We start from the raw sequence: 57,671 nt of genomic DNA, 5'->3' as shown, positions 1-57,671 counted from the left end.
AGACACAAAGTATCTATTTGAACTCCTCCTACCTTGGAGTTCATGAGCTACGTGGTATATTAAAATCGCGCTGAAGTGCGGTCTTAAAATATGTGTAAGTGCTTTAAGTCTTTAGACTTATTTACTTGGTAAGGATAGTTATGGCATTAATCGTTCAAAAATATGGCGGTACCTCAATGGGTACTCCAGAGCGCATTTTAAATGTTGCTCGTCGTGTAAAGCGTTGGCATGATCACGGTCACAAAGTTGTGGTTGTTGTATCTGCAATGAGTGGCGAAACCAATCGTCTACTTGCTTTAGCGAAAGCCATTACCGAAACCCCTGATCCACGCGAATTAGACCAAATGGTGTCTACGGGTGAACAGGTAACGATTTCTATGTTAGCAATGGCACTTAACTCTATTGGTGTTGAAGCTAAATCACTTACAGGCCGTCAAGTCGGTATTAAAACCGACAGCGCATTTACCAAGGCGCGTATTGAAGCGATTGATACGGATGTATTGACTTCAAACCTTGACGCTGGACGTGTCATTGTAGTGGCAGGTTTCCAAGGCTTTGATGCCGAAGGTAACACTACGACTCTAGGTCGTGGTGGTTCTGACACTTCGGGTGTTGCCTTGGCAGCTGCACTTAAAGCTGATGAATGTCAGATTTACACAGACGTTGATGGTGTTTACACCACTGACCCTCGTGTCGCTCCAAAAGCGAAAAAAGTTGATCGTATTTCTTTTGAAGAAATGCTTGAAATGGCATCACTTGGTTCTAAAGTCCTTCAAATTCGCTCTGTAGAATTTGCCGGTAAATACCAAGTGCCTTTACGCGTATTATCAAGTTTTGATAATGACGATGATGGCGCATTCGACGAAAACTTTAAACAAAACGTCGGGACACTAATCACCACTGAAGCGGAAGACAACATGGAACAACCAATCATCTCAGGTATCGCGTTCAACCGTGATGAAGCTAAATTAACTATTCTTGGTGTACCGGATAAACCAGGTATCGCTTCAAACATCCTTTCACCAATTGGTGATGCCAATGTTGAAGTGGATATGATTATCCAAAACGTTGAAGAAGACGGCACAACTGATTTCACATTTACAGTTAACCGTAGTGAATTATCAAAAGCGAAAGCCATTCTTGAAGCGACTGCACAAGAAATTGGTGCACGTGAAGTTGCAACTCGCGCAGACATCGTAAAAGTATCGATTGTTGGTGTTGGTATGCGCTCACACGCAGGTGTTGCAAGCAAAATGTTTACTGCTCTTGCAAAAGAAGGCATTAATATTTTGATGATTTCGACTTCTGAAATCAAAATTTCAGTGATTATTGATGAGAAATACTTAGAGCTTGCTGTACGTGCTCTACACACTGTATTCGGTCTAGACCGTGAAACAGGTGAATCAAGCGCACGTGCTTAATTAACCTTGCTGTGTGTCAAAATTTGTCATTGTTAGACAGATTTTGAAAAACATCGTAAAAATTCAGAGCCACTATAGTTTTTTTTATAGTGGCTCTGTTATATTAAACCTGAGGATTTTAAAATTTACTCAGTTTGCGACTGTCACAATGATTGTTTCAGATGCACTGCTAAATTTTTTGCTTTTACAAGTTATGAATTTTACATAACAGATCATTTGCAGGTTTTGCATTTTGCAAGGAGAGAAACATGCTGATTCTGACTCGTCGTGTCGGAGAAACATTAATGATTGGAGACCAAGTTAGCGTGACTGTACTTGGTGTTAAAGGTAATCAGGTTCGTATTGGCGTGAATGCTCCAAAAGAAGTATCTGTTCATCGTGAAGAAATTTACCAACGAATTCAACATGAACGCGCAATGCACGAACATCTCCAAAACATTGATCAAGAATATCAGCCATCTTTTGAAGAAACTGATTATTCCCAAAATAACTATAATCGCTAAGATTTAAGTTGTTTAAATCATAAAGCGGCTCATTAGGCCGCTTTAAATTTATCTAGAACATGCTTTTACTATAGACGTTCAACTAAGCTTTATTACTGCCCTTCTAGAACTTTACGTACGGGACCAAAACTGCGGCGATGTTCATCAATCACCCCATACTGCGCAATTGCTTCAAAGTGTGCTTTGGTTGGATAGCCCTTGTGTTTTGCAAAACCATACTGTGGATATTTTGCATCTAGCTCAACCATTTCGTGGTCTCGAGTCACTTTTGCCAAAATACTCGCAGCCGAAATCTCTGGATGAATCGCATCTCCGCCTACCACAGCATCACAGCTCATCGCTAAACCGGTTGGGACTTTATTACCATCGACCAACACGTGTTCTGGCTGCACACTGAGTTTTTCGACTGCACGACGCATTGCAAGTAACGATGCCTGCAAAATATTGATCTCATCAATTTCTTGTGCAGAACTTTCAGCAATCGCCCAAGCCAAGGCTTTTTCTTGAATCTCAATAAATAACTTTTCACGTTTTTTTTCAGTGAGTTTCTTAGAATCGTTTAAACCTTCAATCGGGTTATTTGGATCTAAAATGACAGCTGCCGCCACAACCGAACCCACCAATGGACCGCGACCCGCTTCATCTGCACCAGCAATTTTCATATATCTCTCACTCAAAATAAAATACGACCCTTAATTTGGATTTGCTAATACTCAGCAATACCAATGTTTGGGTCGTATAAATTGTTCTAAATCTCAGTTTTTAAATGTTTCGATCACGCAAGCATTTAAAGTATTTGTCACAATTTTAGCCGCAAGATTTGCTTGTGAAGTTTTATCCATTGCTGCTACAACCAAATCCGTTGCAGTCACGCTAGTTGTCGCTTTCTCGCCTACACATGAACACACTTCAGTTTGTAGTTCAGATTTTTGAGTTTCTGTTAATAGTTTTGAACCTGTTTTCCAGTAGCTGTTGTTATTTAGCTCAGTCACGCATTTCGCTTGAACACCCACTTTAACAGCCATCATTGCCAAGCTGTTTGCTGAAGTTGTACCTGTAGATGTACTTGTACCTGTTGTACCAGTCGCAGCACATGCAGAAAGTACAAGCGCTAATGGCGCTAGAACAGCAACTAATTTTTTCACGAATATTTCCTTTGTTCTGTTAATTAACGCGCATATTGTGCCCCAAATCACACACAATCTGATATGACTATTTAAAATAAATTCGGTAGTTGTGTAGTTAATCATCAAAGCCTGTGTTGCATATTCACAACACAGTGTCCCGATTTTAAACGACGCATATTTTTGTGGTCTGTATTAGAATCTGCATAAGATTGGACGCTTAAATAATAAACATGAGCAATAACACACAATACTACACTCGAACAGCTCAGGTCTTACATTGGCTGATGGCGATCATATTCATCGTGGCATGGTTAATTGGCTTTTATAGTGGCAATTTTCTGAGTTATGACGTAGATGGCAGCTTTAAAGGGCAAGTCATTACCCTCCATAAAAATATTGCGACTACGATTATTTTTTTAGTGGTGATACGAATCTTTTGGCGCTATACCCACCCCGCTCCAGATTTACCTGACAACATGTCCTCCGGCATGAAAACCTTGGCACATTTGGGTCATTTAGCACTTTATTTTGTACTACTGGCTTTACCGATTACAGGTTGCTTATTTAGCTGGAGTGCAGGTCACCCTGCTCCTGTATTGTATTTGTTTGAAATACCCCGCTTGGTACCAGATAATCCTGAATTATTAGCCATCGTGAAACCATTACATATTTGGATTTCTTGGGCAGCAGGCTTGCTCTTAGTGGGTCATATTTTGGCAGCGCTGAAACATCATTTTATTGATAAAGACCATGTGCTCAAAAGCATGACACGACAACCAAAACCCTAATAAAGACAAAATAAAAGCCACATCATGTGGCTTTTATTTTGAGCATCATCTTTTAATTCAGCACTTGCTGAGCACAGCCGCGCATACTATTCAAAACCGCTTTAGATATCAGTTTATTCTTTTCAGTTTCATTCACTGCAGCAGTCATCAGATCTTTTGCACCGATATCATCCATAGCATGCTCACTCACGCACTGACAAATCGCAGCTTGATTGTCTTTTTTCTGTTGAGCACTCATAAACAACGCAGCACCTTTCCAAATTTTAGAACTATTTAACTCTTGCGAGCATTGATATTCAATCACGGGCTTTAGCATACGCTGACTTAAACTTGATTTATCTGCAATAGCAGCCGATGAAATCAATACTACGGCTAAAAATGTAATCGATGAGGCAAATATAGAGCGATTTGAATGAGAGAAAAGCATGATTTAAACATAAAAAAGGCAGTGAATATTCACTGCCTGAGATTATACGCTGATTATTAATTCAACGCTTCAATCTTTTTAATCCAAGTTTGTTTTTCCGCATCTGAAATAAATGATGCTTCAAAAGAGTTAATTGCCAGTTGCTTTAACTCTGCATTGCTTAGATCAAGAGCTTCGGTGATCGCAATAAAGTTATCATTCATATAACCACCAAAATAAGATGGATCATCTGAATTGACGGTCACATGCACACCTTGTTGCAATAGTCGGCGAATATTATGATCAGCCATATCATTCACAACACAAAGTTTTAAATTACTCAGCGGGCAAACGGTTAATGGCATTTTCTCTGCAATTAAACGCTGCATTAAGGCTGGATCTTCTTCTGAACGTACACCATGGTCAACACGATTTACTTTCAGTAGATCCAAGGCTTCCCATACGTATTCTGCTGGACCTTCTTCCCCTGCATGCGCAACGATAAGAAAACCTGCTTCACGTGCTTTGGCAAAAACACGTTCGAATTTTGATGGTGGATGACCCACTTCACTCGAATCTAAACCAACACCAATAATTTGATCTTTATATGGTAAAGCTTGTTCTAATGTTGCAAATGCTGCGTCTTCAGATAAATGACGTAAGAAACACATAATCAGATGTGAGCTAATGCCCAGTTTTACTTTGGCATCATCACAAGCGCGTTGTAAGCCATTCAAAACCGTTTCAAAAGCAACGCCACGATCTGTATGAGTTTGTGGGTCGAAGAACATTTCAGTATGAACCACATGATCTTCTGCACATTTTTCTAAATATGCCCATGCTAAATCATAAAAATCTTGCTCATGAATCAGTACATTTGCACCTGCATAATAAATGTCTAAAAAAGACTGTAAATTATGAAAGTTATACGCTTCTTTTAATTCTTCGACTGACTGATAAGGAATTGCAATATTGTTGCGTTGGGCAATTGCAAACATGAGTTCAGGCTCAAATGTCCCTTCAATATGCACATGTAGCTCTGCTTTTGGCAAAGCGCGAATCAGCTCAAGTTGATCCATCTTTTATCCTCATAAAAATAAAAAAGGGTGCAAACGGAGTTTACACCCTTTCGCTATTTGACAGTATTAACCGCCAAATGCAGCAAATTTTAATGCCCAAAGTGCAGCAATAATCCAGACCATATATGGTACAGTTTTCGCCTTACCTGTAAGCAATTTAACCAATGCATAGCTAATGAAGCCCATTGCAATACCGTCTGCAATTGAATAGGTAAACGGCATAAATACAATTGTCAAGAATGCAGGGACTGCTTCAGTAATATCATCCCACTCAATATGAACGATACCTTGAATCATCAACACACCAACAAACAATAATGCTGGCGCAGTTGCAAAACCTGGTACAGACTGAGCAAGTGGTGCTAAGAACAATGCCAAAATAAACAATACAGCAACTACAACTGCAGTTAAACCTGTACGACCACCGGCAGCAACACCTGCTGATGATTCAATATAAGGCGTAGTCGAAGACGTACCCAATGCCGCACCCGCAACAATTGCAGATGAGTCAGCAAATAATGCTTTCTTCAAACGTGGTAATTTACCGTCTTTTAATAAGCCTGCACGGTGTGATACACCGACCAATGTACCTGTAGAGTCAAATAAATCAACCAAGAAGAATACAAAGATTACGCCAATCAAACTTGCTGTGAATAGACCTTCGAAGTTCATTTGCATGAATGTTGGAGCGATTGAAGGAATAGCACCTACAACACCTTTAAATTCGTTGAAGCCCAGTAGGGTTGAAATTGCAGTAATCACCAAAATACTGATGATGATTGCACCACGTACTTTGAAGTGATGCATAACCACAACCATCAAGAAGCCAAGTAAAGCCAACAAGACAGACGGCTGTTTTAAATCACCCAGACTAACCAATGTTGCAGGGTTATCAACAATAATGCCGGCATTTTTCAAAGAAACCAGTGCAAGGAATAAACCAATACCGCCGCCGATCGCCAGTTTAAGCGACATTGGAATCGCATTGACAATCGCTTCACGGATTTTGAACATGCTGATAGCGATAAAAACAAGGCCAGAGACAAAAACAGCTGCTAAAGCAGTTTGCCATTCCACGCCCATCCCCAAACATACAGAATAGGTAAAGTAAGCGTTTAAGCCCATACCGGGTGCTAAGGCAATTGGATAGTTAGCAACAAGCCCCATCACCAAACAGCCAATGGCTGCTGCTAGACAGGTTGCGACAAAAACAGCGCCATGATCCATACCCGTTTCGGACAAAATCATTGGATTGACAATAATGATGTAACACATTGTCAAGAAAGTAGTTACACCTGCAATGACTTCTGTTTTGAAACTGGTTTTGTTTTCGCTCAGTTTAAACAGACGTTCAAGCATGTTCTCGGAAGATGGATTAGGAGTCGTCATGACCTAGCCCCTATGAAGTAAACTTTATGCATATAAGCATTCCACAAAATTAATCATGTCATGTATTCATCATTAATTTTGTGTATGCCTAAGCAACGAATATGCCAATTCGGCAGATTGTAGGCTTTAAAAAATCCTATTTTCAACAACATACAACACGGTACAAATGTTGAAATTTGCAAACAAAAAAGCTGCATAAACCTATGCAGCTCCTCTATTTATGTCATTTAATTCGTATTTAATATCAATAAATACTGATCAAATTAATTTCGGCAAATTATAACACATTGATTTTTTAATGTTTCCACATTTTCATCGCTTTTCAATTTAGTAAATTTAAGACATTGTTTTCTTTATAAAGTTTCAAATTATTATATATAAAAATAAAATATCAATATTTAAACGAACACTTCAAGACCATGCTTGAGCTCAATGCAAAAGCAGCAAGATTGATTTTTTTTAGCGCATATAAGGTGATGCGCTCAAATCATCATTGAACACCTGATTAATTTCTTGCTGTCGCTTTAACTCTGCATTCTTATAAACACTAAACCCTAAAAACACAATGCTGAGTATAAAAATTGGTATCAGTATTTTTTTCATAACAAAATTTTATTCATGTTTAAATATTTAGCTATAATAACAAAAAACTTAAACAAAAAAGTGATGTATTTCACAATTTTATATCTTATTAAGTCATTTAATAAGCTATTTGTTCGATCAATGTTAACTTTGTAATATATTTTAGACTGATAGACAAGATAATAACTGAATGTTTTTTCGAAGCCTTTTCCGCAAAAAGCCTCAAATCATAGATCATTTCACCTGCGAAATTTAAAGCACGATCAATTTCACAGACCCACCATTACATCTCGAATGAAGAAGATAAAAAAAGCCGCTGAGTTCTAAGCAGCGGCTATTCATATTCTTTTCGGTCTAAGTTTTTCAATTTCGAAATTAAGCGGCTTGTTGTTCGTCTCGTTTAAAGACCAATTCGCCCTTTAAGCTACTCTCTGCATCGAAATAATAACCATCGGTATTGAACGACTTGATATCTTCAATACGTTCAATTTTATTTTCCAACAAATAACGCGCCATTAGGCCACGTGCTTTTTTGGCATAGAAGCTGATGACTTTATATTTGCCGTTCTTTTGATCGAGAAAAACAGGTTTGATGATTTCGGCTTTAATTTTTGATTCTTTGACCGACTTATAGTATTCATCTGAAGCGATGTTGACCAAAAGTTCAGAGCCGGCTTTTTCCAAATCGTCATTGATGAGATTGGTGATTGTATTATCCCAAAACTCGTACAAGTTATGTCCACGTGGGTTTTGCAACTTGGTCCCCATCTCTAAACGATATGGCATCATTAAATCCAGTGGACGCAATAACCCGTAGAGGCCCGAGAGCATACGCAAATGGATTTGTGCGTATTGAAGGTCTGTATTTGCAAGTTGATAAGCATCTAAACCCGTATAAACATCACCTTTAAAGGCAAAGATTGCTTGACGTGCATTGGCAAAATCAAAATCAGGCTGCCAATCTCGGAAGCGCTCAACATTTAAAGTCGCAATTTTCTCACTGACACTCATCAAGCTTGAAATTTCACTTGCCGACAATTTACGTGCGACTGAGATCAATTCTTCAGAATGATCTAATAGCCGTGGTTGAGTGAATTTTTCAGTCGGTAAAGCGGTTTCGTAATCTAAAGTTTTTGCTGGAGAAATTAAAGCGAGCATAAACATCCTGATTAATTTTTAATTAAACAAACTATAACAGTAGAGTATTTTCAAATCCAATCTGTGTTTTAGATAATATTAATCTGTAAACTATAGTCTCTCCCGCTTTCACATTTTAGTCATTATGTCAGAACAACTGTTCATTCAAGGGCCGATGGGTCAACTTGAAATTTTTGTTGATTATCCACAGGGTGAAGTGAAAGGATTCGCGGTAGTTACACACCCTCACCCATTGCAAGGTGGTACACCACAGCACAAAGTCCCTGTGCTTTTAGCGCAAATGTTCTTAGAACGTGGCTATGTAGTCTATCGCCCAAGTTTCCGTGGTTCTGGCCAAAGTGCAGGAATACATGACGAAGGCAATGGTGAAACTAAAGACACTATGCAAGTCATTGAATTTGCTCGTAACCAACATCCGAACCTGCCATTTTATGCAGGCGGTTTTAGTTTTGGTGCAAATGTCATGACTAAATGCTATGCCCTATTGCCTGTAGAATTACAGCCTGTACAGACTATTTTATGCGGACTACCAACCACAACAGTTGCAGGTGTGCGTCACTATGTGACGCCGCATATTAAGGGTGATATTTTATTTATTCACGGTGAAGAAGATAATGTCACACTATTATCTGACCTAATTCAATGGGCCAAACCGCAGCGCCATTTAATCACGGTTTTACCCGGTGCAAACCACTTTTTTACGGGTTATCTAAAACAGCTTCGTATCGCGATTTCACGCTTTTTAGTCTAGAAAACAAAAAATGAGTCAGCTTATCTGGCTCATTTTTTTTGCCTATTGACTGCTTAATTCAACAAATATTCCAGATAAATTCACCTATATCACTTTTCGATTTATCCATCATTTAAATGCATTGGTGATCATTATCTATTCAAAATGTAATGACCTAAGCCGACGCTCGTTTAATTTTGATTACGCCTCAATTTTTTATCGAAAAACCAATAATTTACTTGTTTAAATGACTAACTACAGAAATAATACCCCAAAAAATTAAGATAAAATTTAGAGGGAAAAATGAAATTTATTGTTGCTGTGATTTTAAGTCTAGGCATTGCAGCTTTGGTTTATTATTTTAATTCAACGCCCTCCACAACAACGAATTTGCCTGCATCTACGGTTGCAACCAATGATGGTCCCAAAGCCTATTTGACTGCGTCATACAAGATGAATGTCAATGGTCGTGATTTTAGCTTAAAAATGGTCTATGACTTTCCCAACAGCCAAGTGTGTGAAGCCCAACTCAACAGCACTGACACCATGAATATGATTTCAACCTTTAAGCAACGCTGTTCAAGTGACTCGGTGTGTAAAGAAGCTGAAATTTCGTCTTGTTCATCTTTTACCGATCAAAAATATAAAGATATGCTCGATAAAAACTATCATGACACTCATTATATTTATTTAAGCGATAGCAAATTGACTGATCAACGTGGTGTGATCGTGTTTTGGGGACTCAATGAACAAGAGTCAGAAAATATGTGTGACTATGTGAAAAAGAGCAATCGAACCATCAATCCAATCAATATTGAATGTCTATAACGTTGTAAATACATTCCGTTAAAAAACAAAAAAGCAGCGCTATGCTGCTTTTTTATGGATGATTTTTAATTCAATTTTTCAGATTACTTTGTCATTTGTTTCCATTGAAACTCACTATATGACTCTTCTTCTTTTAAACTGTTTTCAACCGCTTGAGCCAATTGGTTCAATAGACTTTGCTCGGTAATACGATCTAACCAATCTTGGTCTTCATCTGGATAAGAGGTAATTTCACAGACTAGACGACCGGATTCATCCTGCCCCTGACATGTCACTGAAAGCGGCAATTCATGCTGATCGACACTGACTGCAATCTGATCACCACTTTGCGATAACGTTTGAAAGCCATAACACTCTAATTTATTTGCCAATAATTCAGCAACCTGAGTTTGCGTATCAGCACTGCTTTCAACTCGATTTGACTCGCTATGCGCGGTGAATTGTAGTTTTCTCATGTATCTATCCAAAGACATTCTTGTTGTATGGTTTTAGCATAAGCAATTAAAACCAAACAGCCAAGCATTTGCTTGGCTGTTGTTGAATAAATATACAAATTTAGTGAATTATTTATTCACTTACCACAATCGTTAAACCGGCTTGAGTCGCTAGCTCTGTAAATGTCGGGAAGCTGGTCGCAACAGTTTCTGTACCCACAATATTAATTTCACCCGAAGTACGTAAACCTGCCATTGAGAAGCTCATTGCAATACGGTGGTCATGATGTGATTCGATTTGACCACCTGTGAAGATTGCACCCCACTCACCCGCTTTGCCTTGACCTTCAATGATAATGCCGTCCTCGGTTGGCGTACAATCGATACCCATAATTTTTAGGCCATCTGCCATCACTTGAATACGATCCGACTCTTTCACTCGAAGTTCAGCTGCACCAGTCAAAATGGTTTGACCCTCTGCACATGCAGCAGCAATAAATAACGCTGGGAATTCATCAATCGCCAATGGCACTTGATCTTCTGGCATATGAATGCCTTTGAGTGTACGTGAACCACGAATACGAATATCTGCAATCGGCTCACCGCCAGCGATACGTTCATTTTCAACAGTCAGGTCAGCACCCATCTGTTTTAAAATTTCGATCACACCTGTACGTGTTGGATTAATGCCGACCGCTTCAAGTGTGACATCTGAACCTTCAGTAATCGCTGCACCCACCATAAAGAATGCTGCAGATGAAATGTCAGAGGGTACTTGAATGTCTGTACCGACTAACTTGCCACCACCTTGAAGTGAAATGCGGTTGCCTTCTGTTTTCACGTCATAACCAAATGCACGAAGCATACGCTCTGAATGGTCACGTGTCGGTTCTGGCTCAGTGACAACAGTTTCACCTTCCGCCCAAAGACCTGCCAACAAAATACCAGATTTTACTTGTGCAGATGCCATAGGTAAGTCGTAGTGAATACCTTTAAGGTTTTGACTTCCAGAAATAGACACGGGCGGCGTACCACGCTCACCTGTGGTTTGAATTTGCGCACCCATTTCACGTAATGGTTTTGCAATACGTTCCATTGGACGTTTTGATAATGACGCATCACCCGTCATCACCGAATCAAACTTCTGTGCCGACAACATGCCTGAAAGCAAACGCATTGAAGTGCCTGAGTTACCCATATACAAAGCGCCTGCAGGAGCTTTTAAACCATGCATGCCTACACCATGAATGGTAACTTCGCCATTTTTAGGGCCTTCAATACTCACACCCATATCGCGGAATGCTTGAAGGGTTGCCAAGGCATCTTCACCTTCAAGGAAACCCGTGACATGCGTTGTGCCTTCTGCAATAGCACCAAACATGATAGAGCGATGTGACACAGATTTATCACCTGGCACAGTAAATTTACCTTGGAATTGCTTTGGACCCGGTAAAATTTTGAATTGCTGTGTCGTCACTTTATTTTTCTCCATCAGTGGTTTCTTTGCGAGCATGTGATTGAAATGTTGACGTGCCGCTTGTGCATGCCCCAACAGTCCCATCAACGCTTGTGAGTTTTCATCTTCAATCAGTTTGCGAAGAATAGCCAATTGTTTTTCAAAGCCATCTACCGCATTTAAAATTGCCTTTTTATTAGCAAAAAAGATGTCATGCCACATATGTGGGTCGCTTGCAGCAATGCGTGAGAAATCACGAAAACCGCCAGCGGCATAACGGAAAATATCTAAATTGTCTTCTCGGTTCGCAAGTTGCTCAACCAAGTTAAATGCCATCAAATGCGGAAGATGACTGGTATGGGCCAACACTTCATCGTGTTTTTCCACATCCATGCAAATCACTTCCGCTTTGGCAGCTTGCCACAATTGAATCAGTTTCTCTACAGCCCAATCTGCACTCCTAGGTAATGGTGTCAAAATCACTTTGTGATTAGCAAATAAATCTACCTTACCTGCATGCACACCTGTTAGTTCAGCCCCAGCAATCGGATGCCCCGGTACAAAACCAGCAGGTAATTGCTCACCATAGACTGCTTTCGCTGCATCAACGACATTGCCTTTGGTACTCCCAACATCGGTAATAATCGTCTGTTCGGATAGATAAGGCTTGATCGCTTCAAGGACTTTTTGTGTCGCACGTACAGGCAAAGCCAAGACAACGAGATCTGCACCTTTGACCGCTTCAGCAGGATCGCTATAACCCTGCTGAATAAGCCCTAAAGCTTTTGCATCTTCTAAAGTTTTTTGTGAACGCGTAGACGCTACAATTTCCTTAGCTAAACCTTCAGCAATCATGACGCGAGCTAGGCTTGAGCCAATCAGCCCAAGCCCAATAAAAGCAACTTTTTCAAATAGTGGCACAGACATGACTTAAGCTTTAGCCTCTAAGCCCAAAACTTTAGCCAATGCAGCTAAGAATTTAGCATTTTCAGCTTCAGTCCCAATTGATACACGTAAATGCTCGGGGATACCAACTGGACGAACAATCACACCTTCTTTTAATAAAGCATTGAAAGTCTGTGCAGGATCTGCTTTTACATTTACTAAAATGAAGTTGGCACGTGAAGGCACATACGCTAAACCTAAAGCATCAAAGCCTGACTCAAGTTGAGCCATACCCGCTTTGTTCACTACGCGTGATTTTTCAATAAACGCTTCATCTTTAAGTGCAGCAACTGCAGCCACCATCGCAAGATGGTTCACGTTAAATGGTTGACGAATACGATTAAGGAAATCCGTCACTTCAACTGAAGCCAAAGCAAAACCTACACGTAGTGCAGCCAAGCCATAGCATTTTGACATGGTACGGCTCACAATTAAGTTTGCGTATTGATCTAAGAATTTTAAGCTGTTGAAATTTTCTGGGAAATATTCCACATAAGCTTCATCTAAAACCACGATCACATTTGCAGGTACTTTTTGCATGAACGCTTCAAATTCAGCTTCTTCAAACCATGTACCTGTTGGATTATTTGGGTTCGCAATAAAAATCAATTTAGTATTGTCTTTAATTGCCGCAGCCATTGCATCTAGGTCATGTGAAAAACCTTTTGCAGGCACTTCAATCGCTTCAGCATTAATTGCTTGTGTCACCAGACCATACACAGCAAATGCGTGTTGGCTATACACCACAGAGTCTTGCTCTGAAACAAAAGCACGAGCGAAAATTTCTAGAAGATCGTTTGAACCATTACCCAACGTAATGCGGTCATGTGCAATACCAAATTGTTTTTCAACTTGGTCTTTCAAAATAAAACCGCCACCATCCGGATATCGACCAATTTCTGCAAGTTCAGCAGCAACCGCTTCTTTCACTTTGTCAGAACAACCCAATGGGTTTTCATTTGATGCGAGTTTTACGATATCTGTAATACCCAACTCACGCTCAAGTTCACTAATTGGTTTACCTGGTTGGTAAGGCTTTAGCTTTGCAATGCCTTCATTGGCTGGGACAAACGTCATTTTACACTTCCAGTTTTTTCAAATGATGAAGGTGATCAACTCCTGATGGAATTGATCACAGTTGTGATCTTAAAGAACAGCAATCGGATATGAACCCAATACACGAATTTCTTTAACCAATGGACGAATTTCTTCAATCGCTGCTTTGACATTGTCTTGTTCTACATGGCCTTCAAGGTCAACAAAGAAGACATAGGCCCATTTTTCAGGCAAGGCAGGACGTGTTTCAATACTGGTCAAACTGATATTGTGTTTTGCAAATGGTGCAAGAATTTCAAGCAGCGCCCCTGCACGGTCATGCGCAGAAATCAACAATGAAGTTTTATCATTGCCCGATTGCGGTACTTTCTCACGACCAATCACCAAGAAACGAGTAGTATTTTCAGGATTGTCTTCAATATTGCTATGCAAAATTTCAAGGTTGTAAATGTTCGCAGCGACTTCAGAAGCAATTGCTGCTGAGTGCCATTCATTGCGAATACGGCGTGCAGCTTCTGCATTTGAACTGAGTGCAACACGTTCTACACCTGGATAATGAGCATCTAACCAACCACGGCATTGCGCCAAAGTTTGTTGATGAGCATAAATTTGTTTAATGCTGTCTTTACGTGTGTTTTCAGACACTAGGAACTGATGATGAATACGCAGCTCCACTTCACCAATAACATTCAGATGTGAAGATTTGAAGCAATCTAGGGTATGGTTCACTACACCTTCAGATGAGTTCTCTACAGGCACAAGACCATAGTGCGCACTGCCTGCTTCTACTTCGCGGAATACTTCATCAATCGTTGGAAGAGGGCGCACTACAGCGTCTTGACCAAAGTGTTTCAACACTGCCGAATGCGTATAAGTTCCGACTGGACCTAAAAACGCAATACTTTGCGGTGCTTCAAGAGCTAAACATGCCGACATGATCTCACGGAATAAACGTGCCATTGTCACATCAGACAATGGGCCTTCGTTACGATCCATAACTTTACGTAAAACTTGCGCTTCACGTTCAGGACGATAAAACAATGGATTCTCTTCTGCAGCAAATTTTGCTTTTGCCACAGCTTCAGCTAGTTTCGCACGACGATTGATAAGTTGTTGAATCTGCATATCAACAGAGTCGATATCTTCACGAATTTGAGCTAAGTCCAGAGAAGTCGGAGTGTTTTGATCATCGTTGATCATTGTTATGTCGCCCTTCAAAAAAATTTTGCAAACAGTATAACAATAGTTAGCTTTCAAATGTTGCGCAATACGACTTTGATGGTTTCAGCCTTAAAAACATACAGTTGATTAAAGCTTCATCAGCTTAACTTAAGAGCCAAAACAGCCAAACTGATAGGTAAAGCCATAATTAAGGCAAATCTTACCTTTTGACGGCTTTATTGATCATTCATCTTGAGCAGCACAATAAATAGCCCTTCTCTTTTCCTCCAAATTTGCATCAGATCCATCTCGTTGTATAAGCCCATCAATCAATTTGTTTCATTGGTCATTTCAGTTTTAAATTTTGCTCTCAATACTTGAAGCAAAATAAAAATTTCAAAACTTGGCTTTCATGGCATAGAAATAATTTGAAACTTAAAGATGATCTATATAAACACTTGGTCATTGATCGTTTTTTCAGTGACTTAATAGGCACTTTCATCTAGTGTTTACAGTCATTGACGCATTTATTACAAAAGACACAGGTAATTTTTTTCATTGCTTTGTAGTCTAAATATCAGAAAAAAAATAACAGACCCATAGGTACAAGTATGCACAAGAAAATTGCAGTGTTAGTGACCTACGATTTTGAAGATATTGAGTATCTTGAGCCTGTGGAGGCATTTCGAGCCGCTCGGCACAGCATTATCAATATCGAAGATCAGGTTGGAAAAATCGTTCACGGCATTAAACGCCGTTCCCAGATCACCATTGACCAGAGTATCGACGACGCCTCTGTGCATGATTTTGATGCCTTGTTTATCCCCGGCGGTTATTCCCCCGAAAAACTCGCTTTAGACGACCGTTTTATCTATTTTGTACGTAATTTTGCAGATAGCCAAAAGCCGATCTTGAGCAGTTGCCATGGTCCACAGTTGTTATTAGAAGCTGGTGTCATACAAGGTCGCCATTTCGCCCAATCTGAAACGCTGAAATCTGCTTTAGTAAACGCAGGTGTGGTGGTGTCGGATCAATCGGTCGTGAATGATAATAACCTATATATATCGTCTCGCAGTACTTTAGATACACCTGAATTTATTGAAGTCTGTCTGCAAGTTTTAAGGCAACCGTCATTATCATAGATCTCAATATATTCACTTACACTCAACCGCATAATCTAATTCAAACAATAATCTAATTCAAACACGCAAATCTGTAGAAATACATCGTCAAAAAAATAGCGAAGTCATCACTTCGCTATTTTAATTTCAGCCTGATAAATTGATTATCGACCTAAAATACTTCGTGCCACGATTTCTTTCATAATTTCATTGGTGCCACCGTAGATTTGCTGAATACGTGCATCGACAAAGAAACGTGAAATTGGATATTCCGTCATATAACCATAGCCACCAAATAATTGAAGTAGATTATGGGCCACTTTCATTTGCATATCGGTAGAAAAGCTCTTGAGTGCTGCTGCAGTTTCAACATCAAGTTTGCCTTGCATATAAAGTTCAACATTTTGATTATAAAATGCCGCTGTAGCCAATTCGTCAATCTTAGCCTGTGCCAAGACAAAACGAGTATTTTGGAACTGTCCGATCGCCTGTCCGAACGCTTGTCGCTCATTAACATACTGCGTTGCCACATCAATGGAACCACGAATCGCACCAATTGCAGTCGAGGCAATTGCGGTACGTTCACGCGGTAACTCTTGCATCAAGTAAGCAAAGCCGTGTCCAGCTTGACCCAAAAGTTGCTCTTTCGGTACTTTGACATTGTCATAAAACAACTCAGAAGTGTCTTGCGCATGCAGTCCAATTTTGTCGAGGTTGGTACCTTTCTTAAATCCATCCAAATGTGTATCGACTAAGAGTAGTGACACGCCTTTGGCACGTGCTTGCGGATCAGTTTTCGCGGCCAATACCACCAAGTCTGCATGTTGACCATTTGAGATAAAGGTTTTCGAACCATTGAGAAGATAATAGTCACCCTGCAAAATTGCACTACTGCGCATAGACTGTAAGTCCGAACCTGCACCCGGCTCTGTCATACCAATAGCACCGACCACTTCACCCGTGACCATTTTCGGCAACCAATACTGTTTTTGTTCTTCTGAACCAATGTGCAAAATATAAGGTGCTGCAATTTCAGAATGGCATGAAATACCTGTCGATAATGCACTAAAACCTGCGCGTGCCGACTCTTCAACTAGCATCAGTGAATAATGCGTTGGGACGCCATAGCCGCCATATTCTTCAGGCACATCCACACATAAAAAGCCATTTTCACCCAAAGCATTCCATACTGAACGCGGCATAATGCCTTCACGTTCCCATTGCTCATAATGTGGTGCGACATGCTCTGCCATAAAGCGGCGAAAGTTATCTCGAAATAATTCTAAGTCTGCATCATAAGCTAGCATGTGTTTCTTCCTTGGTTGAGTTTGTTGTTTTGTTGAACTCCATCCTATTGCAGTTTAGAACTGCCGTCATGTTTGAAAACTTGGGCGTTCAAAATATAAAGAATCACCCACAAAAAAAGGAAGCCGAAACTTCCTTTTTAAATTACATCTTTTACCTCACAGCATCTGCCTTAGGCATGATGTGCATTGCCTTCTTCTTGCATTTGACGGTCAATTTCTTCAGGATTTGCCAAAGCAAAATCCAGTTTTTCTTTGTCTAATTGACCCACCCATTTCGCAACTACAATCGTTGCCAATGAGTTACCTACAAGGTTGGTTAATGCACGTGCTTCTGACATGAAACGGTCAATACCAAGAATCAATGCCAAACCAGCAACAGGAATATGACCCACAGCAGAAAGTGTTGCAGCCATGACAATAAAGCCTGAACCCGTCACACCCGCAGCACCCTTAGAAGAAATAAGTAGAACCAATAACAATGTGATCTGATGCGAAATATCAAGCGGTGTATTGGTCGCTTGTGCAATAAAGATTGCTGCCATGGTCAGGTAAATAGACGTACCATCTAGGTTAAATGAATAACCTGTTGGAATAACAAGGCCCACTACAGATTTTTCTGCACCAGCAAGTTCGAGTTTTTTCAACATACGTGGCAGTACAGACTCTGAAGATGACGTACCCAGTACGATCAGTAACTCTTCACGAATCATGCGAATCATTTTCAAAATACTGAAACCGCAAATACGTGCAATTGAGCCAAGTATAATGAAAATAAACAGCAAACATGTGATATAGAAGCAGATGATCAATTGACCCAATTGCGCCAAACTACCAATACCATATTTACCAATGGTATAAGCCATCGCACCGAAAGCACCAATTGGTGCAAGCTTCATGATCATGTTTACAATGTTAAAGAATACATGTGCAATTTGATCAATAAACTTCAATACAGGCTTACCTGCATCACCAAGTTTATGCAAAGCAAAACCAAATAATAAGGCAAATAATAGAACTTGAAGAATTTCACCCTCAGCAAACGCACCAACAACGGTGTTTGGGATGATATTCATAAAAAATTCTTGGGTAGATTGTGCTGCACCAGATTCAACATATTTAGAAATACCTGCAGTATCTAAAGATGCTGGATCTACGTTCATGCCCACACCTGGTTTTGCAATATTAATCACTGCAAGACCAATAATGAGTGCGATGGTCGAAACGATTTCGAAGTATAGTAAAGCGACCCCACCTGTCTTACCCACAGATTTCATGCTTTCCATGCCTGCAATACCACTTACCACGGTACAGAAGATCACAGGTGCAATAATCATTTTAATTAGCTTAATGAAACCTTGTCCTAGTGGATAGAACAATTCACCCCAGCCTTTTACGTATTGCTCGGTACCATTGATAATTTGCGTACCACTTGGTGAGAAATGACCCACCAATACACCCGCAATAATGGCAACGATCACTTGAAAATATAGTGACTTATAAATTGGTTTTTTAGCCATGACATTACTTCACGATATATTTCTGCTTCAAAGAAATATTCAGTTTTTGTCTATTTTCAAAAAATAAACAGCCCAAAACCCCTTTGTCTTCGACAAAAGAGCACCAAAGGTATTTGACTTAGCCAAATACAGAAAAACGAAATATGTATGGTGATTAAATAATCACATCAGGACCTGATATAGAATCAGCACATTGATCAGGAGATGAAACGCATACTAAAGTAGGTTAAATTTTACCTGTTTTTTAATGGCTTGTTCTGCCACAAATGTTAATTTCGGTTAAATAATAGACCGAGATCATTAGACTATAGTCTAAATACTGCATTTTTTACACTCATTATCAGGCTGAAAAATACCAACTATAGAAGTAAACTATCCTTAAGTCCTAATTTTAAGCCCTGTATTTGCATGAACAATAAACGAAATATTTACAAAGATTTTGAACATCCTTTTGCGCAATTTGTCCGTATCGTGGGTAAAGGTAAAAATGGCGCACGTTCGCTCACTTATGATGAAGCCTACCAAGCATTCAGCATGATCTTAAAAGATGAGGTTTTAGACGTTCAATTGGGCGCTTTCTTGATGTTATTGCGTGTAAAAGAAGAATCAGTTGATGAACTCACTGGCTTTGTCCAAGCCACACGTGATCAGCTCAAGTTTAAAAAACTTGATGTTGATTTAGATTGGTCATCTTATGCAGGTAAACGCAAACATTATCCTTGGTTTTTATTGGCCGCATTAACGCTAGCAAAACACGGCTACAATGTCGTAATGCATGGCGCTTCAGGTCATACCATTAACCGCCTTTATACAGAACAAGTATTAGAGTATTTGGGTTTTCCTATTTGCCAAAATGATACAGATGTGGAACAGCAACTCATACAACGTCATTTTGCTTATATTCCGCTCGACGTCATTTCACCAATACTCAGTGATTTAATTTCACTGCGCAATGTGATGGGTTTACGTTCCCCAATTCACACCCTTGCGCGTCTGATAAATCCATTTAATGCCAAAGCCACCATGCAAGCTATTTTCCATCCAGCCTATCGTGGATCACACCAACGTGCGGCATTTCAATTGGGTTATCAAAATAGTGCTGTCATTAAGGGTGAAGGTGGTGAATTCGAACGTAACCCCGATGCAAAAACCTTAATTTGTGGTATCAAGGATGGTGAAATGTATGAACATGAGTTGCCTAAACTGACGGACAACCGTAGTCCAGTCGAAGAAGAACTTGATTTGGCCGTTTTTAAAGCCGTTTGGGACGGTCAGCAGACACATGAATATGGTGAAATCGCAGTCACCGAAACCATGGGAATCGCACTATATACCATGGGTGCAGTCGCAAGTTTTGATGAAGCCATGCAAACTGCCAAAACCATGTGGGCAAATCGTCACGCTTAAATAAGCAGATATGAAGAAATAAATCTAGGCATGCATCAAGCCAATAAAAAAGCCAGCATTAAGCTGGCTTTTTCAATCAGAAAGAAAATAGATTAAACGAAACGAATCGGCTTGAACTCAGGTTCTTCCACATGCGAGTCACAATGCTCATCTTCTTCTTTGGTCCCACGGTCGATATAACCACTACGCTCATCTTCTGGCAAATGTTTAATTTCCCATGCATACACCGCTTGCATACAAATTTGACGTTGTTCTTGAGTCAGCGCTACGCCATTTGGCCATTTACCAATTTCAATTGCCGTTTTTAATCGACCAACAATTTCAGGATCGAGTACGGCAAGCATCTGTTCAATATTCATAATTAATCCTGCTTTAATGAGTCAAAATCTTGGTTCCAGCCTAGCTTGGTACGACATGCCATATAGAAGTCATAACCAGGTGGATGTAATAAGTTGAGCTTAAATGGATGTTTGCGGATATGTAAACTATCGCCTACACCCAATGATACACTGTGTTGACCATCGGCACTGACCATTGGTAAAACACGGTTTTCACGAATCAAAATTTTAATTTCGCTTTGTCCACCTACGACAATCGGCCGTGACGACAAAGTATGTGGATGCATTGGCACTAAGGCAATCGCATCCATACTTGGATGGACAATCGGACCACCACCAGATAATGCATAAGCTGTAGAGCCAGTTGGTGTCGAAACAATTAAACCATCACTGTGTTGGCGGTATACATATTGCCCATCAATATTCAGTTCAAAGTCGATCATATGTACCGATTTACCCGAGTGCAGCACAATATCATTTAAAGCCACAGCATCATAAATCGACTCGCCTTTCGAGCGAATTTCCATTTCCAACAAGAAACGTCGGTCTAGCTGAAACTCACCTTTAAGCACTTGATCTAACTTGAAAATCACTTCTGTCGGTTTGATATCGGTCAGGAAGCCCAAACGACCACGGTTCACCCCAATCACAGGAGTATTGTATTTCACCAAGGCACGTGCAGCATGAAGCAATGAACCATCACCGCCAACTACGATCACCAAATCGACAACTTCACCCAATAAATTACGGCTGACCGTCTGAGTATTATTGTAGGGAACCAGCTGCGCTGTTTGCGTATCAAATACAGGATGTAATCCCAAACTCAAAATATGATCGTGGATCAAACATAGGGTTTCGATCACTGATGATTTGTCTGGACGACCAATCAACCCAATGTTTCGAAATGATTTATGTGAAATTTGCACCTGCGCTTTTGCTCCGCTTCGCCTCATTGGTATCATATCACTAACAGAAATGATTTAAAAAAACTTTAAAGTTTCGACTTTAGTGAAGTAGCTTCCAATATTTTGCATACATATAACAGTTTAAATATTGCAAAATACTGAAAAGCTTCGCATGATTAGCAAAATTTCTCAGGGTCTTATCACTATTTATGAAGTCTGAACGTGGCATAGGCATAATTGCACTGATTTTTTCGCTGTTGATTATCGGCGGATTTCTCGTGTTCAGCATTTATCTTATTCGTCTAGATAATATTGTACGGGACAAATTCGAAGGTCAACGTTGGGATATTCCAGCCAAGGTATTTGCTCGTCCTTTAGAAATTTATACCAATGCGCCTGTAAGCCAAGCAGACCTCAACCAAGAACTGAAACTTTTGGGCTATAACGCTCAAGATAGCTATGCGAAAACAGGGAGTTACGTTACTTCTGGCAATGTAACCTATATCCACACGCGTGGTTTTGACTTTGGTGATAGTGTCGACCCTGAACAAGTTCTTAAAGTGACTTTTGGTGAAGATCAAATCACTGAGGTAAGTGCGACCAAGCCTTCAAGCAGTGGTATTGCCCGCTTAGAGCCGATGTTAATTGGTGGTATTTATCCTCAGCACAATGAAGACCGTGTTCTGATTAAACTGGATAAAGTACCTAAGCCTTTAATCCAAGCTTTAATTGCTACCGAAGACCGTAATTTCTATCAGCATCATGGTATTTCCATTCGTGGTACAGCACGTGCCATCGTAAGTAATGTCACCGGTGGTAAACGTCAAGGTGGTTCGACCCTCACTCAGCAATTGGTGAAAAATTTCTATTTATCGCCTGAAAAAACCATTAAACGTAAGGCCAACGAAGCCTTAATGGCGATGCTGATTGAACTCCACTATGACAAAGATGAAATTCTTGAAGCTTATTTAAATGAAGTGAATTTAGGTCAAAACGGTAACTATTCAATCAATGGTTATGGTTTAGCCTCGCAATTTTATTTTGGTTTACCGCTGCGTGAATTAAATATTGCTCAGCAGGCGTATTTAGTCGGTCTAGTTCAAGGCCCGACCCTATTTAATCCGTGGAAAAACCCTGAAGGTGCGATTAAACGTCGTAATATTGTATTAAATAATATGGTGGTCGTGGGCTATTTAACTCAGGAACAATATGAAACTGAGTCTGCACGTCCATTAAATGTCATTACTAAACCAACATTGGGCCCTTCTCGCTTCCCAGACTATATGGATATTGTGCGTCGTCAACTGCGTACTGAATACCAAGAAAGCGATTTGACCAATCAAGGTCTGCGTATTTTCACTGCGATGGACCCGATTGCTCAAACTCGTGTACAAACTGCATTTAAAGAATCTGTGGCACGTTTAAGCAATGCCAATCCAGCACGCTTGAAAGAATTACAAGGCGCGGTACTGGTGTCTCATCCTGAAAATGGTGAATTGGTTTCAGCAGTCGGTTCAACGCAGGACTTTACCGGCTTTAACCGTACAATGGATGCTAAACGTCAAGTCGGTTCATTGCTAAAACCTGTGATTTACCTCAGTGCGATAGAATCCAACCGTTATAACTGGGCGAGTCAAATCGAAGATAGTCCGATCAGCATTCAAAGTGATGGCAAAGCTTGGACCCCGAAAAACTATAGTGGTGGCGCACATGGTGTCGTACCAATGGTCGATGCCCTATCAAACTCTTATAACCTCTCTGCGGTACGCTTAGGTCAAGAGTTCGGTATGTCCACGTTTATTAACCATCTGAAAAAGTTTGGTGTGACTTCTAATATTCCAAACTACCCTTCGATTTACCTCGGCGCTATCGATATGTCACCGATGGAAGTCATGAGTGTCTATGGAAACTTTGCAACCGGTGGCTTCAAATATCCAGTGAAAGCTATTCGTTCAGTGGTCGATGCCAATGGTCGTTTATTAGATCGTTATAGCTTAACGGTACAACCGACTATTGCACCTGATGCAGCCTTTATCTTGAACTACGGTTTACAACAAGTGATGAGTTCAGGGACAGGCCGTTCTGCTTATGCATCATTACCAGCTTCACTCAAACTTGCAGGTAAATCAGGGACAACCAATGATACGCGTGACTCATGGTTTGCAGGTTATTCAGGTAATTACTTAAGTGTGGTTTGGTTAGGTTTAGACAACAACAAAGTTACAGGCTTAACAGGTTCGTCAGGAGCACTTCCGGTTTGGACCAATGTCATGAAGCAGTTACGTCAAAAGCCAGTTAATTTACGTCAACCAGACAGCGTACAATGGCATTGGTTAGACCGTTATTCAGGTAATTTATCTGCGCAGCATTGTACAGGTGCGATGTATATTCCTCTGTCGCGTAACTCTATTCCAAATCAGGCTACGGCATGTGGTTCGACACAATATGAAGTAGAACCTTACACAGTTGATACTGAAGAGACGCAGCCAACTCAGGAACAAAATGATAGTTTAGGTGACTACATTCGTGAAAGTGATGTCGATAATGATCAGGGTTCATCTGATCAACCTCGCATCATCTCAAGTGGAGAGTATTCAAATTAAACTGCAAAACATTAAAGTTTTAAAAACGTTCAGTATTCTGAGCGTTTTGACGATCATTTTGGCAGGTTGCCAAACCATGAACGAACCTGAGCAAAAGCCGCCTGCGGCGCCTGAAAAAAAGGCAGACATCCATGACCCTTCTGGGGTCATTATTACGCCATATGACCATCCAGAAATTAAACGTCAACGTATCGTTATTCCTGAGCAGAAAACCCAAATTCAAAAGTTTGATGATGGTCGCGACTTACCTGCATTCAAAAAATTGATGCAAACTACGCAAACCGCTTATGCCAATGGAAAATGGAATGAAGCTGAAAGTGCGGCAACTCAAGCACAGCGTTTGGCACCGCAATCTGCGGAAACTTTTTTATATTTGGCAATGATCGCCAATCGAAAAAATCAACCTGCGAATGCAGAATCGTTGGCACTGCGTGGATTAAGCTATGCTCAAACCAAGCCGATGAAACAACAGCTTTGGAATGTTGTTTTAAAAGCTGGTCAAATGCAAAAGAAAAAGCAGCACCATTCAAAAAGCCCAACAAGCCATCAAAGCTCTTTAAGCACCCATAAAAAAGCCTGTTCTTAATTGAGATCAGGCTTTTTCATTTAAAACATACTAAAAGTAAGTTTATTTCTCATAGTTATTATTAAATAATGTTACGCAGTAACATCAGAAGCATAATTTGATCTAAATAAAAGTACGATACACGGTAACGTCATCTGCAAGCGTTTGAGACAAGACTACATCTATTTAAAAATGTTTTTGCGATACTTTGGATAAATTGACGCTAGTGAACGAGTTTTGTCAGTGAGGTGCATTGCACCGCAAGATGGTTTCCTTGTGAAGCACGCTTCTCATTTTGCCTAATGAGAAGCATCGTTTCGTAAGAGTACCTCCAGCCGAAGGCTAATCCCTTTACTCAATCTCTAGATTTAAGACTCCGTCGTATCGGTTTAAAAATCATTTAAAAAATGCGTAATTATTTTTACGGGCGTAACATCAGTAAATAGCTTACAAATAGTAAGTCTATTTCTAACCAACCTTCACTGAATTTTACATAACGACTTTCAAATACAAATTTAATTCAATATACACATTCTAGTTTCTAAAAACTGCGAATACCTGCCACCCCATAAGCATGATGCTGCTGTACAATAGGTAGCAATTCAGGACGCATGCCACCTAAAGCAAAAACAGGGATTTCTATGCTTCGTGCAATCTCAGAAAAATGCGCCCATCCCATACTTTGCGCCTCTGGATGACTTTGTGTCGCCAGAACTGGGCTCATAAAAATAGCCTCACAGCCAATTTTTTGCGCATGCAGTGCAGAAACTTGATCATGACAAGCGGCGATATAGCGCTTCCCAAGCTGTAAATCACCTTTATTTTTTTTCAGCAATTGGTGCTGCTTAAGATGTAAAGCCGAAATATGTGCTTGCACCTCCATAGAGAGTAATGACCATAGATCTTCATTAATTATCAATTGCTTTAAAATCACGGTAGGTAATTGATTTAATGCCTCTGCATTTTCTGCGCTGGCATCGACTCGCCAATAATACAACAGCGTCTCTTGAAGCGTTTCAAATGTTGGTAGATCGGCGGTGATTTTGATCTGTTGCTGCCAATATAAGCGCTGCAAAATAGCTTGATTGGCCTTTGGAAAATTTAAGCTCATGAGTTGTTGACGTGAATACCAGGCCCATGGCTTTTGGATTTCATTCAGCAACGCATGCGGGACGGTGGCATGAAATAAATGCAATTTCACAATAACATCATCGTATTCATGTTGAATAAAATCAAAAGCATGCCAGTCATGTAAACCAATTCCAACCTCTTCAAAAATTTCACGACGACAAGCCTGTTCAGGACTTTCACCCTGCTCGACTTTACCGCCCGGAAACTCATGTTTATTGCCCTGATGTTGTTTTGCTTCACGCCAACCCACCAGTACTTTGTCTTGATGCAATAAAATCGCAATGGCGACATCAATTTGCGGTTTAGACATAGTTCCCTGCTCTCTACTCTGTTGCGATTGATAACCAAGTGTAAGCAAATTTATCTTTTTTATAAAATCCTAAAATTACCGTTGACAGGCCTATTCGATAATGATTATCATTTAAACCATTCAGAAATACACCACGGAGTCGACGGAATGAACGCACCATTTAGCCTTTTTACTCGTAGCAATGAAGCACACCACTCACTGCCAATGCTACATTCAAACAACCTTTTTGCTTTAGGACGTGAAATTCGCATTATGCATGCAGGTGAAGAATATCGACTACGTTTAACACGAAATAATCGCCTTATTTTGACCAAATAATTTCTGATAAAAATAATAATTATCAGCGCAATAAAAATAATCGTGGACACAAGCAGTAAGCCATTCGCTTACTGCTTTTTAAGTTTTGTACTTAGTTAAATTAAGTTTTATAGCTACTCAAACTTAATTTAAATCGCAACACTCATCTTCCTCTCACAACACTCTTTCGCTAAATTCCTTAGAGCAAATCATGTTTTTAACAGATTGGAAAAGTGATTTGTACCTTTAAGCCGCCCAGTTCAGAGGCGTTCACACTTAATTGACCTTGATGTAACTGTACAATTTTTTGGGCAATTGAAATACCTAAACCTGAACCTTGTGTCTTTGTTCCCAATACGCGGTAAAACCGCTCGCCAATGCGTTGCAATTCTGCAGCTGTCAGTCCTGCACCTTGATTTTCGATCGTCCAAATCGCCTGCTGTGCTGTTACCGTTAAATCAATCTTGACCTGTCCTTGCTCAGGACTATAACGAATAGCGTTATCGACTAAATTGCGTAGACAGCTAAACATCAACTCTGCGTTCATAGCAAACTGTACAGACTGGGTCTGTAGCTTCAATTCGATCTGCTTTTCTTCAATAAAAGGCTGTAAAGCGTCAAGGACTTGTAAACTCAGCTGTTCTAAGTCGTCTTGTTTTTTATCTAATTGCTCCGATTGCGTCGGGTCGAGCCGTGCCAAAATTAGTAGATTTTCCAACACGCGTGTTCCTCGATTAACATCGTGCTGTATGCTCAATAAATCCTGCTGAATGTCGGGATATTTTCGTTTTAATACCTGAAGTCGCATTTGAATCGCAGACAGCGGTGAGCGTAATTCATGTGAGGCATCGGAGGTAAAGCGTTGTTCCGCCTCTAAGGCTTGATCTAATCGGTTTAATAAAAAATTCAGCTGTGTTTGGATCGGCTCTATTTCCTGTAATACAGGTTCAGGTAAGACGATGGCTTGTAAGTCATCTACATTTTTTTCAGCGATTTGTTTTGAAAAAAGCTGTAAAACTTTCAATTGACGTTTAATCAAAATATGCAGTAAGAGCCATTGGATCAACCAGACAATCAATAGAATCCCTGCATAGCCTAATAAACTCTGCAGCGTTTCTCTGAGCCGTGTTTTCATCGGTTGAATGATTTGTACGGTTAATCCATCGTCCTGAAGTGCATAGCTACGCCATAACGCGCCTTCTCTCCATTGATAATGCAGCCCATGTTTTAAATTGAGCTGATGTTCAAATGCTGTGTGTTGTTCCGACGTGGTTAAGACTTGCTGCCCTTGCATGAGTTGATATTGCATATCAAACTCTTCACTCAGCTCATCTATTTGTTCGTCTTGCTTCAGCGTGAGATCAGTAGCAGTGAGCATGTCAGCCACTTCGTCCATCAGGGCATCATGCACATTCATGATGTGATACAGCCCAAATCCCAACATCAGACACAGAGAGATTGCTCCCGCCCAAATTGCACTGAGCAGTGAAGTTTTAATCAGTTGCGACTGTAAAGAAATACTTTTTTTATCACTCATAGACTTAACTTTGTTGCGGAAGATTCATGCGATAACCCAAACCCCTTAAGGTTTTGATGTAATCACTGCCAATCTTCTTACGCAATTGGTAAATAAAAACTTCGATCGCATTACTTTCAACTTCATCCCCCCAAGCATAGAGCGATTCTTCGAGTTGGCTACGTGTCATAATATGCTCAGGATTCAACATCATCTTATGCAAAATTTGATATTCACGCGATGTCAGCGTAATCAATTCCGCATTTTTACGCAGCGTTTTGGCTTGTACATCTAAACTTAAATCCCCGAAAGTCAGAGAATTATCACGCTGTTGATGATGCAAGCGTAATTGGGTACGTACCCTTGCTGACAACTCTTCCAAGCTAAAGGGTTTCACCAAATAATCATGGGCTCCCAGATCTAAACCTTCAACACGATCTGCAATACTGTCCCGAGCAGTAATAAATAAAACTGGTGTAAGCGGATGCAACTGTACGATACGTTTTAAAATTTCATCACCAGTTACTTTTGGTAAGCCACGATCTAAAAGTATGCAGTCATATTGATGTTGTTCTAAAGCCAAAATAGCGTGATCGCCGCGATCAACCCAATCGACACTGTAGCCATCCATTTCAAGCCATGTTTTTATACTGTCGGCTTGAGATTCATCATCTTCTGCCAATAAAATTCGCATCTTACCTACCCTATTTCTATGGTTACGACTTCAGTTTATCGAACTTTTGCTCATATCTACTCAAATCATAAAAAAACCACAGCAAGCCGTGGTTTTTTATGGAGCAGCACTGAAATGAATAACAGGCTAAATTAAAATCTTACTTGATCGACATCAACTTCAACGCGTTTCGTCGGTTTGTAATCAATGTCGATTTCACCAATGAGCGTTACTGGTGTTTTAGCTGAAATCGCTTTGCCTTGCCAAAGTTGATCATCAATATCCACTGTAATGCTGCCTGTGCTATCGCGGAACTGATATTTTTCATCGCCCATCGATTTCACAACATAACCTTTCAATTGAACTTTACTATCATCTTTTAAGCCTAAGGCATGTTTCACTGATGTGGTTTTCATCGGTGCAACAGCTGTTTGATTAACTGCTGTATTCGCGACTGCAACCGATGCCACACCTGCAAATGCTAAACCACATACCAATTGAGTGAATGTTTTCATCTTCGATCTCTCTTACTTTGTCTATTTCGATAGCGCTATTTAAACAAAGCAAGATGAGTCGAATCTTAAGCTGCAAAGACGTTTTTATTTATTTGATCGAACCATTAGTTGAGCGGTACGACACGCAGAACTTCTTCTAAAGTCGTCACACCTGCAAGTACTTTACGCGCACCTGCAATTCGTAATGGCTCGACATGCTCTTTACGTGCCTGTGTACGTAGTTGGGTTAGATCTGCATTGGCACCAATCAATTGCTTGGTTTCAATACTGAGTGGCATAAATTCATAAATTCCCACACGGCCTTTATAACCCGTTTGACGGCATTCATCACAGCCCACCGCCTCGTAGACAAAATCAGGCATTTGTATCGCATATTCAAAGGTCAAATGTTTCCACTCTTGTTCATTGATAAAAGTCTCACGCTTACAATGTGGACAGAGTTGACGAACCAAACGTTGTGCCAAAACCCCTAAAATGGTCGCTGCCGTTAAAAAAGGCTGAATCCCCAGATCATGTAATCGCGTCAAACTCGATGGTGCATCATTGGTATGTAAAGTTGAAAGCACCAAATGACCTGTTAATGCAGCTTGGATCGCCATATTTGCCGTATCATGATCTCGGATCTCCCCGACCATGATAATGTCAGGGTCTTGACGCATTAACGCCCGTACACCATCGGCAAAGCCTAGATCAATCCCTGTATTCACCTGCATTTGGTTAAAGCTCGGCTCTAACATCTCAATCGGATCTTCAATCGTGCAGACATTCACTTCTTCAGTTGCCAATTGTTTGAGCGATGAATATAACGTGGTGGTTTTACCCGAACCCGTCGGACCAGTCACTAAAATAATACCGTGACTATGACTGGTTAAGGCCTTCCAATCATCTAACAGACGCCCTTCAAAACCGAGCTGTTGGAAACTACGTACCAAGACTTCAGGGTCAAAAATACGCATGACTAACTTTTCACCAAAGGCCGTTGGCAACGTCGATAAACGCAGCTCTGTTTCTTGGCCTTTGGGTGTACGGGTTTTTAAACGTCCATCTTGCGGCTTACGCTTTTCCGCCACATTCATCCGTCCTAAGATCTTAATTCGTGAAACCACAGCTGTCAGTGTATTTGCAGGCATGTTGTAGATGGTATGCAATACCCCATCGATACGAAAACGCACCTTTCCTGTATCTTTACGCGGCTCGAGGTGAATATCACTTGCACCTTGTTCGAAGGCAAACTGTAAGACCCAATCCACAAGCTTCACAATATGCTGATCATTGGCATCTGGATTTTGTGTATCACCTAATTGTAATAGTGCTTCAACGCCTTTATTTTCACGGTCATAACTCGATGATTTTTGCGAATTACTGACTGCGCGACTCACTTGGTAATATTCAACCAAGTAGCGCTGTAGTTGATCTGGACTGAGTAATACACGTTGAATCTTGCGTGGTAATACCGTTCTTTCTAAGTTGGCAATCCATTCATTTTTATAAGGTTGATCTGTTGCAATCAACACATGCTCATTTTGTAATTCAACCGCTAAAATGCGATTTCGTACTGCAAATTCCTGCGACATAATTGCAGTCAGTGCAGGCACATCAGCTTTTAAAGGATCGATAATATAAAACGGTACACCAGACTTTTCTGCCAACCATTGGCAAAGTCTATTCAATGTTAAGGTAGACTGTGGATGACTCTGATCGACTAAATTAAAATTGGCAATCCATTGTAAAGGATGCCATTTCAACTGCTCACGCTGACGGTGCGTGGTTTGAATCAGCATTTTGTCCCGCTCAGTAATTCGCCCGTCTTTTTGTAATTGGTCTAAACACCAAGAAGTGTCAATTTCAAAATTAAAAGTCATTGTTCTATGTTCCCCAAACATAAAACCACTATAGCAAAAAATTCTAAAGGCACGCTTGTGTCATTTGTGTTTTGCACATAGATTTTCTGAAAGCATACTATTTTTTTATTAATGAAATCATTCATAAATTTAAGCTATAATAAAGTTGCCTATCAGGGCTTTATAATTACGATATAAGAAGATTTATGATGAAAATAAAAATATTAGCAATTTATACGATGACTATTCTTAGCTTAACTGCCTGCGGCGGTGGCGGTGGAAGCTCTACATCTAATAATAATTCCAGTGAAAATCCACCAGTACCAAATGCTGCTTTCCAACAGTGGTCAACTTTTGAACTCGACAGTGAAAGTGATGTGCTGTCATACGAAAGTGATACTGCAACTATCGATAATGGTAAATTATATACTTCAGAAAGTAGCGATTCATTTATGGTCACAACGAATGGCTTGTATGATGAAGGATCTCTACACAGTTTGTATGGCTATCTGAATGGCAATATATCCATTGCAAATAATGTGTGGACGCTAAGTCCTCATTCCTCTGTTAATTCATCAGGTCTAAAAATTACGACAACAATGAAATCTTTCAATCTTGAAGGTGAAATCATTGCCTCTCAAGTTGATGCCTATAATTATTGGATCATAAAAAATAATATTACTGATTCAAGCAACTATATTTCTAACGATGCTCTCAAATACTTAACAGCTATTTCAAATATTAAGTTTCCCGCTGGTTCTCGCTGTTTACAATTAAATAAAGTATCAAATAGTGAACAGTATTTAGATTTAACAGATTCCTCAGATAGTGACAGTCAAAGTTTTTTAGCTGACTGGTGGACTGATCTTAGTACAGATATTACTGCGAAAAAATACATCATGAAAGATACTGTAGCCTATACCGTAGCTGATGATGAGAGTGAATATGGCGTAGCTCAATATAAAAATCGTTTCTATGACGCTTACCCATCTCCTAAAGGAGTGGAATACAATATGCAGGATTTAATTAAGATTATTGATAATTGGATAAATACTTCAACAAATCCTACTCAAAAAACTCAATTTTTAGAGTTTAAACAATTAGCTGAGAACTCTTGCAGCATGTATAACGATGTTGCTCTTAACGCAATCAAACAAAGTTTTGCAGCAAATAAATAATTTACACATTTAATGAAAAAGGAGCTGAAAGCTCCTTTTTTTTATTGAGATATTTCAACAATCAAAACATGTTGTTTACTGACCTGAAATTTTACATTCAATCCACCAAATAACATGCCATACACACGTTCATCATCATGCTGATAGGCAGGACGTGGATCTAAACTCAATACCTGCTCAAGTTCAGCCTTTAATTGCTCGGTTAGATTTCCTTTAGTTAAAAATACCTGTTTTTGTTGCTCAGCGTGCTCTGACCAAATCACAGATTTTCGTTCTGGCTCATCCTGCGCATAACCGCTTTGCGCATCCATAACTGCATCTGAATATTGAATATAGGGTTTGATATCTAAAATTGGTGTTCCATCCAACAAATCACTACCGACAACATAGACACGTACCGATTTACCGACTTTTTGCACCCCTTTGAGCTGCACAACAGACAAGCCCATAGGTGACGGTCGATACATACTTCGTGTCGCAAATACCCCGATTTTTTGATTACCACCTAAACGCGGAGGACGAACTTGCGGACGAAATTTTGTCGAATCTACATTTTTATTTTCATGAAACTGCCAAATCAACCAAAGATGACTAAAATCTTCAATCCCCTCAAAAGCCAATAAATCGTTATAAGGTTCTACCATTTCAATATAAGATTCGACTTGCACCAAATTTGGCTGACGTGGAATACCAAACTTTTCTCGGTAGGGAGATTTCATATACCCGATAATTGGCATTTTAAGCTCAGACATAATCACTTTTTCTGATAAGTTCAATTAAATATATTCAGTTTATCGAGAATGATTTTAGATTAGAATAGTAAGCTGTTCTAATTTGATAATTTTATTGAGACCTTTAATGGCTGCTTTTAACGTCGAAAAGATTACTCACGTCCACCATTGGAATGACACTTTATTCTCTTTTAAAACCACTCGCGATACTGCGTTACGTTTTAAAAACGGTCAATTTGTGATGATCGGCCTTGAAGTAAATGGTAAGCCTTTAATGCGCGCTTATTCTATTGCAAGCGCAAACTATGAAGAAGAATTAGAGTTTTTCTCTATTAAAGTTCCAGATGGTCCTTTAACGTCTATTTTACAAAAAGTAAAAGTTGGCGATGAAATTTTAGTGTCTAAAAAACCTACAGGCACTTTAGTTCTAGATGACTTAAACCCTGGTAAAAACTTATACCTACTTTCTTCAGGTACAGGTCTTGCACCGTTCCTTTCTGTAATTCGTGACCCTGAAACTTACGAACGTTTTGAAAAAATCATCGTTGTACATGGTACTCGTTTCATTTCGGAATTGGCTTATCAAGATTTAATCTTAGATGAAATTCCTAACCACGAATTCTTTGGTGAATTAGGCGCGAAAGAAAAATTGGTTTACTACCCTACTGTAACTCGTGAAGAATTCCATACTCAAGGCCGTGTAACTACTGCCATTGAAACTGGTCAACTTTTCGAAAAAATTGGTCTTCCACGTTTCAACCCTGAAACTGACCGCGCAATGCTTTGCGGTTCACCTGCATTCCTAGACGACGTTGCTGCACTACTTGACCAGCACGGTCTGAAAGAATCTCCTAAGATGGGAGTTCTAGGCGACTACGTGATCGAGCGTGCATTCGTTGAAAAATAATTAGTTTGAATCAGATAAAACGAGGCTTTTGCCTCGTTTTTTATTACTGCTAATTCATCCCACTTGGTATTTTAAATTTGGCATATAGAATCGCTTTCTAAGGGTTTCTCTTCAGGTTCATTTTGTATCTGTTCATATATAGGTCCAAGTTTTTTATCAGTTCTACGTCCTTTCCAACTACGATTAGACTCATATACAGTTCTCTGTCTAAAATAACTAAACGGCTCTACATTTGCCACAAACCCATATTTAGAGTCATGTATATAATTTGAATAAAAATCTACAGCTTCTTGAGAGACGTCTTTTTCCCAACTTTCCAACTCCCACTCATCAATATGCACAAGCATTTCATACAGTTTAAATGCAGGATAAAAAATTCTAAAAAGGTGTTTTACACCCGTAATATTTGACTGATTAAATGTAGTATAGTTCTTTGTCCACTTAATACGTTCAACTTCAGTTGCCATATCAGCAGGTCCGGTTGGAAACTCAAAACCATCCTCCTCCCTAGAAATTTGGCTAACTGAACGCGAAGCATTTGCTTGCTCAATATCACCATTAATTAAATGTTTTTGTCTTCTTCGGTGTAACGTTCCATAAGAACCATAATATAATTTCATGTAATTTTGGATATCATGTTCTGTAACACCAGTAGAAGCACCTACTTCTTTTTTAACTGAATTAAATAATTGTTGTGTTTTTTCTTCTATTTTAAAGTCTTCTCGAAAAATATTATTTTGTTCTTTTTCTAAATTTATATAATCAAAAAGTTTTACATTAGCAGCTACCGCAGCATCCATCATATGTTTTAAAGGTATTCTTGCGAAATTATTATCTACATTTTGTGAATTTGGCTGATAACCTCCTCCAACATCTGAGTGCATACCAGGATAAACTATTTCTTTCCACGTTTTTGGATTGGCTAATTTGCCATCTTTACGTATTAAATCAACAGGAAAAGAAAATCTTAATTCATTACCAGCAACCAAATGCAAGCAATTTTTAACCCTAGGATCAACTACCATATCCCGCCCTCTAAAGCTCAACTTATTCGGCATATTCGTAGCTGGTAAACCAAATGAAGCTACAGTATCAAACAATCCAAGAAATTGGATCGCCATAGGGATTTTTTCAGCTTGTCCTGCCAGACTATAATTTAAACTTAAATCTTTACTTTCATTATTCCAAATCATTTCATTAGAGAAAACACGTGCTAATGCAGCTCCGCGTGAGAAACCAAATATTGATAGATTGATTTTTTTAATTAATCGATGTTGGTGTAAATTAGCTTCGATTTTTGCTTCTGCTTCACTTTTACGTTCCTCAAGTTGAGATTTAAGGCTTGCTTCTGCTTGTTCAATTTTCTGCTTCAATACCCTAGTTAATGTTTCACTAATCTGGTCTTTACCATAATCTAAGCGCCTTGATCCACCAACACCTGTAGCGCCACCTGTAGGAAATGTGTCTTGTGAATTTGCTATTTGCTTATCAACCCAATTATTAGTATCACCATTAAATGGTGTACCTACACCCGATATATAAATTGGATGACTCAGTTTTGAAAGTGCTTTCATACTTTGCATTTCAAAAGTGCTATAGAATAGTGCGCTACGCCATAATTTGGCAGGATTAGCTAGCTTAGCGATTTTTTCATCATTCTCTAAATTATTTCCAGTTCCATCAAAAAAAATCGAAATATTAACTACATCAGAACAATCCTGTTTAGCATTAGGACCCTGATTAGAAACATCTTGATTACTATTCTTTATTTTCTGTAATTCATTAAACATGGGCATACCTTATTTTTTTTCTTTTGCATTCAATTCATCAATTATTTTGGCTCTCCACACTAACCCTTTTTTAGTTGCATCAGGTAAGTCATTTGAAACTGTAATTTCCACACTATCATCTGGATATAAATGTACTGCTAAGTATTTTTTACCTTTTAAATTTTCATGAGTTAATGTTGGGACATTAATTGCTATATGCTTTTTAGAACTATTACCTTCGCCCCATTTTACGTATTGTGGTCCTGTTATTATTGCAGACCTTTTTGTTCCAGTACCTAAACCTCCACCTAACTCCTCTCCATTTAATTCAACGATATAGGGGATATAATTAGCATCATAACCATAAGATGTTGTAGTCAAAACATATGTTTTTGTAGATCCTGTACTACACCCAACTAGACCCATCATTATAGTAATCGGCAGCATTACAATTTTTTTAAAAACATTCATTAACTTACCCTTAATTTTAAATATACAATTTTTAAATTAGTAATTTATTACTATTCATAGTATTTAAATCACTATAAATGCACTAGCTCAGTTGCATCAAATCTTCAACTTCTTCCATTGCCTGATCCATATTGATGATTTTATTTTTTACTTTTAAAAGAACACTTTGCAAAGACATATCACTTTCAAACTTATCTTTATAAATCAATGTCAAACATATAAAATTTAAAATATCTCTAGTGCCATTTAGCGAATATTCTCTAGCCTTTTTAAGCATTTCAATAACATATAAATACAAGTCCCAATTATTGAATGACTTTATCAAAAAAGGATTATTTAATTTTAAATAATAAATTAGATGATCAGGAAAAGTAGCTTCGACCATTAGTTCTTCTTGTTCAATTGTAAATTCAAAGGGCTGGCGCCAGTCATAAAATATTTGTAATTCACAATTATTATCACCAATAATTGTATGTAGTTGACCTATACGATCCCAATACCACCAACTATAAATTGGCTTTAAAAGAATCTTCTTTTGTTCTTCCAATAATACTTGTTGTTGTACATATAAAGTTTTATCAGTTTTTTGCCCTACTAATGTACCAAGTATCGCAGGATCCCAAAATGCCAAATACATTTCAAGTCCCCCCTCAAACTTAACATCTATAAATTGTCTTAAGTGCGCATATAAGTCATCGAAAGTTAGCCTTGTGACAATTAAAGTCATTCGTGATGTACCAACAATCCGATGATTAATATAATCCCACTCAGAACTATTTATATTATGACTCAATTGAATTAAATGTGGTGATAACTCCGATGCTTTATCACCGGCTGCCTCAACCAATATATTACGTGATTGCAAAATGTCCTTACGTTTTAAAAAGCTACTATCTTGTGCAGCATCAATCACCCCATATATAAAATAGTTTTCTCTAGGGAATTGCTCAAAGAAACGACTTAAATCATTTTTTATTATTTTCGACATCTATTGACCATCCCCTTTATTCACAAATGCACCTCGTTGACTCGCTCTTCTTGCCAAGCATTCCCAACATACACTTTGAGGAAAAAAAGGAAGACTTATATTGACTTTCGAGCCATTTAAAAATAAATGTTGCCCTGCCTTCACTTCAAACTTACCGCTAGTTGTCGGTAATACACCCGCACTACTAATTTCAATCTGGCTACCACCAGCAGTTAGCACGATTTTTTTGCTCGCTTTAATTTCGACTGTATCTTCAGTGGAAATAATTTGAATACCCTTTCGTGCAATCAGATCCGCCCCATCTCCTTGGGCTTGGATTTCAACTTTGCCTTTACCAGCATAAGCTCTTAAGCCTTCTTGTGCTGCAAATAGACTGATCTTGTTTTGTGCATGGGCAATCAAGGATTTTTGGCTACTGAGGTTGATGCTATCGCCTGCACTTTGGCTGATCTGCCCATCCGCTGAAAGATGAATATCTTCCTGACTACTCACAGCAATGGAGTTTGGTGCAGATAAAATCATTAAGGCTTGTTTAAAAGCATCTGCCTTTTCTTTACTGCCTTTTTCAATTTGGCCAAGGAAGTTTTTCAGATTATCTAAGACTTCAAGCGGGTCAGTTTGCTGGTTTTTCGCCACTTCACTTAAGGCTTTACTGCTGTTTAAGTTGGCTTCGATTTGATCTTTTGCAGCTTGTGCGTCGAGGTGCATTGCCGCTGCTTGTTGTTGTGGGTGTGTGCTGACAAGTAGCCCTTGACCTGCGCGTACTGCGCCCCATTGGTCTGTTCTTAGTTCAAAGCCTTCGCCTCGACCTGCACTTTCTGCCATTTCTTTGGGGTGACTGAGGTTACCGAGGTTGAGCTGAGTCGCGCCATGGGTACTTTGTAATTGTGTCGAGATTTGTCCCGTCGTGTCATCAAAGCGCAGTTGTCCAAAGCCTTCACCTTGGACTTCCTTACTTTTTATTCCAGCCAATTTTTTGGTGTCTGGCAGTTTGCCTTTACTATCAAATTGGGTTGGACTGCGCTGTGCTTCATGGATGCGCCCCACCACAAATGGTCGGTCGATATTGCCGTCAAAGAAATCGATGACCACGATTTCATTAATGCGCGGTAAGAAGCGTGCGCCATAGCCTTCACCTGCCCATGGAGTCAGTACATCGACCCATGCAGAATCCATATCATTGTCATTACTGCCTGCACCACCATCATGGCTGTGGTCATCACCACGGGTAAATAAGAAGCGGACTTTGATACGCCCCCATTCATCGACATGTATTTCTTCACCACTTGGCCCGACAACTTTAGCCCGTTGCGGATGCGTGCTTGGACGGTGTTCGAGTGGGTTATATTCAGGAACCGTCGCAATATTGCGGCGTTGCAATGTGAGCTGATTGGCCTGACGCTCGGCCTGTTCATGGATCGGTTTAATGTTCCACTGGCTTTGTTCAATCAGTTGATTGACCTGTTCAGTGAGATCTTTGGGTAAGTTATTTTGGTTATAGAATTTCTTTTCTGTGATTAAAAATTGTTTGTCTGCACCACTGTGTTGATCAATTTCTGGGTGTTCATTCAATTCAAACCAATAACCCACTTGTGTATCACGCACGGTCGATTGTGCATTGAATTTTTTAGATTGCAGCTCGTGGTAGCGCGTTAGGTTTTGATTCAGTTTTTCAATTTGGCTATTGGATGAAGCGGTAGCTTGGTCTTCGCCTTTTAAGTCTTGCATCCATGCAGGGCTGATATGCCATGCTTGTTCCAAACTTAAGCTGGCATTGTCTTGGCTTTGGCTATGCTGATGTTTGCTTTGAACTGAACCTGCGCCTTCTTCTTGACTAAGTCCATCGGCTTGCCAGCGCTGCACATGGACCGCAGTCGGTTGAATGCTACGCTCACCGATCAAGCTGGTGATGCTGTCTTGTTTTTCTGTGGCGCTAGAGCGATGAAAGCGGATACTACGACGGCTGAGTGCTTGATATTGGCTATTGTCATCAATCAGGCGGAGTTTTTGTTTTTCAATTGGCGCTGAAGAATGCGGCACTTTCAGCTGCGCTTCATCGATGAGCCAGTTGATGCCCTCACTGCGCCAAAGTCGGGTTAAAAAGTCATAATCGCTTTCATTCGACTGCATGATGAAAGGTCGTACATCATAGTTTTGGCTTAAACCGCTTAGATCTAGCGTTAGACTGGCAGCAAAGAGCGGACTTTTGCTTTGCCATTCTTTAAAGAGAGTTTCACTGACATCGCGAACAGATTTGTTCATAAACACACGGCTGTTGCGGCGCTTATGCCACAGCGATGTTGCATCTTCTAAAGTGAGTTTATACAGCGTGAGTGAACCGTCACTCTGCCCTTGGGTGGCTTCGGTAATAATACCCGTGGTGCGGAAGAGTTCGCCCTGATCAGTCACTTGATCAACGGCAACCTGTGCACCAATAAATTGTTTTAGTGGAATAAGTGCATTGGTGGATAGGCAAATCAAAGTCGCTTGCACGCCTTGGTTTAAGACATGTTCCCCATCAATACGTTGAATAAAAAGCTCTTCATTCAACGCAGGGTTGGAAAATTGCACATGAATGGCACGTTTTTGGGCGGATAGACCCAATTGTTCTAATACAGCAAATATTTTGCCTAACATAATAAAAATTCTAAATTGTAATCATGGAAATAATTTTGCTGCTAGTTTAGTCAAATTCATCAATAAACTTAATGCTTAAAACCATAGAAGATGTTTCGTTATGTAAAATCCACGATTCAAAAATTCACTTAAAAATAAAAAGCTGAGAACCCACGCACTAAATACTTATTGCATATAAAATATTCAAAAAATGGTCTTAGACCATGCACTTGCATCCAACAAGCAACGTCATTCACACAAGTGTAAAAATAGTTTTATCATCTAATTCACATCGAGCTTAATGATCAAATTTTTAATATTATCTTTAAAAATAGTAGATTAATTTAAACTAAAGCTAGATTAAAAAACACACAAACCTTTCTTTCCTGTCTTGTAATTCACCTAAGATCCCCTATAATTCAAAAAAAACAGACAAGTCTGTCTATTTTGCTGCAAAAACCGAATGAATTTAGCATTCAGAGGGTAAAAGTATAAATGAGAGAAAACGTATAAAACGTTCGAAAACCAAATCATTGACTTAAGCTAACAAAGTGAATGATTTGAACGCACAATTGTCAGCAAAGCGCGATTACCCTAAATAATCGCGCTTTTTATTTTCTTAGAATCTTAAGTCATGTGAAAAAAATTGATGGTTAATCAATACAAATAAGTCGTCGCTAGATTTAAAACTTAGATGCCTACAAGCAAATTTTAAGCGGTCAATTCCAAACGAATTAAGTTTTCAACTCGCTTCCAATAATCTGCTAAATGCACTTGGTTGGGGTCAATTTGGGCTTGGATGGTCATGCCATCCAAAATACTACTCAGAAATGCAGCGAGTTGTTCAGTTTGCTGAATGCCCAGATTTTGTAAGGCAGTACTTAATTTTGATTTGAGCCACTCTTTATAGTCAATCGCAGGTTGTAATGACGAAGGATAAACTTTAGATATTTCTTCTACTGCTTTTTGAAACATACAACCATTGAAATCTGCAGTATGAAACCAAGCATCGTACCAAGCAAAAATGGTTTTAATATGCGAAAGATGGTCTTCTGGATCACATTCTGCAATAGCAGCTTCAAGTGATTCCTGTAAATTAAGATTTCGAATCACGAGACATTCTTCAATTAATTTGGCTTTAGAGGGGAAATATTTATAAAACGTCATTTTAGCAACGCCCGATTCCCCAATAATTCGATCTATACCAATCGAGTTATAGCTATAAGAATTGAAGAGTTGGAGCGCAACGTTAATGATGTCTTGCTTTTTCGACATTTAATTTACCTGATGCACCAATGGGGCCTAAACATAAAGCTTTCAAGGTAGAAAACCTAATTTTTAAACATGATTTTCGCGCGCTATTGTAAAGCATAACTTAATTGGAGTCTGTAGATAAAACCTCAGCACCCTATTAAATACAGTCTGATTTCAGATGATTTATCGAATTAGCAGTCAGGAAAATTTCGTATAAAACTGACTGCTATTTTAATTTCAACTAGCGATTTAACGACTATTCATCTGCGTTAAAAACATGGATAAAATGAATGCCATTAACGGTGGATTTAAGAGTAAGTATTTTAAGAGCAAGGGGTACTCAGAATATCTTTTTGCTTACGCTCTTGCAGTGCTTTTCGAATCACCTGATAACCACCCGTTAAACCTAAGATCGCCATGATTGCGGCCACGATCAAATCTGGCCATAGACTGCCTGTACCAAACACCCCGACTGCAGCCAAGATCACTGCGACATTACCAATCGCATCATTACGGCTACATAGCCAAACGGATTGCATATTGGAGTCACCTTCACGGAAGGCATATAAGACGTATGCACAGATGACATTAGCGGCTAAAGCCAAGATACCAATCACCCCCATGGTGATCGGTTCAGGTGCGATCCCATTTGCATAGGCATAGAGCACTTTGGCAATGACTACGATCCCAAACGCTGCCATGACAAAACCTTTAACCAAGGCAACTGTTGCACGCCAATATAAACTGGCGCCTAGCACGGCTAATGAAACCCCATAATTAACAGCATCACCAAAGAAATCTAACGAGTCCGCCCAAAGCGCAGAAGAATGTGCATAAGCCCCGCCAATCAGTTCCACCAAAAACATCATGGCGTTAATGATTAAGGCGATCCAAAGCGCGATACGAAATTTACTGTTGGGTTTGCTTGGTGCTGGCTCATGACTACATGTACATGCCATAAATGTGCTCCAATTTAAAAATCAATGGATTTGTATTATTCTTATTCAAAACTATGGACTCACTCCAAGGTCAAGCATGAGCGTACAAAAACATTATTTGATTAAAGAATTGTCCACCAAATCTGGGGTAAGCGTTGACAGTATTCGCTTTTATGAAAAGAAAAAACTGCTGAAACCTAGCTTCCGCGCAGACAACAATTATCGCTATTATGATGAAGAAATGTACAAACGTTTGGTTTTTATTAAGCGCTGTCGAAACCTCGATATTTCTCTCACCGAGATTCAAACCCTGCTTGAACTTGAGCAATCACCTACACAAAGCTGTCATGCCGTGAATGAATTAATTGATAATCACATTCGTCAAGTTTCTGAAAAAATTAAAGAATTAGAAAATTTTAAAATACAGTTAAGTAAGCTCCGTGCCAGTTGTAATGAAACCAGCCAAATCAATGATTGCCAAATTTTAAAACATTTGGAAAACGGAATATCTTGAAAACCCAACTAAAATACTTGGTTGAATCCTTTTTTTAGATCACTACAATAAAGCCATAAATTTTTTATGCCTTTATTGACATGACGATTCAACACGTAACCGAACTCCTCTCACCTGCTGGCTCATTGAAAAACATGCGCTACGCTTTTGCTTATGGCGCAGATGCCGTGTATGCAGGTCAGCCGCGATATAGCTTACGTGTACGCAATAATGCTTTCGACCATGACAATTTAAAAATTGGCATTGAAGAAGCCCATGCTTTAGGTAAAAAGTTTTATGTGGTGGTAAACATCCAACCGCATAACTCAAAACTGAAAAATTTCATCCGTGACCTTGAACCTGTGGTTGCCATGAATCCTGATGCACTGATCATGTCTGACCCCGGTCTAATCATGATGGTGCGTGAACATTTTCCAGAAGTGTCCATTCATTTGTCTGTACAAGCCAATGCGGTGAACTGGGCAACGGTTAAATTTTGGAAAAATATGGGACTGACACGTGTCATTCTGTCACGTGAATTATCAATCGAAGAAATTGAAGAAATTAAACACAATGTACCTGATATGGAAATTGAAGTTTTCGTACACGGTGCATTATGTATGGCTTACTCCGGTCGTTGCTTACTTTCTGGCTATATGAATAAACGTGATGCAAACCAAGGTGCATGTACCAATGCATGCCGTTGGGATTATAAAATTCACGATGCAGTTGAAGATGAAACTGGTGATGTTATTCCAGTCACACAAATTGAAGAATCATCATGCTGCAATAATAAAAATGCCGATGAGCAACACGCCCTAGAACAACACCAATTCGGCGAGCCGGTTTTATTACAACGCAATGAAGAAGACATGTTTGCTGCCGAAGAAGATGAACATGGCACTTATTTCATGAACTCGAAAGATTTGCGTGCTGTACAGCATGTTGACCGTTTAACCAAAATGGGCATTCATTCTTTAAAAATTGAAGGCCGTACCAAGTCTTATTTCTACTGTGCGCGTACCGCTCAAATTTATCGTAAAGCCATCGATGATGCCCTTTCTGGTAAACCGTTTGACCCTGCTCTCATGTCTCAGCTTGAAGGCCTTGCGAACCGTGGTTATACCGAAGGTTTTCTACGCCGCCATGTTCATAGTGAATATCAGAACTATGAAACCGGCTCTTCACGTTTTGATCATCAACAGTTTGTAGGTGAAGTTTTAGAACGCAATGGCGATTCTCTTAAAATCGAAGTGAAAAACCGTTTTGTTGTAGGTGATTCTTTAGAACTGATGACCACTTCAGGCAACATCACCTTCGTTTTAACTGAAATGAAAGATAAAAAAGGTAATCTAATTGACGATGCCAAAGGTTCAGGTCATATCGTGGATATTCCTGTACCTGCCGATGTGGATATGCGCTATGCCTTACTGATTCGTAACTTACCCAACTCGACCGTAGATATTTCGGCTTCATCTTTAGCGTATCAGGCTTGAGTTCGATTTATGGCTTTGTTGATTACAGATAAATGCATCAATTGTGACATGTGTCTACCTGAATGTCCCAATGATGCCATTTATGAAGGCTCAAAGATTTATGAAATCGATGTCGCACGTTGTACTGAATGTGTCGGTTTCTATGAGCACCAAACTTGTGTTTCAGTTTGTCCGATTGAGTGCATTATTCCGCATCCGGAGCATATCGAAAGCCAAACTGATTTATTGGAGAAGTTTAAGGGTTTGAATTTATTTAAATCTTAAATGCATGGTGTGATTGGCGTAAGACTTGCTTAATCCACTTTATATAGAGAAACAACCTTGGGGAAAGTATAAAAATAAGGTTGTAAAACAAAAATAGCTGGGCAACGAATAGGGTTCAAAATGTGTGGGGACATTTTTGAATCCTAATTTTGCAGACAAAAAAAAAGGAACTCCGGTGTTAGCATCCAAAGTTCCTGTAAAACGAGAATATTAAGAAAAATAATATTCTAATGACAACATTCAGCGCGGCCAGCGTGTTTCTCGAAACACACTGGCCTTTCTTTTATTGACCTGAACGGATGATGTAATCAAAAGCAGACAATGATGCTTTCGCGCCTTCACCTGTTGCGATGATGATTTGTTTGTACGGTACTGTTGTACAGTCACCTGCAGCAAATACACCTTTCACATTGGTTTCGTTGCGCTCGTTAATTACGATCTCACCACGGTTTGAAAGTTCAACTGCTGTTTCTTTTAAGAAATCAGTGTTTGGTAACAAACCGATTTGTACAAAGATACCAGCCAATTCAATCGTTTTGATTTCATCAGTTGCACGGTCTTTGTAGTTCAATGCAGTCACTTGTGAACCATCACCGACCACTTCTGTAGACAATGCATTCATGATCACAGTGGTGTTCGGTAAGCTATTTAACTTGTCTTGAAGGACTTGGTCAGCACGAAGCTTGGTATCAAACTCAACAAGTGTTACATGTTCTACAATACCAGCAAGGTCAATCGCCGCTTCTACACCTGAGTTACCACCACCGATCACCGCAACACGTTTGCCTTTGAACAATGGACCGTCACAGTGTGGGCAGTAAGCTACACCACGAGTACGGTATTCTTGCTCACCTGGAACATTCATCTCTCTCCAGCGTGCACCTGTTGAAAGAATCACTGTTTTAGATTCAAGTTTTGCACCATTCTCTAAAGTCACTTCAACTAAGCCATTAGCTGTTTGGTCAGCACCTTTGATGTCAGATACACGTTGCAAGTTCATAATGTCCACACCGTACTCACGGACATGTGCTTCCATTTCAGCAGCAAACTTAGGACCTTGTGTCTTTTGAATCGACGTGTAGTTTTCAATGTCCATGGTATCCATAACCTGACCGCCCATGCGTTCAGCCACGATACCTGTTTTAATCCCTTTACGTGCAGCATAGATTGCTGAGGTATTACCCGCAGGGCCACCACCAATCACAAGGACATCAAAGGCTTCTTTGGCATTTAGCTTTTCAGCATCTTTTGCAGCAGAGTTGGTGTCTAATTTGGCAATAATTTCTTCCAAAGTCATCCGACCTTGACCGATGTGATTGCCATCTTGGAATACCATTGGTACAGCCATGATTTTGCGTTCTTCCACTTCGTCTTGGAAGAATGCACCATCAATCATGGTTGCAGTTGTACCTGAGTTGTAAATTGCGATCAAGTTAAGTGCTTGAACCACGTCAGGACAGTTATGGCAGCTTAAAGATACAAACACATCAAAGTCAGCTTTAAGACCTAGACCTTTGATGGTGTTCAGTACTTCGTCAGATACTTTTGGTGCATAGCCTGAGGTTTGTAACAATGCCAAGATCAAAGACGTGAACTCGTGGCCCATCGGCAGACCTGCGAAGAATACACGTGGTGTTTCACCTGCTTTTGCAATACCAAAGCTTGGCGCACGGCTGTTGTTACCATCAAAACGTGCAGTCACTAAATCAGATAAAGCAGCAACTTCAGTCACCAATTCTTTAATTTTGTCTGATTTGTCCGTGCCGTTTAAAGTAGCGACGATTTCAATCGGGCCTTCAAGGCGTTCAAGTAAGGTTTTTAATTGAGCAGAAGTATTTTGATCTAACATTGCTAACGTCTCCAAAGGAGTAAATTTATTTGATGAGAGAATGATAGAACAAACCATTAAATAGGTGAAACGGTTTGTTTTTATAAAATTAATCGGTTTTACAAATCAAATGATTAAATTTCTTTCTAAATTATAAATATATGGACGTATATTAACATTAAAATGAATTATTTCGTACACATATATCATGACAAATTCCTCATTTTTTTCTTTTTTATTGAAATCACACCAAGCCTATGCAAGACATACGCACGACCTGATCAATTACAAAATCTTTATAAAGCTTTAAGTTTCATTTCAGCAAGTCGGCATTAAATCAAATGAAATATCAGGTGATTCGACTGCTTTAAAGAGCCATCGATACAGCAGCAATCTATCCCTTGCATTAATCTGCCATCGATCTACATGTATAAAATCAATAGTGAGCAGAATAATGAAAATTGAATTTGTCTTTGATATTGTTTATCCCATGAGTTATGTCGCATTTCAAAAGTTAAAACAAAACTGGAATGAACATCCAGCAACCCGTGTAGAGCTATTACCGATTCAACGCGTTCCAGAAATTCCTGAACAAGGCTTAGATGTGCTGCAGTATTTAACCGATAAGTATGGTGCGAGTGCAGCAAAGCGAAAACTCGAAATGACGAAGTTCGCCGCTTATAGCGAAGATGTGATTGTCAATATTGAGTACATGAAACGTATGCCAAACAGTCAACTGGCTCATCAAGGTATTTTGGCCTTGGACAATATTCTGGATCAATATGCCCTGACTCAAGCCCTATTCCATGCATTATTTGCACACGGTCAAAATATTGCTGAAATTCTCGTTTTAAAAAGCATTATTGAAGGCATTGGTTTAGATGGCTCGAAAGTACTGCGCTCAATTCAACATAAAGATATTGCAGACCGCCAGCATGAAATTACACAGTATGTAAAATCAAAGGGACAGCACCCGATTCCTTTTTACCTTGTGGATGGCGAAATGAATGATCAGACTTTTTCTACACAGGAACTTCGACAACTGTTTCATCGCGCAAGTTAATCTACCCAAGAATAAAAATCCCCATACAATGTGATGGGGATTTTTATTCTGAGCAATGCAATGATGTAAAAAGAAAATAGGCCTATTAATGAAGTCCCTGCTCAATTCGATTAATCCGTGATTTGAACTGCTGAGAAAGCAGATACAAAATTAAGCTCAAAACCAGCGTGAGTACTATCACGGTGATCAACACCCAACGTACAACAACTTCTACTACATTGGCTTGCTGAACTTGTTTTTCCACGCTTTGCGCCATCGGTGTCATGGTTTTATCAAATAGCTGATTTTGCATCGCCCAGAGCTGTTCAGGCTGAAAACCGTATTCACGGAATTTTGCTGGATTTTGTTGCTCGGTATTGATTAAGGATTGCACCAAAGGAATTGCTGTCGCACGATCTACAGGCTTATGCATCAAAGCAGCTTGTGCAAGTAAATAGGCTTGCACAGGTTTTGCCAATTGTGCATCTTCCATTTCGAAAGCCAGCTGGCTTTCCTGAATATTTTTTTCATAATGTACCAATTTTTGATCTGCTGCACGGTCATCATGATTAAGGTCATATTGCACATAGGTTAAGCCTGACCAAAGCACAATAAACGATAAAATCCAGCCGACAAATTTCAATACAAAAGATTGGAATCGAATTCTAAAAAATTGAAATTTTTTTAGAAAACCAACCAAGAAAAATGCGCCAATAAATGAAACGATGAGTTTTAGAAATAACCAACCAATAAAGGATAAAAAGTTTAAAAAATAGTCGGAAGACTCACCGAGTTGATATGTCAAATCACCTGCACTAACGGGAATATGCAGTTGCTGTACGCTAGAACTTAGGCCAAAAAAGCTATAAACCATATCATGCTGAATAAACAGCATCACAGCCGAAACGATCAGCACAGAAACACTGGTTAAGGTCAATAACGTTAAATTACGTTGACGCTTCTTAATGGTTTGAAGCCCTGTTTCCAGTTGCTGCGGATTTAGCGCATATTCATCAATGGGAGGCAAAGACATACTCCTTCAGATTATATTTTCACCTCCCTCACCGTTTATGAAGAAGGGTTTGAACCACTCGATTCAATTACTAAATGATTCAAATTGTTTTGTAAGGCACGAATACGTGTCGTCGCTTCTTCACGCTTTTGTACACCTTCTTTCTGAATTTGAATCACATCATTAACGGTTTTAATGAGGGTATTTTGCACATGTTCAAGTGTTTCGATATCAATCACTGAACGCTGATTGGCTTTCGCTGTATCGACAGAGTTTTGATGCAACAAATCTGCATTGCGTTTTAATAGGTCATTGGTCGCATCATCAATGCTATTTGCCAATTGCACGCTGTTCTTTTGTTCCTGCAATGAAATCGCCAAGCTAATTTGGTTTTTCCAAGCCGGTAAGGTGATATTTTTAATAGCATAAAACTTATCGACCAACATCAAATTGTTGGATTGAATTATGCGAATCATCGGTAAGGTCTGCATCGCAGACTGTTGCAATATCTGTAAATCACTCACACGTTTTTCAAGATTATTTGCCAAATGGTTGAGGTCATAGACTTTTTGCGTAGTGGTTTGATCTTGAACTTGAGTGGTTAAGCTTGCAATTTCCTGTTGGATTTCCTGCTCTTTCAACTTACCTGCGGCGATATACACCCCTAATTGTTTATATTCGTCTTGTACGCCTTCAAACATTTTATCTAAGGTATTTACACGCGCTTTTAAGCCATTTTGCGAAGTTTCAATTTCTTTAACCAAAGCATCAATTTGCTCTTTGGTGGTATTAAAGTGCTGATCAAAACTTTGCTTGGCACCTTTAAATTTACTCAGTAAACCACCAAAAAATCCTGAGCTTTTAGATTTATTTAAAATGCTCGTGGTGTTTAGTTGCTGTGCGACTTGTACCACCTGATTGAGCTTTTGACCTGTCGCATCTAGATCTTTATTTTGCACCAAATTTAACAATTCATCGGTATAGGTCGACGTCTTGGTGGCAATGTTTTTACCGTATTCGGCAACACTATTATGACTTAAATCTGCCAATTCCTTACGTGCAGCTTCGACTTCGTGAAAATCGGAAGTTTGTAAGCCAATTTCCTGCAAATTGAGTTGCTGAAACTTTTCTTCAGTCAACTCTTTGCTTACTTCAACGGGTAAATTTTTGGCATCTAAATCGGTCATAACTCACCTTATATTTCTAAGACTTAGAGGAATTCTCTAATGATTTTTTTAAAGTTTTAATCAAATTTTCACGGCTATTATCAAGCTTTTCCAATGAACTTGTCGAGTTACTTTGACGACTTTGTTTCACATGATATTGCCATGCTGGAATCAACACCTGCTGAGCTTCCTTATATCGATCTAATAATTCAAAAGAAAGCTGCTGAGAGAGCTGCATTTGCGTAATTGCAATATCATTACTGGCTTGTAAGGTTTGCAACGTATTCACCTTTTTCGATAAACGTTCTGCAAAGTTGTCAAGCGGATGCTGATTTTTCACAAACTGTGGGTATTCCACCAAGAACTCTTCAGCCGCGACGATATAGCGCGCCATTTGCTCACGTAAGCCTTGTAGTTGATTAAAACGTGCTTGGGACTTTTGAATTTCTAACTGTAGTTTTTGGCTCAGATGATTTGCCCGATCAAGCAATTGATCTAGATTTTTATAATATTCAACTTGTCCGGACCCATATTCCAAATCGATGCCTAACCATTTTTGCAGGGCATTAAATTTGCGTATTTTTAAATATTTTTTTGAATTGGCTAAGGCTTGAATCAACTGTTCAATAGTTTGACTAAGTTGTTTCGTCAATTGAGGGTCAACACCGTCTAGCAGCACCGACTGTGCTTGAATTAATTGATCTGCATAATGATTTAGACGATATTGATCGGTCAGTAATGGCACAAGGTCATTCCGCTTAATCGAAAGCACTTCCGCCCGATCTACCGTAATATCCTTTAACGGCACCAATACATCAATTTGTGACATAGCCAATTAAACTCAATAAAATCATTTTTATACTACAAGTTCTGCCATAAAAGTCTTGTAGTATTTTGCAAAAATACATCTATTTCATCGGTCAAATTTCGCCATCAAATTCAACCGTTGCCTATAGCTCCGCCTAAGCAGCCATACAGCATCATTTCAATGGATATGATGACCTACACAGATGAATTCAAGCTTAAGATACCCAAAGATTCAATCTAGATTTAAATTAAACAACTGACTCTACATGAATTATTATCAAAATTATCGTAAAATTTAATTCATATACTTTAGAACCAAATATTAGATCAATAATTTTAGAGGCTTAAATGGAACGTTTTTTCCATAACACAATGTATGCAGCACGTTGGATTCTGGCTCCCGTGTACTTTGGTTTATCCTTTGCACTGCTACTGCTCGCGATTAAATTTTTCCAAGAAGTCATTCATGTCCTTCCGCATATTTTAGAATATTCAGAAGCTGACCTGATTTTAGTCATTCTCTCTTTGGTCGATATGACTATGGTGGGCGGACTGATTGTGATGGTGATGTTTTCAGGCTATGAAAACTTTGTTTCGCAATTAAAAATTAATGAATCGACCAATCGCTTGAACTGGCTCGGCACCATGGATGCCAATTCATTAAAACTCAAAGTTGCAGCATCAATCGTGGCAATTTCTTCGATTCATTTATTACGCATTTTTATGGATGCGAAAAACATCCCCAATGACAAAATCATGTGGTACATCATCATGCATTTAACCTTTGTTTTTTCTGCTTTTATGATGGGTTATTTGGATAAAATCAGTAAGCACTAATCTATGTAAGATCAATGAAGCCATTTGCGATTATGGCTTCTCGTCAAATTTTAAATCCAGTTATTCATCAAGTTCACTCATTCGCCTTAAACGATCAAGATCCAAGATCACGATTTGTCCATAATTCCACGCGATCACTTGTGTTTGGACAAATTGCTGCAGATGTTTATTCAACGTTTGGCGTGAAATATTAAAAGACTCTGCAAATTCCTGCTGACTGAGTTTCAGGGGAATTTCCTGCCGACATCCATATTGCTCATAGAGTCGAATCAAATGTCTAGCAATACGCTGCTCTAGCGTTGCCGTTCGCAAATAACGATTATGCTCAAACATCAAATACATGCGTCGACTGAGAGATTGCACGACATTCCAAAGCGCCTTCGGATCACGCTGTAAAACTGCTAAAAACCTTGTTCCAGAAATGATTGCCACCTCGACGTGTGTCGCAGCAAAATAATCATAATTCAAAGGCTTTTGTTGTAAGAGTGCGACAAAATTAAATACCGACTGGCGACGGATATAGTCATTTACAATCAATTCACCATTATTTTGCAACCAACCAGTTTGTAGCGTACCTGAAAGTAAAATATAAATATCTTGCACGATTTGTTGTTGTTTTAAGATGTGTTGCTGTGCATGAAACCGTGAATATTTCACCTGTTGCACAAGCTGTTCTAAACTCTGATCGCTAAAGCCCTGAAAGATGTCTTCATTACGCAAAATTTGCAACAAATGCTGTTGGGCGGTGTTCTTTTGATCGCTCACGTCTATAAAAAAATGCCTAAGATCTCATCGATCTTAGGCAATTGCTGAAAAATGTAAAACCATTGTTTTTCGCATTATTTATCTATTTTTATGCTGTTTTAAATGACGCTCTAATACTTAAGATGCTTTCTCATAAATACGGCCTGCTTCAGAACGGAAGTTTGAAATGTCGGTGTTTTGAATATTTTTCAGTACAGTACTCGGCTGACCATTTACATCGACAGGCACATCGCCCTCGATAGTGACACGTGAGGCGATACGTAGCGCGCCCCCATAGTCATTGATGGCACGGTGCTGCGTCGCACGATTATCCCAAATTGCAACATCACCAACCGCCCAGCGCCAACGCACAATATTTTCCCATTGCACGATTTGCTCTTGAAAGAGTTCAAATAATCGTCGTGACTGTGCCGGACTGTATCCACTGAAGCGTTTAAAGAAGTGACCCAACACCAAACTTTTTTCACCTGTTTCAGGATGTACACGCACCAAAGGATGCTCAGTTTCCACTTCTACTGCAGTACGGAATAAATGGCGACCTTCTTCATTGTACTGACCTTTCGGCGCCGCATAGTCATAACTGTTGCTATGCACCGCGCGTAATTGTTCCGCCAACTTTTGCAGCTCAGGACTTAAATCTTCATAAGCGGTCACGGTATTGGCCCAAACCGTATCGCCACCATGTTCAGGTGCAACTACATTTCTTAAAATTGTGGCTTTAGGATAATTGGGCAAAAACGTAATATCGGTATGCCACGAGTCTGCACGCCCACCACGTGAGTCAATTGACAAAGTATGTGCTGTACCATCTTTGAGTGGCACACTTGGGTGATTCAACGGATTACCTAAAAGTCGTGCAAAGGCTTCTTGTTCTAGATCTGTGAGATCTTGCTGTCCACGCACAAATACAACTTTATATTTTAATAGTGCATGATTAAATTCATCGACCACGCTTTTGTCTAAATTTCCAGACAACTGAATGCCAGAAATTTCCGCACCAATACGACCGGTTACAGGTTTTACTTCAATATGCTGATATTGATAGTCTGGATTGTAATGATTCGATTCTAATTGTGTCATAGGGCTCTACCTTATTCTTCAAATTATTAAGCAACGATGGTGTTGTTGAAATAAAGTGTGCCGACTTCGTGCCCATGACTCTGTCAATTCTTTGACAGTTTTCCCAAGTTAAACTGCTATGGTTGTAATAAAATCTGCTTAACAACTTTTGCCGATTTCATATCTAAAAATGCAATAAAGAAAAAATAAAAAAGCCATCGGTATCGATGGCTTTGTGTACGGATTATATCTGTATATCACAGCGGAATTATAGATAATTCCCTTCACGCTCAGGTTGATAGAGCACTTTAATGATTTTGACTTTCATGGTATGACCATCAGGCTGCGGCCATTCTATTTCCTGCCCTTCAGCCAAACCTAAAATGGCAGCGCCCACTGGAGCCAAAACATTGACTTGACCTTTATCGCCACGAAAATCATGTGGATAGACCAGTGTAATTTCGGTTGCTTCTGTCGCAGGTGCAATGTTAATGAGAACTTTGGCATTCATACTCACCACATTGGCAGGGACATCTTGTGGAGCAACCACTTCAGCGCGCGCCATCTCATCTTCCAAATGCTCCATCGTCGGCGTCAGCTTAGACTGATGCTCCAACATGGTTTCTAAACGATGTAAATCTTGTTCTGAAAGAATAATATTGGGTTTTTTCATATAAAGTTCCTTTGCGACCTTGCCAACAGATCTATAGCGATGGGCAAATTTTTTGTTATCTCTTATTCCGTTATAACAGAAATATAAATGTTTAGATAACTTTTGAATTTTTCTGATGACATAAAAAAAGCCCCCTTGAGGGGGCTTTCTCAAGTCAGACTTATTTTGCGTAAACTGGGAATTTAGCGCAAACAGCAGCAACTTTTTCTTTCACTGCAGCAATCACAGCTTCGTCACCTTTGCTGTCTAGAACGTCAGCGATCCAGCCTGCAAGGTCACGTACTTCAGCTTCACCAAAACCCCGTGTTGTTACAGCAGGAGTACCGATACGGATACCAGAAGTCACGAATGGAGAACGTGGATCGTTTGGTACTGAGTTTTTGTTCACAGTAATGTGAGCAGCACCTAACCAAGCATCGGCATCTTTACCGGTAATGTCTTGTTTAATTAAAGATAATAAGAACAAATGGTTCTTAGTACCGCCAGAAACAATATCATAACCACGTTCGATTAAAACTTCAGCCATTGCTTGCGCATTCTTAACAACTTGTTGTTGGTAAGCTTTATATTCAGGCGCCATTGCTTCTTTGAAGCAGATCGCTTTAGCCGCTACAGCGTGAACTAAAGGACCACCTTGGTTACCTGGGAATACAGCTGATTGTAATTTTTTCTCGATTTCTTCGTTTGCTTTCGCAAGGATTAAACCAGAACGTGGACCACGAAGTGTTTTATGTGTAGTCGTTGTAGTTACGTCAGCAATTTGTACTGGGCTTGGGTAAACACCAGCAGCAACAAGACCAGCTACGTGAGCCATATCTACGAATAAGTAAGCGCCAACTTTGTCCGCGATATCACGGAAACGCTGCCAATCAACAACTTGGCTATACGCAGAGAAACCAGCCACGATCATTTTTGGCTTGTGTTCTTCAGCTAAACGTTCAACTTCTTCATAGTCGATTTCGCCAGTTTCTGGGTTCAAACCGTATTGAATTGCGTTGTAAGTTTTACCAGAGAAACTAACTTTAGCACCGTGAGTCAAGTGACCACCGTGAGCCAGGCTCATACCTAAAACTGTATCGCCTGGGTTAAGTAGCGCAAGGTAAACTGCAGAGTTTGCTTGTGAGCCAGCGTGTGGTTGAACGTTTGCATAATCAGCACCAAACAATTCTTTAGCACGGTCAATGGCCAATTGTTCGATCACGTCTACATACTCGCAACCGCCGTAGTAGCGTTTACCAGGGTAGCCTTCTGCATATTTGTTAGTAAGTTTTGAACCTTGAGCTTCCATTACTGCAGGTGAACAGTAGTTTTCTGAAGCGATTAACTCAATGTGCGCTTCTTGGCGAGCATCTTCATTCGAGATCGCTTGAGCTAATTCAGGGTCAAATTGAGCAATAGAGGTGTTGGCAAACATTAGCGAGGTCCTATTAAATTAGGGCTTTTAAGCCGTGCTAAGATTGGCGCGTATTGTAGCATGAAGTTTTAGAAATGAGAGAGGGAAGTTTGTGCTGTTTTTAAATAAATAATGCCCGTGTTGAATCTGCACGAGCACTATTTAAGTCAAATCAACTTATTGATTTGGCATGAGAGTCTCTACATCTTGCACAAAATTTGCCAGATTATCGGTATAAATACTAATATGATCTGCTGTCGCTTGCTCACGATAGTCAATCGATGTTCCCGGCTTAGCAAGGCTAATCATAAATTTAGTCGCATCTGCTGGAATGGTCTGATCGGCTTTACCTTGATAAATGATGATCGGCGTTTTCACCGCTGTCGTTAAAGGCTGTGAACCTTCACTCATAAAGTTTTGGATTGGCTTTAAAGTTAAGAAATCAGGCTGAGTTCGACCATAGTTATCCAAAGTCGTGTTCTGACTCGCATAACTGAGCATGTCATCTTGAATTAACTTGGTTAACTCGCCTGAACACACTGTTTCAGCCTGAGGTGCAATCGCAGCCAGATGTCCACTAAATACTTTTGAATAATCCACACTGTTTTTATGCCCTTGCATACCCGCAATGATCTGCGCAGTAAAACTGTCTAAAGGCGCATAAATCATACTTTGCACGGTTGCAGGTTTACCTACAGCTAACTTCTCGCCAGCGTCAAGAATGAGCGCAAGATTATTTGCAGGTGCTATGGCAATCGTTCCCTTATAATTTAAGTCAGCACGCGATGCGAATTCAGCTGCACCTAATACGGCTTGACCACCTTGAGAATGTCCGATCGAAAGCCAATCCTTCGACACCGTTTTACCTTGACTGGTTAAGTAACTTCGAGCAGCGACAACGGCATCGGTAATCGAAAAGGCTTCACTTTTTAGATTCAGATAAGGATGGTTTTCACGTCCACTAGGTTCCCCTAATCCCTCATAATCGGGTGCCACAACGACATAACCCTTTGCCAATAACATTTGCAATAAGTATTCAGTACCTTGCAAACCTTGTCGGCTCGGAGCGCATTTATCAGCCACACCTGTCGTTCCATGTGCCCAAGCCACAATTTTCCAACCACCTGCCGGAGCAACTGTTTTTGGGGTAAAGACTAAGGCTGTGGCTTGAACAACTTTGCCATCTACTCCTAGCATTTTATAGGTCATCAATCGGCTATCTGCACTCACAGCAGGCATATTGTCTTGACTATAGGCTGTTGTAGTTACCACTGGATTTTTGATCTGATTGAGATCAGCATTTGTTTCAGGATTACTAAATTGTTGGTCATTACTATCATTACCGCAGGCTGCTAAAAATAGCATACTGCTGACTAAAACCGTTAAACGCAGCATTTTCATTCAATGATCCTTTTGTTTGTTGTTTTAAAGTCAATTTTTCATTGAATATGAATCATTAAATACATGGAACAAACTTTTGTTCAAGCCTAATTTTTAAGCAACTACTCTTATTTTAATTTATCAAATTAATATAGAACTAAAACTTTGTTTTAGCTCGATATGGATTAACAGTATTCAAATAAATCAGCCACCCCGATCTCAAAAAAATGGCTGAACTTATATTTCTGATCATTGGATACAGATTGGGCTATTTTTCGGAGGTTAAAGCAAAATGTAAAATCAACAAAAATGCTGTACCCCCTGCCAACTACACAAACATATGCACAAAAGTAAAGCCGAAAAACCACCATGCCATTGATCGTGAACATACTCTAGTGCTTAATCCACTTAGCGACATTTTTGGATATCACGATGGACAAAAGCCTTTAAAATAAGTCGATTTAGAAGATGGTTTAGCTTTATCCCGCTGTAAAGGTTTTATTTCGGCAGATGCGATATAAGCAGATTATTTAAACACTGCGCAGCCATCTTCATAATATTCCTACAAATAATCACAGCATGGGTTTGTCAGTGTGGATGTGATCATGTACATTCATAAACATTATTCAACATGCTGGAACTGGACATGCAAGCCATCATTCTCGACACAGAAACCCATACACTAAATGGACAACCCATCGAGATTGCCTATGCTCCAATTCAGGTGGCAGATGCCAAAATCACCTTAGATAAATCTAAAATTTTTGATCAACTATATCGTTGTGATGAAGCTATTTCTTTTGCAGCGATGGCTGTTCATCATATTTTAGAATCAGATCTTGAAGGTCAGCCCCACTACAGCAGTTTTGAACTCCCATCAGAGACGACATATATCATTGGGCATAATATCGACTACGATATTCGAGCGCTCGAAAAATGCGGTGTAGATGGTTCAAAAATTAAAGCCATTTGTACCCTTGCCCTTGCTCGTCGAGTTTGGCCTGATGCAGAAGCGCATAATATTTCTGCCTTGATATATATGATCACCAAAGGCAGTGAAAAAGCACGTGAAATGATCCGTAAAGCTCACCGCGCAGATATGGATATTATTTTAACTGCTAATATTTTGATGCATATCGTCCATCACTTAAAAATCAACAGCATCGAAGAATTATACGAAGCTTCGGAAGATGCTCGCATTCCACGCAGTATTAATTTTGGTAAACACCGTGGTACCGCAATTGCAGAATTACCTGCGGACTATGTGCAATGGCTATTACGTCAAGATGACTTAGACCCGTATTTACGTAAAGCTTTAGAAAACTCTGCTGTCATTACTCTATAAATCATTGATTGTTTAATATTTTCCTCTGTACACGACAAAAATAGATAACTCATTGAAATAATGTCACAATAATTGTTTTCTAACGACGAATACTATGACACATCTCAATGAGTTATATCTTATCTTAAACAAATCTCTAAAATGGAACAA

Annotated in this window: 52 protein-coding genes and 1 pseudogene; 18 read left to right on the top strand and 35 right to left on the bottom strand. The window is 39.5% G+C overall.

The annotated features are described in order from the left end of the window. The first annotated feature begins 140 nt into the window (after positions 1–140). Together FTV27_RS06170 and csrA are read left to right on the top strand one after the other, a co-directional pair. Positions 141–1,421 carry an aspartate kinase gene (locus FTV27_RS06170; protein ID WP_180077553.1) on the top strand — a complete coding sequence of 427 codons (1,281 nt, stop codon included), beginning with the start codon at positions 141–143 and terminating at the stop codon, positions 1,419–1,421. A 248-nt stretch (positions 1,422–1,669) separates the two neighbouring features. Then, positions 1,670–1,924: a carbon storage regulator CsrA gene (gene csrA / locus FTV27_RS06165; protein ID WP_078189080.1), complete on the top strand. Its 255-nt coding sequence runs from the start codon at positions 1,670–1,672 to the stop codon at positions 1,922–1,924. A gap of 92 nt (positions 1,925–2,016) precedes the next feature. Here the strand turns inward: csrA and rnhB are convergent, their stop codons facing one another. Both rnhB and FTV27_RS06155 read right to left on the bottom strand, forming a co-directional pair. Next, positions 2,017–2,586 carry a ribonuclease HII gene (gene rnhB / locus FTV27_RS06160; protein WP_111885320.1) on the bottom strand — a complete coding sequence of 190 codons (570 nt, stop codon included), beginning with the start codon at positions 2,584–2,586 and terminating at the stop codon, positions 2,017–2,019. A 93-nt stretch (positions 2,587–2,679) separates the two neighbouring features. Next, complete coding sequence (locus tag FTV27_RS06155) at positions 2,680–3,069, bottom strand: hypothetical protein (protein WP_078189082.1); 390 nt, start codon at positions 3,067–3,069, stop codon at positions 2,680–2,682. Between the two features lie 212 nt (positions 3,070–3,281). On the opposite strand from FTV27_RS06155, the gene FTV27_RS06150 reads away from it, so the two are divergent. Next, on the top strand, positions 3,282–3,839 hold the full coding sequence (locus tag FTV27_RS06150; RefSeq protein ID WP_180077551.1) for a cytochrome b: 558 nt from the start codon (positions 3,282–3,284) through the stop codon (positions 3,837–3,839). A gap of 52 nt (positions 3,840–3,891) precedes the next feature. Here the strand turns inward: FTV27_RS06150 and FTV27_RS06145 are convergent, their stop codons facing one another. The 4 genes from FTV27_RS06145 to yaaA all read right to left on the bottom strand — a co-directional run bounded on the left by FTV27_RS06145 (position 3,892) and on the right by yaaA (position 8,453). Next, positions 3,892–4,266: a hypothetical protein gene (locus FTV27_RS06145; RefSeq protein ID WP_078194399.1), complete on the bottom strand. Its 375-nt coding sequence runs from the start codon at positions 4,264–4,266 to the stop codon at positions 3,892–3,894. 56 nt (positions 4,267–4,322) lie between these two features. After that, complete coding sequence (locus FTV27_RS06140) at positions 4,323–5,324, bottom strand: adenosine deaminase (RefSeq protein ID WP_180077549.1); 1,002 nt, start codon at positions 5,322–5,324, stop codon at positions 4,323–4,325. 66 nt (positions 5,325–5,390) lie between these two features. Continuing rightward, positions 5,391–6,713, bottom strand: coding sequence for an NCS2 family permease (locus FTV27_RS06135; RefSeq protein WP_111885323.1), 1,323 nt, complete (start codon positions 6,711–6,713; stop codon positions 5,391–5,393). Positions 6,714–7,670: 957 nt separating this feature from the next. Further along, positions 7,671–8,453, bottom strand: a complete 783-nt coding sequence (gene yaaA, locus FTV27_RS06130) for a peroxide stress protein YaaA (protein WP_180027220.1) — start codon at positions 8,451–8,453, stop codon at positions 7,671–7,673. 124 nt (positions 8,454–8,577) lie between these two features. On the opposite strand from yaaA, the gene FTV27_RS06125 reads away from it, so the two are divergent. Together FTV27_RS06125 and FTV27_RS06120 are read left to right on the top strand one after the other, a co-directional pair. Next, the gene (locus FTV27_RS06125; RefSeq protein ID WP_180074072.1) at positions 8,578–9,204 is read left to right on the top strand and encodes an alpha/beta hydrolase; all 627 of its coding nucleotides are present in this window, start codon (positions 8,578–8,580) and stop codon (positions 9,202–9,204) included. 282 nt (positions 9,205–9,486) lie between these two features. Continuing rightward, positions 9,487–10,011, top strand: coding sequence for a hypothetical protein (locus FTV27_RS06120; RefSeq protein ID WP_180077547.1), 525 nt, complete (start codon positions 9,487–9,489; stop codon positions 10,009–10,011). An 83-nt stretch (positions 10,012–10,094) separates the two neighbouring features. Here FTV27_RS06120 and FTV27_RS06115 read toward each other — a convergent pair whose 3' ends face one another. The 4 genes from FTV27_RS06115 to pheA form a co-directional block, all read right to left on the bottom strand. After that, positions 10,095–10,466 carry a hypothetical protein gene (locus tag FTV27_RS06115; RefSeq protein WP_180077544.1) on the bottom strand — a complete coding sequence of 124 codons (372 nt, stop codon included), beginning with the start codon at positions 10,464–10,466 and terminating at the stop codon, positions 10,095–10,097. Between the two features lie 112 nt (positions 10,467–10,578). After that, positions 10,579–12,828, bottom strand: coding sequence for a bifunctional prephenate dehydrogenase/3-phosphoshikimate 1-carboxyvinyltransferase (locus FTV27_RS06110; RefSeq protein WP_180077543.1), 2,250 nt, complete (start codon positions 12,826–12,828; stop codon positions 10,579–10,581). A 3-nt stretch (positions 12,829–12,831) separates the two neighbouring features. Next, a complete protein-coding gene (gene hisC, locus FTV27_RS06105; RefSeq protein ID WP_078189092.1) occupies positions 12,832–13,923 on the bottom strand; it encodes a histidinol-phosphate transaminase in 1,092 nt (363 codons plus the stop codon). Positions 13,924–13,992: 69 nt separating this feature from the next. Continuing rightward, positions 13,993–15,102 carry a prephenate dehydratase gene (gene pheA, locus FTV27_RS06100; RefSeq protein ID WP_180077541.1) on the bottom strand — a complete coding sequence of 370 codons (1,110 nt, stop codon included), beginning with the start codon at positions 15,100–15,102 and terminating at the stop codon, positions 13,993–13,995. A 572-nt stretch (positions 15,103–15,674) separates the two neighbouring features. On the opposite strand from pheA, the gene FTV27_RS06095 reads away from it, so the two are divergent. Then, a complete protein-coding gene (locus FTV27_RS06095) occupies positions 15,675–16,205 on the top strand; it encodes a DJ-1/PfpI family protein (protein ID WP_180077539.1) in 531 nt (176 codons plus the stop codon). Positions 16,206–16,348: 143 nt separating this feature from the next. Here the strand turns inward: FTV27_RS06095 and FTV27_RS06090 are convergent, their stop codons facing one another. Continuing rightward, complete coding sequence (locus tag FTV27_RS06090) at positions 16,349–17,491, bottom strand: acyl-CoA dehydrogenase family protein (protein WP_180077536.1); 1,143 nt, start codon at positions 17,489–17,491, stop codon at positions 16,349–16,351. A gap of 170 nt (positions 17,492–17,661) precedes the next feature. Then, positions 17,662–19,008, bottom strand: a complete 1,347-nt coding sequence (locus FTV27_RS06085) for a dicarboxylate/amino acid:cation symporter (protein WP_078194416.1) — start codon at positions 19,006–19,008, stop codon at positions 17,662–17,664. Between the two features lie 408 nt (positions 19,009–19,416). Between FTV27_RS06085 and FTV27_RS06080 the strand changes: the two genes are divergently transcribed. Then, the gene (locus FTV27_RS06080) at positions 19,417–20,415 is read left to right on the top strand and encodes a glycosyl transferase family protein (RefSeq protein WP_180077535.1); all 999 of its coding nucleotides are present in this window, start codon (positions 19,417–19,419) and stop codon (positions 20,413–20,415) included. A gap of 92 nt (positions 20,416–20,507) precedes the next feature. On the opposite strand, the gene FTV27_RS06075 is transcribed toward FTV27_RS06080, so the two are convergent. Both FTV27_RS06075 and FTV27_RS06070 read right to left on the bottom strand, forming a co-directional pair. Continuing rightward, the gene (locus FTV27_RS06075) at positions 20,508–20,774 is read right to left on the bottom strand and encodes a YeaC family protein (RefSeq protein WP_078189099.1); all 267 of its coding nucleotides are present in this window, start codon (positions 20,772–20,774) and stop codon (positions 20,508–20,510) included. Positions 20,775–20,776: 2 nt separating this feature from the next. Continuing rightward, complete coding sequence (locus FTV27_RS06070) at positions 20,777–21,715, bottom strand: NAD(+) kinase (RefSeq protein WP_078189100.1); 939 nt, start codon at positions 21,713–21,715, stop codon at positions 20,777–20,779. 152 nt (positions 21,716–21,867) lie between these two features. Between FTV27_RS06070 and mrcB the strand changes: the two genes are divergently transcribed. Continuing rightward, complete coding sequence (gene mrcB, locus FTV27_RS06065) at positions 21,868–24,261, top strand: penicillin-binding protein 1B (RefSeq protein ID WP_180077534.1); 2,394 nt, start codon at positions 21,868–21,870, stop codon at positions 24,259–24,261. A gap of 76 nt (positions 24,262–24,337) precedes the next feature. Next, a pseudogene (locus FTV27_RS06060) lies at positions 24,338–24,821 on the top strand (tetratricopeptide repeat protein). 546 nt (positions 24,822–25,367) lie between these two features. Here the strand turns inward: FTV27_RS06060 and FTV27_RS06055 are convergent. After that, a complete protein-coding gene (locus FTV27_RS06055) occupies positions 25,368–26,267 on the bottom strand; it encodes an NUDIX domain-containing protein (RefSeq protein ID WP_180077533.1) in 900 nt (299 codons plus the stop codon). Positions 26,268–26,414: 147 nt separating this feature from the next. On the opposite strand from FTV27_RS06055, the gene hemP reads away from it, so the two are divergent. Then, entirely contained in the window at positions 26,415–26,585 is a 171-nt protein-coding gene (gene hemP / locus FTV27_RS06050) for a hemin uptake protein HemP (protein ID WP_078189103.1), read from the top strand. Between the two features lie 196 nt (positions 26,586–26,781). Here hemP and FTV27_RS06045 read toward each other — a convergent pair whose 3' ends face one another. The 4 genes from FTV27_RS06045 to FTV27_RS06030 form a co-directional block, all read right to left on the bottom strand. Further along, the gene (locus FTV27_RS06045) at positions 26,782–28,101 is read right to left on the bottom strand and encodes a HAMP domain-containing sensor histidine kinase (protein WP_180077532.1); all 1,320 of its coding nucleotides are present in this window, start codon (positions 28,099–28,101) and stop codon (positions 26,782–26,784) included. Positions 28,102–28,105: 4 nt separating this feature from the next. After that, positions 28,106–28,774: a response regulator transcription factor gene (locus tag FTV27_RS06040; protein WP_180077531.1), complete on the bottom strand. Its 669-nt coding sequence runs from the start codon at positions 28,772–28,774 to the stop codon at positions 28,106–28,108. A gap of 131 nt (positions 28,775–28,905) precedes the next feature. Beyond that, positions 28,906–29,268, bottom strand: a complete 363-nt coding sequence (locus FTV27_RS06035; protein ID WP_180077530.1) for a NirD/YgiW/YdeI family stress tolerance protein — start codon at positions 29,266–29,268, stop codon at positions 28,906–28,908. Positions 29,269–29,372: 104 nt separating this feature from the next. Further along, positions 29,373–31,130: a GspE/PulE family protein gene (locus tag FTV27_RS06030; RefSeq protein ID WP_078194425.1), complete on the bottom strand. Its 1,758-nt coding sequence runs from the start codon at positions 31,128–31,130 to the stop codon at positions 29,373–29,375. 185 nt (positions 31,131–31,315) lie between these two features. On the opposite strand from FTV27_RS06030, the gene FTV27_RS06025 reads away from it, so the two are divergent. Next, positions 31,316–32,287: a hypothetical protein gene (locus FTV27_RS06025; protein ID WP_180077529.1), complete on the top strand. Its 972-nt coding sequence runs from the start codon at positions 31,316–31,318 to the stop codon at positions 32,285–32,287. A 41-nt stretch (positions 32,288–32,328) separates the two neighbouring features. Here the strand turns inward: FTV27_RS06025 and tsaA are convergent, their stop codons facing one another. Beyond that, positions 32,329–33,039, bottom strand: coding sequence for a tRNA (N6-threonylcarbamoyladenosine(37)-N6)-methyltransferase TrmO (gene tsaA / locus FTV27_RS06020; RefSeq protein ID WP_180077528.1), 711 nt, complete (start codon positions 33,037–33,039; stop codon positions 32,329–32,331). 106 nt (positions 33,040–33,145) lie between these two features. On the opposite strand from tsaA, the gene FTV27_RS06015 reads away from it, so the two are divergent. Then, on the top strand, positions 33,146–33,925 hold the full coding sequence (locus FTV27_RS06015; RefSeq protein ID WP_111885341.1) for a ferredoxin--NADP reductase: 780 nt from the start codon (positions 33,146–33,148) through the stop codon (positions 33,923–33,925). A 71-nt stretch (positions 33,926–33,996) separates the two neighbouring features. Here FTV27_RS06015 and FTV27_RS06010 read toward each other — a convergent pair whose 3' ends face one another. From FTV27_RS06010 to FTV27_RS05985, 6 genes are all read right to left on the bottom strand, one after another. Next, positions 33,997–35,715: a DUF2235 domain-containing protein gene (locus tag FTV27_RS06010; protein ID WP_180077526.1), complete on the bottom strand. Its 1,719-nt coding sequence runs from the start codon at positions 35,713–35,715 to the stop codon at positions 33,997–33,999. A 9-nt stretch (positions 35,716–35,724) separates the two neighbouring features. Next, entirely contained in the window at positions 35,725–36,165 is a 441-nt protein-coding gene (locus FTV27_RS06005; RefSeq protein WP_180077524.1) for a hypothetical protein, read from the bottom strand. Positions 36,166–36,247: 82 nt separating this feature from the next. Continuing rightward, the gene (locus FTV27_RS06000; protein ID WP_180077522.1) at positions 36,248–37,153 is read right to left on the bottom strand and encodes a DUF4123 domain-containing protein; all 906 of its coding nucleotides are present in this window, start codon (positions 37,151–37,153) and stop codon (positions 36,248–36,250) included. Continuing rightward, positions 37,154–39,790: a type VI secretion system Vgr family protein gene (locus FTV27_RS05995; protein ID WP_180077520.1), complete on the bottom strand. Its 2,637-nt coding sequence runs from the start codon at positions 39,788–39,790 to the stop codon at positions 37,154–37,156. A 690-nt stretch (positions 39,791–40,480) separates the two neighbouring features. Next, positions 40,481–41,044 carry a TetR/AcrR family transcriptional regulator gene (locus FTV27_RS05990; RefSeq protein WP_180077519.1) on the bottom strand — a complete coding sequence of 188 codons (564 nt, stop codon included), beginning with the start codon at positions 41,042–41,044 and terminating at the stop codon, positions 40,481–40,483. Between the two features lie 302 nt (positions 41,045–41,346). After that, positions 41,347–41,982, bottom strand: a complete 636-nt coding sequence (locus FTV27_RS05985) for a cation transporter (protein WP_180077517.1) — start codon at positions 41,980–41,982, stop codon at positions 41,347–41,349. Between the two features lie 76 nt (positions 41,983–42,058). On the opposite strand from FTV27_RS05985, the gene FTV27_RS05980 reads away from it, so the two are divergent. From FTV27_RS05980 to FTV27_RS05970, 3 genes are all read left to right on the top strand, one after another. Continuing rightward, on the top strand, positions 42,059–42,475 hold the full coding sequence (locus tag FTV27_RS05980) for a Cd(II)/Pb(II)-responsive transcriptional regulator (RefSeq protein WP_180077515.1): 417 nt from the start codon (positions 42,059–42,061) through the stop codon (positions 42,473–42,475). 80 nt (positions 42,476–42,555) lie between these two features. Beyond that, positions 42,556–43,950, top strand: coding sequence for a tRNA 5-hydroxyuridine modification protein YegQ (gene yegQ, locus FTV27_RS05975; protein WP_078194532.1), 1,395 nt, complete (start codon positions 42,556–42,558; stop codon positions 43,948–43,950). Positions 43,951–43,959: 9 nt separating this feature from the next. Continuing rightward, complete coding sequence (locus FTV27_RS05970) at positions 43,960–44,214, top strand: YfhL family 4Fe-4S dicluster ferredoxin (RefSeq protein WP_078194533.1); 255 nt, start codon at positions 43,960–43,962, stop codon at positions 44,212–44,214. A 283-nt stretch (positions 44,215–44,497) separates the two neighbouring features. Here the strand turns inward: FTV27_RS05970 and ahpF are convergent, their stop codons facing one another. Then, complete coding sequence (gene ahpF, locus FTV27_RS05965) at positions 44,498–46,063, bottom strand: alkyl hydroperoxide reductase subunit F (RefSeq protein WP_180077513.1); 1,566 nt, start codon at positions 46,061–46,063, stop codon at positions 44,498–44,500. 433 nt (positions 46,064–46,496) lie between these two features. Between ahpF and FTV27_RS05960 the strand changes: the two genes are divergently transcribed. Further along, positions 46,497–47,105, top strand: a complete 609-nt coding sequence (locus FTV27_RS05960; RefSeq protein ID WP_180077511.1) for a DsbA family protein — start codon at positions 46,497–46,499, stop codon at positions 47,103–47,105. An 85-nt stretch (positions 47,106–47,190) separates the two neighbouring features. Here the strand turns inward: FTV27_RS05960 and FTV27_RS05955 are convergent, their stop codons facing one another. Genes FTV27_RS05955 through FTV27_RS05945 form a run of 3 tightly spaced genes read right to left on the bottom strand, consistent with a single transcriptional unit; the run spans position 47,191 to position 50,091 of the window. Next, positions 47,191–48,111 (bottom strand): hypothetical protein, encoded by a 921-nt coding sequence (locus FTV27_RS05955; RefSeq protein ID WP_180077745.1) that lies wholly within the window; start codon positions 48,109–48,111, stop codon positions 47,191–47,193. 41 nt (positions 48,112–48,152) lie between these two features. Continuing rightward, positions 48,153–49,283: a toxic anion resistance protein gene (locus tag FTV27_RS05950; protein ID WP_078189120.1), complete on the bottom strand. Its 1,131-nt coding sequence runs from the start codon at positions 49,281–49,283 to the stop codon at positions 48,153–48,155. Between the two features lie 16 nt (positions 49,284–49,299). Then, a complete protein-coding gene (locus tag FTV27_RS05945) occupies positions 49,300–50,091 on the bottom strand; it encodes a tellurium resistance protein (protein ID WP_180077509.1) in 792 nt (263 codons plus the stop codon). A 326-nt stretch (positions 50,092–50,417) separates the two neighbouring features. Between FTV27_RS05945 and FTV27_RS05940 the strand changes: the two genes are divergently transcribed. Further along, on the top strand, positions 50,418–50,906 hold the full coding sequence (locus FTV27_RS05940; RefSeq protein ID WP_078189122.1) for a TIGR00645 family protein: 489 nt from the start codon (positions 50,418–50,420) through the stop codon (positions 50,904–50,906). A 60-nt stretch (positions 50,907–50,966) separates the two neighbouring features. On the opposite strand, the gene FTV27_RS05935 is transcribed toward FTV27_RS05940, so the two are convergent. From FTV27_RS05935 to FTV27_RS05915, 5 genes are all read right to left on the bottom strand, one after another. Beyond that, positions 50,967–51,671 carry a Crp/Fnr family transcriptional regulator gene (locus FTV27_RS05935; protein WP_180077507.1) on the bottom strand — a complete coding sequence of 235 codons (705 nt, stop codon included), beginning with the start codon at positions 51,669–51,671 and terminating at the stop codon, positions 50,967–50,969. Positions 51,672–51,788: 117 nt separating this feature from the next. Then, on the bottom strand, positions 51,789–52,751 hold the full coding sequence (locus FTV27_RS05930; protein WP_180077505.1) for a TauD/TfdA family dioxygenase: 963 nt from the start codon (positions 52,749–52,751) through the stop codon (positions 51,789–51,791). A gap of 247 nt (positions 52,752–52,998) precedes the next feature. Then, on the bottom strand, positions 52,999–53,403 hold the full coding sequence (gene rnk, locus FTV27_RS05925; protein ID WP_078192900.1) for a nucleoside diphosphate kinase regulator: 405 nt from the start codon (positions 53,401–53,403) through the stop codon (positions 52,999–53,001). 160 nt (positions 53,404–53,563) lie between these two features. Continuing rightward, positions 53,564–54,817 carry a serine hydroxymethyltransferase gene (glyA, locus tag FTV27_RS05920; protein ID WP_180077503.1) on the bottom strand — a complete coding sequence of 418 codons (1,254 nt, stop codon included), beginning with the start codon at positions 54,815–54,817 and terminating at the stop codon, positions 53,564–53,566. Between the two features lie 156 nt (positions 54,818–54,973). Further along, complete coding sequence (locus FTV27_RS05915) at positions 54,974–56,197, bottom strand: alpha/beta fold hydrolase (protein WP_180077501.1); 1,224 nt, start codon at positions 56,195–56,197, stop codon at positions 54,974–54,976. Positions 56,198–56,822: 625 nt separating this feature from the next. On the opposite strand from FTV27_RS05915, the gene FTV27_RS05910 reads away from it, so the two are divergent. Further along, the gene (locus tag FTV27_RS05910; RefSeq protein WP_168379387.1) at positions 56,823–57,521 is read left to right on the top strand and encodes a 3'-5' exonuclease; all 699 of its coding nucleotides are present in this window, start codon (positions 56,823–56,825) and stop codon (positions 57,519–57,521) included. Positions 57,522–57,671: the final 150 nt, after the last annotated feature.

The organism is Acinetobacter sp. YH12251, from assembly GCF_013417465.1.
GTDB classification, from domain to species: Bacteria; Pseudomonadota; Gammaproteobacteria; order Pseudomonadales; family Moraxellaceae; genus Acinetobacter; species Acinetobacter amyesii.
This window is presented reverse-complemented; position numbering and strand designations above follow the sequence as displayed.

Excerpts from the sequence above, each read along its gene's own strand:
- FTV27_RS06025 (WP_180077529.1), top strand. The coding sequence starts at position 31,316 with ATGATGAAAATAAAAATATTAGCAATTTATACGATGACTATTCTTAGC.
- FTV27_RS06005 (WP_180077524.1), bottom strand. The coding sequence starts at position 36,165 with ATGAATGTTTTTAAAAAAATTGTAATGCTGCCGATTACTATAATGATG.
- FTV27_RS06150 (WP_180077551.1), top strand. The coding sequence starts at position 3,282 with ATGAGCAATAACACACAATACTACACTCGAACAGCTCAGGTCTTACAT.
- FTV27_RS05945 (WP_180077509.1), bottom strand. The coding sequence starts at position 50,091 with ATGTCACAAATTGATGTATTGGTGCCGTTAAAGGATATTACGGTAGAT.
- glyA (WP_180077503.1), bottom strand. The coding sequence starts at position 54,817 with ATGTTTGCCAACACCTCTATTGCTCAATTTGACCCTGAATTAGCTCAA.
- yegQ (WP_078194532.1), top strand. The coding sequence starts at position 42,556 with ATGACGATTCAACACGTAACCGAACTCCTCTCACCTGCTGGCTCATTG.
- FTV27_RS06010 (WP_180077526.1), bottom strand. The coding sequence starts at position 35,715 with ATGTTTAATGAATTACAGAAAATAAAGAATAGTAATCAAGATGTTTCT.
- FTV27_RS06035 (WP_180077530.1), bottom strand. The coding sequence starts at position 29,268 with ATGAAAACATTCACTCAATTGGTATGTGGTTTAGCATTTGCAGGTGTG.
- FTV27_RS05985 (WP_180077517.1), bottom strand. The coding sequence starts at position 41,982 with ATGGCATGTACATGTAGTCATGAGCCAGCACCAAGCAAACCCAACAGT.
- ahpF (WP_180077513.1), bottom strand. The coding sequence starts at position 46,063 with ATGTTAGATCAAAATACTTCTGCTCAATTAAAAACCTTACTTGAACGC.
- FTV27_RS06080 (WP_180077535.1), top strand. The coding sequence starts at position 19,417 with ATGAACAATAAACGAAATATTTACAAAGATTTTGAACATCCTTTTGCG.
- FTV27_RS06070 (WP_078189100.1), bottom strand. The coding sequence starts at position 21,715 with ATGATACCAATGAGGCGAAGCGGAGCAAAAGCGCAGGTGCAAATTTCA.
- FTV27_RS06055 (WP_180077533.1), bottom strand. The coding sequence starts at position 26,267 with ATGTCTAAACCGCAAATTGATGTCGCCATTGCGATTTTATTGCATCAA.
- FTV27_RS06135 (WP_111885323.1), bottom strand. The coding sequence starts at position 6,713 with ATGACGACTCCTAATCCATCTTCCGAGAACATGCTTGAACGTCTGTTT.
- FTV27_RS06015 (WP_111885341.1), top strand. The coding sequence starts at position 33,146 with ATGGCTGCTTTTAACGTCGAAAAGATTACTCACGTCCACCATTGGAAT.
- FTV27_RS06045 (WP_180077532.1), bottom strand. The coding sequence starts at position 28,101 with ATGAGTGATAAAAAAAGTATTTCTTTACAGTCGCAACTGATTAAAACT.
- FTV27_RS06090 (WP_180077536.1), bottom strand. The coding sequence starts at position 17,491 with ATGCTAGCTTATGATGCAGACTTAGAATTATTTCGAGATAACTTTCGC.
- yaaA (WP_180027220.1), bottom strand. The coding sequence starts at position 8,453 with ATGCTCGCTTTAATTTCTCCAGCAAAAACTTTAGATTACGAAACCGCT.
- FTV27_RS06170 (WP_180077553.1), top strand. The coding sequence starts at position 141 with ATGGCATTAATCGTTCAAAAATATGGCGGTACCTCAATGGGTACTCCA.
- FTV27_RS05995 (WP_180077520.1), bottom strand. The coding sequence starts at position 39,790 with ATGTTAGGCAAAATATTTGCTGTATTAGAACAATTGGGTCTATCCGCC.
- FTV27_RS06115 (WP_180077544.1), bottom strand. The coding sequence starts at position 10,466 with ATGAGAAAACTACAATTCACCGCGCATAGCGAGTCAAATCGAGTTGAA.
- FTV27_RS05940 (WP_078189122.1), top strand. The coding sequence starts at position 50,418 with ATGGAACGTTTTTTCCATAACACAATGTATGCAGCACGTTGGATTCTG.
- tsaA (WP_180077528.1), bottom strand. The coding sequence starts at position 33,039 with ATGTCTGAGCTTAAAATGCCAATTATCGGGTATATGAAATCTCCCTAC.
- FTV27_RS05970 (WP_078194533.1), top strand. The coding sequence starts at position 43,960 with ATGGCTTTGTTGATTACAGATAAATGCATCAATTGTGACATGTGTCTA.
- mrcB (WP_180077534.1), top strand. The coding sequence starts at position 21,868 with ATGAAGTCTGAACGTGGCATAGGCATAATTGCACTGATTTTTTCGCTG.
- FTV27_RS05950 (WP_078189120.1), bottom strand. The coding sequence starts at position 49,283 with ATGACCGATTTAGATGCCAAAAATTTACCCGTTGAAGTAAGCAAAGAG.
- FTV27_RS06075 (WP_078189099.1), bottom strand. The coding sequence starts at position 20,774 with ATGAATATTGAACAGATGCTTGCCGTACTCGATCCTGAAATTGTTGGT.
- FTV27_RS06000 (WP_180077522.1), bottom strand. The coding sequence starts at position 37,153 with ATGTCGAAAATAATAAAAAATGATTTAAGTCGTTTCTTTGAGCAATTC.
- FTV27_RS06145 (WP_078194399.1), bottom strand. The coding sequence starts at position 4,266 with ATGCTTTTCTCTCATTCAAATCGCTCTATATTTGCCTCATCGATTACA.
- FTV27_RS05960 (WP_180077511.1), top strand. The coding sequence starts at position 46,497 with ATGAAAATTGAATTTGTCTTTGATATTGTTTATCCCATGAGTTATGTC.
- FTV27_RS06110 (WP_180077543.1), bottom strand. The coding sequence starts at position 12,828 with ATGTCTGTGCCACTATTTGAAAAAGTTGCTTTTATTGGGCTTGGGCTG.
- FTV27_RS05980 (WP_180077515.1), top strand. The coding sequence starts at position 42,059 with ATGAGCGTACAAAAACATTATTTGATTAAAGAATTGTCCACCAAATCT.
- FTV27_RS06030 (WP_078194425.1), bottom strand. The coding sequence starts at position 31,130 with ATGACTTTTAATTTTGAAATTGACACTTCTTGGTGTTTAGACCAATTA.
- hisC (WP_078189092.1), bottom strand. The coding sequence starts at position 13,923 with ATGACGTTTGTCCCAGCCAATGAAGGCATTGCAAAGCTAAAGCCTTAC.
- FTV27_RS06040 (WP_180077531.1), bottom strand. The coding sequence starts at position 28,774 with ATGCGAATTTTATTGGCAGAAGATGATGAATCTCAAGCCGACAGTATA.
- FTV27_RS06125 (WP_180074072.1), top strand. The coding sequence starts at position 8,578 with ATGTCAGAACAACTGTTCATTCAAGGGCCGATGGGTCAACTTGAAATT.
- csrA (WP_078189080.1), top strand. The coding sequence starts at position 1,670 with ATGCTGATTCTGACTCGTCGTGTCGGAGAAACATTAATGATTGGAGAC.
- rnk (WP_078192900.1), bottom strand. The coding sequence starts at position 53,403 with ATGAAAAAACCCAATATTATTCTTTCAGAACAAGATTTACATCGTTTA.
- FTV27_RS05915 (WP_180077501.1), bottom strand. The coding sequence starts at position 56,197 with ATGAAAATGCTGCGTTTAACGGTTTTAGTCAGCAGTATGCTATTTTTA.
- FTV27_RS06085 (WP_078194416.1), bottom strand. The coding sequence starts at position 19,008 with ATGGCTAAAAAACCAATTTATAAGTCACTATATTTTCAAGTGATCGTT.
- FTV27_RS05910 (WP_168379387.1), top strand. The coding sequence starts at position 56,823 with ATGCAAGCCATCATTCTCGACACAGAAACCCATACACTAAATGGACAA.
- FTV27_RS06120 (WP_180077547.1), top strand. The coding sequence starts at position 9,487 with ATGAAATTTATTGTTGCTGTGATTTTAAGTCTAGGCATTGCAGCTTTG.
- FTV27_RS06140 (WP_180077549.1), bottom strand. The coding sequence starts at position 5,324 with ATGGATCAACTTGAGCTGATTCGCGCTTTGCCAAAAGCAGAGCTACAT.
- FTV27_RS05990 (WP_180077519.1), bottom strand. The coding sequence starts at position 41,044 with ATGTCGAAAAAGCAAGACATCATTAACGTTGCGCTCCAACTCTTCAAT.
- hemP (WP_078189103.1), top strand. The coding sequence starts at position 26,415 with ATGAACGCACCATTTAGCCTTTTTACTCGTAGCAATGAAGCACACCAC.
- rnhB (WP_111885320.1), bottom strand. The coding sequence starts at position 2,586 with ATGAAAATTGCTGGTGCAGATGAAGCGGGTCGCGGTCCATTGGTGGGT.
- FTV27_RS06095 (WP_180077539.1), top strand. The coding sequence starts at position 15,675 with ATGCACAAGAAAATTGCAGTGTTAGTGACCTACGATTTTGAAGATATT.
- FTV27_RS05930 (WP_180077505.1), bottom strand. The coding sequence starts at position 52,751 with ATGACACAATTAGAATCGAATCATTACAATCCAGACTATCAATATCAG.
- pheA (WP_180077541.1), bottom strand. The coding sequence starts at position 15,102 with ATGATCAACGATGATCAAAACACTCCGACTTCTCTGGACTTAGCTCAA.